This is a genomic window from Pseudomonas sp. W3I7 (assembly GCF_030816095.1).
GTDB classification, from domain to species: domain Bacteria; phylum Pseudomonadota; class Gammaproteobacteria; order Pseudomonadales; family Pseudomonadaceae; genus Aquipseudomonas; species Aquipseudomonas salomonii.
In genome coordinates this window covers 3,141,032-3,198,702 of sequence record NZ_JAUSXP010000001.1, presented here as the reverse complement: position 1 = coordinate 3,198,702, position 57,671 = coordinate 3,141,032, and the positions used below count along the sequence as shown (strand labels likewise).

Here is a 57,671-nt window from a genome sequence, read left to right as displayed (position 1 = left end):
CACCGCATTCGCGAGCAAGCCCGCTCCCACAGGATGAACCGGTTTCTACCGGGGAATCGGTGTAACACCACGCAGCACCAGGTCACTGATAAACCCCAGCCAATCCTGCTGCTGCTCCTTGTCCGCCAGGTCTTCACCGAGGAACGAACTGAGGGTATGGCGGTTGGAGTTATAGAAGTAGCACAGCGAGGCAATCATCAAATACACGTGCTTGAGGTCGATGTCCTGGCGAAACACACCCTGGGCCTGGCCGGCTTCGATGATCGGGCGCAACACGCCAACCGCTTCGCCCGACAGCCTGCGCATCTCACTCGACTGCCGGGCGTGTTTGCCCTGGTGCAGGTTCTCGATGCTCAGGATCGCCACGAACTCGGGGTGCTTGACGTAGTAACTCCAGATAAAGGCCACCAGTTCACGCAAGGCTTGCACCGGGTCGTCCAGGTCCAGCTTGAGTGTGCTTTCGGCTTTATTGAACTGTTCGTAGACATGTTCCAGCACACAGACGAACAGGTGTTCCTTGCTGCCGAAATAGTAATAAAGCATGCGGTCGTTGGAGTCCGCGGCCTTGGAAATGGTGTCGACGCGCCCACCGGAATAGCCGTCGCGGGTGAACACCTTGACCGCCGCCTGCAAGATGCGCGCACGTGTCTGGTCGGCCTGTTGCGCTCGAACCCCGGTCTTCTTGATCGCCATCACAAAGCGCCTTGCCGCCAGTCTGGGCGCGAAATATAGCATGGGCTTTTTCGTGCCCGTTCTATGACCGACAAGTTCTGTAATAAAAACGCCATTGCGCTGGGGATTGGATTCGAGTCGGGCTATTTTGGTGCACCTCAATAAATAGAGTAGCCATGGATGAAATACCAACCCTTCAGCCGTACCCTGATTGCCACTGCGCTGGTGTTGACGGTCAACGGCGTGCAAGCCGCGTCAAAGGCCCCCGTGGCCGGGGAAAATGGCATGGTGGTGACCGCCCAGCATTTGGCCACTCATGTCGGCGTGGATGTGCTCAAGGCCGGCGGCAACGCGGTGGATGCGGCCGTTGCCGTGGGCTATGCGCTGGCCGTGGTGTACCCGGCAGCGGGCAACCTCGGCGGCGGCGGCTTTATGACCGTGCAACTGGCAGACGGGCGCAAGACCTTCCTCGACTTCCGTGAAAAAGCCCCGTTGGCCGCCACCGCCAACATGTACCTGGACAAAGACGGCAAGGTCATCGACGGCCTCAGCGCCAAGGGCCACTTGGCCGTCGGCGTACCCGGCACCGTGTCCGGCATGGAAACCGCGCTGAACAAATACGGCACCCTCAAGCGCGCACAGGTGATCGCCCCGGCGATCAAACTGGCCGAAAACGGCTTTGAACTGGAGCAGGGTGATATCGACCTGCTGCACACCGCTACCGGCGAGTTTGAAAAAGACAAGGACCTGCGCGGGATCTTCCTGCACAACGGCCAGCCGATGCAGGTCGGCCAGAAGCTGGTGCAGAAAGACCTGGCCAAGACCCTCAAGGAAATCTCCGCCAAGGGCACCGACGGTTTCTATAAAGGTTGGGTCGCCAAGGCGCTGGTGGATTCCAGCCAGGCCGGCAAGGGCATCATCACCCAGGCTGACCTCGACAAGTACAAGACCCGCGAACTGGCGCCCATCGAGTGCGACTACCGTGGCTACCACGTGGTCTCGGCGCCACCGCCAAGCTCCGGCGGTGTGGTGATCTGCCAGATCATGAACATCCTCGAAGGCTACCCGATGGCCGACCTGGGTTATCACTCGGCCCAGGGCCTGCACTACCAGATCGAAGCCATGCGTCACGCCTACGTGGACCGCAACAGCTACCTGGGCGACCCGGATTTCGTCAAGAACCCCATCGCGCACCTGTTGGACAAGGACTACGCCGCCAAGCTGCGTGCCGCCATCGACCCGCAGAAAGCCGGAGATTCCCAGGCGATCAAGCCGGGCGTGTCGCCCCATGAAGGCAACAACACCACCCACTATTCCATCGTCGACAAGTGGGGCAACGCGGTGTCCGTGACCTACACCCTCAACGACTGGTTCGGTGCCGGCGTGATGGCGAGCAAAACCGGGGTGATCCTCAACGATGAAATGGATGACTTCACCGTCAAGGTCGGCGTGCCGAACATGTACGGGCTGGTGCAGGGCGAAGCCAACGCTATCGCACCGGGCAAGGCGCCGTTGTCGTCGATGAGCCCGACCATCGTCACCAAGGATGGCAAGGCAGTGATGGTGGTCGGTACGCCGGGCGGCAGCCGGATTATCACCGCGACGTTGCTGACCATCCTCAATGTCATCGATTACAAGATGAACATCCAGGAAGCCGTGGACGCGCCGCGTTTCCACCAGCAGTGGATGCCGGAAACCACCAACCTGGAAACCTTCGCGGTCAGCCCGGACACCCAGAAGATTCTCGAAAGCTGGGGCCACAAGTTTGCCGGTCCCCAGGATGCCAACCATTTGGCGGCGATCCTGGTGGGCGCGCCTTCGCTGGGGGGCAAGCCGGTGGGCAACAACCGCTTCTACGGGGCGAACGACCCACGCCGCAATACCGGGTTGTCGCTCGGTTACTGAGGTGGGAGGTGTTGATGCAGGAAGGCCAGGGACAGCGCCAGGCTGTCATGGGATAACTGGATGGCGGCGCCCTCGGCGCTGCCTTGGGCTGCCGGTATCACCCGTTCGAACATGTGGTTTTCATACGCCTGTACGGCGGCTGAGCAGTCAGGCGTGCTGAGCAACTGCCGGGCCAGTTCGGCCGCATCGAGCATTGCGGCATTCACGCCTTCGCCGCCAAACGGCGACATCAGGTGCGCCGCATCGCCAATTAACGTCAACCCCTGGCGGTGGGCCCAGCGATGGCCCACCGGCAGGGCGTGGATGTGCCTGGCCAGGACGCTTTCATTTGCCGCTTCAAACAGCGCCAGAATGTCCGGGTGCCAACCTTCGAACTGAACCTTGAGTGCGGACAGGCTGAGGTGGTCGGCTGCCCAGTCGGTGGGCACGCGAAAGATCGCATAACCGCGCAGATGCGCATTGGCGTTGCGCTGCACGATGATCGCTTTGGCGCCGCCCAGCACTTGCAGGCTGCCGCGCCCCACCAGCGTGGCAATGTGCGGGTGTTGGCGGTCGACATCGTCGATGCCGAATTCGATAAACGTCAGCCCGCTGTACTGCGGCAAGTAGGGCGACAGCAATGGGCGCAGTCTGGACCAGGCACCATCGGCACCGACGACCAGGTCGAAAGGGCCGTGGGTGATCTCGCCTTGATGCAGGGTCCAGCGTGCAGCGCCGGCCGGGCGGATGTCGTTGATGTTCACGCCCCATTGCACACAGCCTTCAGGCAGTGAGTCGAGCAGGATCTGACGCAATTGGGTGCGGTCGACTTCCGGGCGCTCGCCGTCATCGGGGGTGGGGTCTTCGAACAGCAGGCGGCCGTGTTGATCCATCAGGCGCGTGCCCTGGTCCTCGTAGCGCGCGATACGCCGGAACGCGTCTTCCAGCCCGGCCTGTTGCAGCGCCAGTTGGCCGGATTCGACATGCAGGTCAAGGGTGCCGCCCTGGGGGCGTTCCAGCGGCCCGCGTTCGCGTTCGAACACGCAGGCGTCCAGCCCGTGACGGTGGAGAATACGCGCCAAGGTCAGCCCGCCGGGGCCGGCGCCGACAATGGCGATACGCAGTGAGCTAGTCATGCAAGATGTCCTCGGCACGGTTGGGCAAGCAGTTGCTCGACCGCCTCAAAGGCTATGGTGCGTCGCGCTTCCCAGTCGCCACGAATCACCAGAGCGGGTTGGTGGTGCTGTTCGATCCAGTCCAGGCTGCCCTGGAAAAACACCCGTCGATCCGCCAGTTCCGGCTGGCAGCGCTGGCCGTCGGCGCTCCATTCCACGTCCTCGGGGGACAGCAGCAAGTGCAGGTCGTAATGGCGGGCCAGCAGCTCGTCATCCAGCCACGCCGGGTAATCACCGAACAGGGTCTGGCTCCAGAGCTTGTTGGTCAGCAGGTGCGTGTCGAGGATCAGCAGGTGAGGCTGCTCGGCGCGGGCAGCGTCTTCCCAGGCCAATTGGCCACGGGCGATGGCCGGGATGTCTGCCAGGGTGGTGTCGCGCTGGTGATGGTCGATGAAAAAGCGCACGTATTCACCCACCATCAGCCCACCGAAGCGGGCGTGCAGTTGCGCGGCCAGCCAGCTTTTGCCGCTGGATTCGGGGCCGGCCAGTACCACCACTTTCATGCGTGCAACGCCGGGTCGGCGCGCCATTCACGCCAGCCCTGCACGGCGATCACGGTGAACAGTGCATACAGCGCGGCGGTGAGGTACAGGCCTTTGTAGAGAAACAGGCCGACGAAGATCACGTCCACGGCGATCCACAGCGCCCAGCATTGCACGCGTTTTTGCGCCATCCACATTTGCGCCACCAGGCTGAAACCGGTGAGGGCGGCGTCCAGCCAGGGTTGCGCGGCATCGGTCCAGTGGGCCATGGCGGCGCCAAGCAGCGCGCTGAACACGGCGCCGACGGCAAGGCTGACCATGATCGCGGGCCAGCCCAGGCTCGTGACCTGGCGGCCCTGCTTGACCTCACCGGCGCGGGTCCATTGCCACCACCCATAGAGTTGCAGGCCGGCGTAGACCACTTGCAGGAGCATGTCGGAGTAGAGTTTTACGTCGAAGAACACCCAGGTGTAGAGCAGCACCATCACCAGGCCGATGGGCCAGCACCAAGGGTTTTGTTTGACCGTCAGCCAGACAGCGATCACCCCCAGGGCGGCGGCGAACAGTTCAAGCCCGGACATGGCGGTTCCTTGGGAGAGTGGGTGAGGGCGGTGATTGTAACCAAGATGGTGGGTCGTAGGAACGAGCATGAAAATGCTTTCTGTGGGAGCTGGCTCCCACACAAGCCCAGCGCCGGCCTCAGATCTTGAACTGGCGCAACAGCCCCTCAAGCTGCTCACTCAACCCGCGCAAATGCGCACTCGCCACGCTGGACTGCTCCGCCGCCAGCGCGGTGCTGTGGGACAAACCCGCCGCCTGGGTGACGTTCTGGTTGATGTCCTCCACCACATGCGCCTGTTGCAAGGTCGCGCTGGCAATCGAGGCATTCAGCCCGTTGAGGTTACGCAACGCCTGGCCGATGGCGGTGAGGCTCGCCCCCGCCTGGCCAGCTTGTTCGATGGTCAATTGCGAGGCGCTGTGGCTGTCGCTGATCACTTTGACCGCCGCTTCCGAGTGACCTTGCAGGCGCTCGATCATCACCTGGATTTCGGCGGTGGATTTTTGCGTGCGCTGGGCCAGCAATCGCACTTCATCGGCAACCACGGCAAACCCACGGCCCTGCTCACCGGCACGCGCCGCCTCGATGGCGGCATTGAGCGCGAGCAAGTTGGTCTGGTCGGCAATTGAACGGATCACTTCCAGCACGCCACCAATCTGGGTGCTTTCACTGGAGAGCGTGCGGATCACCTCCACGGCCTGGCTGATGGTGCTGGAGAGCTGGTCGATCTGTTGCAGGCTGCCGTCGATATTCACCTGGCCCTGCTGTGCCTGAGCCTGGGCGTCGCGCATTTCGCTGGCGGCATGCTCGGCGTTTTTTGCCACGTCCTGCACGCCATAGGTCACTTCATTGATCGCCGTGGCCACCAGCTCCATCTGCTGGGACTGTTGCTGGCTGCGGTCGTGGGCCTGGCTGGCATTGGTGCCCAGCTCCGTGGACGACTGGCCCAGCGCGTTGGCGCACACCTGCAATTGGCCGACCACCTGGCGCAGCTTGGCGGTGAAGCTATTGAAGTGCTGCGACAGTTGAGTGACCTCGTCGCGCCCGTGGGTGTCGAGGGTGCGGGTCAGGTCGCTTTCGCCGCTGGCAATATTGCCCATGGCGTTCACTGCCGCCTGCAATGGGTGCACGATGCTGCGCGCGATCAGGATCACCAGCAGCGCCATCACCAGCGCAATGCCCAGGCCGATCAACGAAGCTTTCCAAACCTGGCCGTTGAATTCAGCCTGCACATCATCCACGTACACGCCGGAACCGATAATCCAGCCCCACGGCTCGAACAGTTGGATGTACGAGGTTTTCTCCACCGGCGCGTCGGCGCCTGGTTTGGGCCAGCGATAGTTGACGATGCCGGCGCCCTTGGCCTTGGCCAGGAGCACAAATTCATTGAACACCGCAAAACCGTCCGGGTCGCGGATGGCCGAGAGGTTCTGGCCGTCGAGCTTGGGGTTGGCCGCGTGCATGATCATCACGGGCGTCAGGTCGTTGATCCAGAAGTAATCATCGTGGTCGTAGCGCAGCCCACGCACTGCGCTGAGGGCTTGCTGTTGCGCGGCCTCGCGGGTGAGTACGCCGGTTTTTTCAAGGTTCTGATAGTAAGCCAGCACGCCGCTGGCGGTCTGCACCACGTGCTGAGTCTGCTGGCGTTTGGCCTGGTAGAGGTCGTCATGGATCTGCTTGAGCATCAGCAACCCGAGGGTCAGCAGCATCAACACGGCGACTATCAGGATCAGCCAAAGACGGCGGCTGATCGACATGCTGCGCAAACTGTTCATCGTCCTGTCACTCCGTGCTTTTTATAGTTGTGTGCTGCATCGACAATTCCAGCGTGTCTGATAGGCTTTCGGCCAGGAATCTAAAAACCTGAGTACTCCCTGATTTTTCACGAAATTTTTGCGCACGGCTGGTGAAAATCCGCAGCGCATCACGATTGCACGTGGTCAGTGAACATTAAAAAGACAGACAAGGCGTGCCGCAGCGCATGACCTTTGGGGGATACATGGATTTTTGGACCGCCATACAGGCATTGATTCTTGGCGTGGTGGAGGGGCTGACCGAGTTCCTGCCGATCTCCAGCACCGGGCACCAGATCATCGTCGCCGACCTGATCGGCTTCGGCGGCGAACGCTTTGAAGCGTTCAACATCATCATTCAACTGGGCGCGATCCTCGCGGTGGTCTGGGAGTTTCGGCGCAAGATCCTCGACGTGGTGATGGGCTTGCCGACCCAGCCCAAGGCCCAGCGCTTCACCGTCAACCTGATCATCGCAGTGCTGCCGGCGGTGGTGTTGGGGGTGATTTTTGCCGACCTGATCAAGCATTACCTGTTTAACCCGATCACGGTGGCCACCGCGTTGGTGGTGGGCGGGGTGATCATGCTGTGGGCCGAGCGTCGCCAACATGCAGTGCACGCTGAAACGGTGGATGAGATCACCTGGAAAGACGCGCTCAAGGTCGGCGCGGCCCAGTGCCTGGCCATGATTCCGGGCACTTCGCGCTCCGGCGCGACCATTATCGGCGGCCTGTTGTTCGGCCTGTCGCGTAAAACCGCCACCGAGTTCTCGTTCTTCCTGGCCATGCCCACCATGGTCGGCGCGGCGGTGTATTCGGGCTATAAATACCGTCACCTGTTCCAGCCCGATGACTTGCCGGTGTTTGCGATCGGCTTTGTCACCTCGTTCATCTTCGCGATGATCGCGGTCAAGGCGTTGCTCAAGTTCATCGCCAACCACAGTTACGCGGCGTTTGCCTGGTATCGGATCGCGTTCGGCCTGGTGATTTTGGCCACCTGGCAGTTTGGCTGGATCGACTGGACGGCGGTCAAGCCATGAGCATTCAATACCCGCGCCTGAAGGCGCTGATTTTTCTGTTGTTGTGCGTCGCGCCGCTGATCGGCTCGGCGCTGCTGTGGTATCGCGGCGAAACGCTGATTCCGCTGGCCGCCTATGGCGTGGTCAGTGTGGTGGCGTTTTTCCTGTACTGGGGCGACAAACGCAAGGCCCAGGCCGAAGGCCCGCGCGTGCGCGAAAATATCCTGCATGCCGTGGAACTGGCCGGTGGTTGGCCGGGGGCGTTGATTGCCCAACAGGTGTTTCGCCACAAGACGCGCAAGGTGTCGTATCAGGTGCTGTTCTGGGTGATTGTGTTGTTGCACGAGGTGTTCTGGCTCGACCAGTTGTTCCTCGGCGGCACGCTGCTGTCAGTCCTCTAGCAACAAGCCAATCTGTGTGCGCTTGGGCAGCTTGCTCACCACCAGCTGGTGCGAGCGCTGCAACAGGCCACGCAGTTCCTCGGCGCCCAGCGGGTAGGGCGTGTTCATGATCACCCACTGCGCCCGCGCCAGGTAGGGCGCCGGGTGAATGCCGGGGCGGTCCACATGGCCGAGGAACAGTGCCTTGTCGACCTTGAACGCCAGCGAGTCACCGCGCAGGTTCTGCAGGGCGAACATCTTGTTGCCGGCAATCGAGAACACGCGCACGCCGCCCCATTTGTAGTCTTCCCGCGCGCCGGGCAGGCCCAGGCAGAACGCCGCGACTTGTGCTTCGCTCATCTTCATAGCAAACGGTCTCCGCAACCCTTGAAGGCTTCTTCCAGATAGTCGATCCAGGCCCGAATCGCCGGTAAAACACCACGGCGGTGCGGGTAGACCGCCTGCAGCCAGCCGCCCGGCGAGGACCATTGCGGCAGCAGCTGCACCAATTGGCCGCTGGCCAGTTCTTCTTCGCAATACATCATCGGCAGCAGGGTAAAGCCCAGGCCTTGCAAGGCGCAGGCTTTGCGCACGATGAAATCATCGATGCCCAGGCGCGCTTCCATGGATAAATCTTCGGTATTGCCCTGCGGGTCAATCAAGCGCAGGTGCACCAGCCGGTCAGCCTCCAGCGCGGCGAGTACCGGCAATTGCTTGAGATCGTCCGGGGTATTGATTTGCCGGCCTTGCAGGAACTGCGGGCTGGCCACCAAGACTGTCTGGGCCTGGCGCAGGCGCTTGGTCACCAGCAACGGGTCTTCATCGCCCAGTTCGCGTACGCGCAGGGCCACGTCGATACCTTCGGCCACCAGGTCGACGCGTCGGTTGACCAGGGTCATCTCCAGCTGCACCAGTGGGTGTGCGGCGAGAAAACCGGCAACCATGCCCGGCAACATGTGTTGGGCCATGCCCACCGGGCAACTCACCCGCAGGCGCCCGCGCGGTTCGCTGGACATGCTGGCCACGGCCTCGTCGGCCATTTCCGCTTCCAGCAGCATCGCCTGGCAATGGCGCAGGTAGCGCTCGCCGACGGCGGTGAGGGTCAATTGCCGTGTGGTGCGCTGCAACAGGCGGGCGCCGAGGCGTTCTTCCAGCTCGGCTATACGCCGCGACAGCCGTGACTTGGGAATCCCCAGCAGCCGGCCGGCCGCCGCAAAGCCGCCGGCTTCGACGACTTTGGCGAAATAGTAAAGGTCGTTGAGGTCTTGCATGGTCAACCTATTGTCCTGTCAGTGGGACGAACTATCCGCGTCTGGCGTGCGCAAATCCAGCCTAAAAAAAGCCAGCACCTTGCAGGCACTGGCTTTTGGAGGGTGAGAGGGCTTAGAACTGCGCCCCCGCCATCAACACATACTTCACATGCACGTACTCCTCGATCCCGTAATAGCTGCCTTCACGCCCGTAGCCGGACTGCTTGATGCCACCAAACGGAACCGACGCCGTGCCCACTGAGCCCGAGTTGAGGATCACCATGCCAGCCTCCAATTGACGAGACAGGCGCAACGACCGGCCCAGTGCGCGGGTGTAGGCATAGGCCACCAGGCCGAACTCGGTCTGGTTGGCGCGGGCGATGACTTCTTCTTCGTCCTTGAACGAGTAGAGGGCGAACACTGGGCCGAAGATCTCTTCGGTAGCCAGTGGTGAGTCGTCCTGCAAGCCGGTCAATACCGTCGGTTCATAGAACAACCCGCCCTTGGCGTGGGGTTTGCCGCCCATCAGCACCTTGGCGCCCGCCGCCTTGGCGTCCTCGACCAGACGCACGACTTTGTCAAAACCCAGTTGATTGACCAACGGCCCGACCACAAAGCCTTCGCGCAAGCCCTGGTCAACCTCGATGTTGGCGACGGCAGTCTTCACGCGTTCGATAAAAGCTTCGAGAATGCTGTGCTGCACAAAAATCCGGTTCGGCGAGATGCACACCTGGCCCGAGTTGCGCAGTTTGGCGCTGACCAGCCCTTGTACCGCCGCATCCAGGTTGGCGTCCGCAAACACAATAAACGGCGCGTTGCCGCCCAGTTCCAGGGTCATCTTCTTGACGGTTGCCGCGCACTGCGCTGCGAGCAATTTGCCCACGCCGGTGGAGCCGGTAAACGAGATCTTGCGGATGCGTGGGTCGCCGGTAAAGATCCGGCCGATTTCCTGCGGGTCACCCACCACCACTTCAAGCACGCCGGCTTCGATACCGGCCTTGCGTGCGTAGTCCAGCAGCTTGAGGGCGGCGAGCGGTGTGTCTTCGGCGGGTTTGATCACCATGGTGCAGCCGGCGGCCAGGGCCGTGGCGACTTTGCGGGTGATCATCATGAACGGAAAGTTCCACGGCGTAATAGCCGCGACCGGGCCAATGGCTTCTTTGGTCACCATGACATTGGCATTGCGGTCGTGGGTGGGAATGGTGTCGCCGTAGACGCGTTTGGCCTCTTCGGCGTACCACTCGATAAAGCCCAGGCCGTAGTCGATTTCACCTCGGGCTTCGCTCAGGCACTTGCCGTTTTCACGGCACAGCAGTTCGGCGAAGGCTTCCTTGTCGGCCTTAACGCTGTCGTGCCAGCGCCGCAGGATGTCGCTGCGCTCCCTGGCGAGTTTGCCGGACCAATCGGGAAAGGCGGCGCAGGTGCGGTCCACGGCGGCCTTGACCTGGGCTGGGGTGTGCTTGGCCACACGGCCGATTTCTTCACCGGTGGCGGGGTTGTAGACGATAAGCATGGGCAAACTCCGAAGGCTGAAAGTACTGTTTCAGGCTACGGAACACCGCGGCTTGAGCGAATATCCATTCCAATGTGCTGATTGCCTATTCCTATGAGCGCGTAGCCATGACGGTTTTTGCGCAGTACCGTGCTGTTTTCGTCAGGAGCCACGAGCCATGGGCCGCACCCAACGAATCATCGAGCTGATGGGCCGCTTGGCGCCTGTCGAAGGCTATAACCTGAGCGTTTTGGATGACGTGCGCTTCCTGCGTTCGAATCAGCCCTTGCACCGCGTTCCAGTGCTCTATGACCCAGGCATTGTGATGGTCTGCCAGGGGCGCAAGCGCGGTTATCTGGGCGAAGAGATTTACCTGTACGACGCCCAGCATTACCTGGTGGTGTCGGTGCCGGTGCCGTTCACCATGGAGACCGAGGCCAGCGCAGAGGAACCCATGCTGGCGGTGTACCTGCGGCTGGATTTCACCCTGGCCGCCGAACTGATGCTGGCATTGGATGACTTTCCGGGGTTGGTCGAGGCCAAACCCCGAGGCATGTATTCATCGCCGATGGATGAGCAACTCAGCGAATCACTGCTGCGCTTTCTTGAGGCCATGAGCACACCCATGGATGCGCAGATCCTCGGCCCGACGCTGATGCGCGAGCTTTACTACCGCATCCTCACGGGCGAGCAGGGCGGTTCGATGCGTGCCGCGCTTAACCGCCAGGGCCAGTTCGGCAAGGTGGCGCGGGCGATTCGCAAGATTCATGGGTTTTACCACCAGCACCTGGACGTGGAAGTGCTGGCGCAGGAGGCGATGATGAGCGTGCCGAGTTTTCATGCGCACTTTCGCACCGTCACCGACACCTCGCCGATGCAATACCTCAAGTCCACACGCCTGCACCAGGCGCGCTTGTTGATGCTGCGCAACGACATCAGCGCCGCCACGGCGAGCGTCCAGGTGGGCTATGAAAGCGCTTCGCAGTTCAGCCGAGAGTTCAAGCGCTTGTTCGGGCGCACGCCCCAGCAAGAGATTCAGTGGATGAAGCGCACTTACGCGCTGCCGGCGCCCGCGTCGGCGTCTATTTATGTGTCGTCGCATTGACTGTGTTGCGCTGATTGTCCTGCTGGCAGGACGAATAATCACATTTGTGCCGTCTAATCGACCATTGGGTTCATGTGTAGGATTAACCTCATTCGATCGCCCAGCCGCGATCCTCACTTGGAGAACCCGCATGAAACTGTTGCATATCGATTCCAGCATCCTCGGCGACAACTCGGCTTCGCGTCAGCTCAGCGCTGGTGTGGTCAAGGCCTGGCAAGCGGCTGAGCCGGGTGTGGAAGTGACCTATCGTGACTTGGCTGCCGAAGGCATCAGCCACTTTTCCGGCCTGACCCTGGGCGCCCTGGGCACCGCTGCCGAATTGCGCGACGCCGTACAAAAACACGAGGCTGAACTGAGCGCCACGTCCCTGGCTGAATTCATCGCCGCTGATGCTGTCGTCATCGGTGGCGCCGATGTACAACTTTTCGGTGCCGTCCCAGCTCAAGGCATGGATCGACCGTATTGCGGTGGCCGGCCAAACCTTCCGTTACACCGAAGCCGGCCCTGAAGGCCTGTGCGGCGGCAAGAAGCTGATCATTGTTTCCACCGCTGGCGGTCTGCACGCTGGCCAGGCAAGCAATGTGGGCCACGAGGACTACTTGAAACTGGTATTTGGCTTCCTCGGCATCACGGATATCGAATTTGTCCGCGCCCAAGGCCTGGCCTACGGTGAAGAAGTTCGCAGCAAGGCCTTGAGCGACGCCAACGTGGTGATCAACGAACAATTGTTCGCCGCCGCGTAAGGCTTGTGTAAAGTTCGCCTCTGTTCGGTTCCAATCTGAACCGGGGCGCCTAAACTCTGTATTCTGATCGCCTGAACGCGACCGGAGTACGGAGTTTTTTCGTTTGCCCGCTGTCATTACTTTGGCCCAGGTTATGCACGCATGGGTTTACCACCCGGAGCGAGTGCCTTGGCCCATGGACTTTTCAAACCGACATGCCGCGGGTGTTGAACGTGGTCGCGCAGCAAAGGTGGACATCCCCATGATGCGTCTTTGTGCTGTTTTGGTTCTTTCCCTGTTCGGCGGCCTGATTTCAGTGCACGCCGCCCCGGCGCCGCACCCGCATTGGAGTGTGGGCTTTCATCGCATGAGTTTTCTCGACCCGCTGGATCAGCAGCCGATGAATGCCATCGCGTTCTACCCGTCCACCGACGATGAACATTCCACGCAATTGGGCCCTTACCACGTCGCGGCCACCCAGGATTCCAAAGTCGCTATCGGGCGTTTCCCGATGCTGATGCTGTCCCACGGCAACACCGGTACACCGCTGGCGCTGCACGACCTGGCCACTTCGCTGGCGCGCAAGGGGTTTGTGGTGGTGGCCGTTTTGCACCCTGGCGACAACTACAAGGATCACAGCCGCCTGGGCACGGTGAGCAACCTGTACGGGCGGCCGATCCAGATTTCCGCAGCCATTACCGCCACGCTCGGGGATACGATGCTGTCGCCGTTCGTCAATATCGACCAGGTGGGCGTTATCGGTTACTCAGCCGGCGGTGAAACCGCGCTGATCCTGGCAGGGGCCAAGCCGGACTTCGACCGTCTGCGCCGTTATTGCCAGGAGCGCCCGGAAGACCGCGACGCTTGCACCACCAAAGGTGAGCTGGTGGTCGACCGCGAAGACCTGCAGCCGCAAGCCGACCCACGTATTCATGCCTTGATGCTGATGGCGCCGCTGAGCCTGATGTTCGGCCGCCACACCCTGGCTGATGTGCATCTGCCGGTGCTGCTCTACAGCGGCGACGGCGACAAGCTGGTGGCCGTGGACAAGAACGCTGCCGCCCTGGCGCGCAAACTGCCGCAACCGCCGGATTTCAAACTATTGGCCGGGGCCGGGCACTTTGTGTTCATGGCGCCGTGTGACAGTGACCAACTGCTGGCCATGCCGGCGATTTGCACGGATGCCGACGGTGTCGACCGCGAAGGCATCCACCGCGACCTGATCTCGGAGGCGGGGCGCTTCTTCATGCACACCCTGGGTCAGTCGACCCGCGCCGGTTTGCAGACCGCTGATCAATAAGCGCGGCGCTTGAGCTGCACGGTCAGGCACAGGGCCGTGACCGACAGCAGCGCAGCGCAGAAGAAGATCCAGCCATAGCCGAGGTTCAGTGCCACGGCGCCCATCAATGGCCCGGCAATCGCCAGGGCCAGGTCAAAAAACACCGCATACGCACTCAGCCCCGCGCCACGGCTGCTGTTGGGCACTTGCTTGATGGCCTCCACGCCGAGCGCCGGGTACACCAGCGACAAACCGAAGCCGGTGAGCCCGGCGCCGATCAGCGCCACACCGGTGGACGGCGCCAGCCACAACAGGGTCAGGCCGACGGTTTCGATGGTCATGCAGGCAATCGCCGCACTGAACCCGCCGAAGCGGCTGATGGCCGAGATAAACACCAGGCGCGAGAGGATAAAACACAGGCCGAACACCGTCAGGCAGTACGCCGCACCGGCCCAGCCACGGTTGAGGTAATACAGGGTGATAAAGGTGGTCAGCGTGCCGTAGCCGATCGACGCCAGGCACAGGCTGGCACCAAACGGCGCAATGCGCCCGAACACCGCCCAGAAAGGCAGCCGCTCGCCACGCACCACCGGCACCGAGGGTTTATTACGGATCAACACCAAGCCCACCGCAGCCAGCACCGACAGCGCGATACCCAGGCTGGTGTAGCCGTAGTCGGCAACCATCACCACGCCCAGCGGCGCGCCTATGGCAATGGCGCCGTAGGAGGCGATACCGTTCCAGGAGATTGAGCGCGCCGTGTGTTCGGCGCCGACCGCGCCCATGCACCAGCTGATGGTGCCAACGCCGATCAGGCCTTGGGCCACGCCGAGCAATAGGCGGCCGACGATCAGAATGCCCAGGCTCAGGGCGGGCATGCTTTCAACCAGTGTCGCGAAAAACGTCAGCACGCCGCTGACCAGAATACCCGCCAACCCCAGCACAATCGCGCGTTTGGTGCCGACGTTATCCGACATGCGCCCGGCCATCGGGCGGCTGAGCAGGGTGGCCAGGTATTGCGCGCCGATGGTGACCCCGGCAACTACGGCGCTGAAGCCCAGTTGTTCATGCACATAGCCTGGGATCACCGCGATCGGCAGGCCGATGCAGATAAAGGCGATAAAGGTGTAGAAGACAATGGAGACGATCTGCAGGGTGATCGACAGGGAGCTGGGGGCGGCGGCAGGCATGGTCACTCATTCGCGGGCGGGCGGTGAGGGCATGATGGCAAGGGCGTGGGGGAAAAGGAAGCTGGCTAACGGGTTTTGCTGAGGAGGCCGCCTGGGGCGAGGGCTTCATGGTGGCCAGCAGGCTTGCTGTGGTGAACCGGCTTGTTGTGGCGAGCAGGCTTGCCCTGCGTTGGGCTGCGCAGCAGCCCCAATAAAAAACACCGCGTTCTGCCAGGCAGGCAAAACGCGGTGTTTGGTTTTAGGGCCGCTTCGCAGCCCAGCGCAGGGCAAGCCTGCTCGCCACAACAAGCCGGCCTGCCACAGGAAGCGGGTCTGCAACAGTAAGCCGGCTTGCCACAGCGGGTGCTTAGAACACCACGCCTTGGCTGCGCAGGTAGTCGTCGTAGGTGCCGCTGAAGTCGATCACGCCGGTGGCGCTCAACTCGATGATGCGGGTGGCCAGGGACGATACGAACTCACGGTCGTGGCTGACGAAGATCAGCGTGCCCGGGTAGTTTTCCAGCGCCAGGTTCAGCGCTTCGATGGATTCCATGTCCAAGTGGTTGGTCGGTTCGTCCATGATCAGCACGTTGGGCTTTTGCAGGATCAGCTTGCCGAACAGCATGCGGCCTTGCTCACCACCGGAAATCACCTTCACCGACTTCTGGATCTCGTCGTTGGAGAACAGCATGCGGCCCAGGGTGCCACGGATCATTTGCTCGCCTTGGGTCCACTGGCCCATCCAGTCGAACAGGGTCACGTCGTCTTCGAAGTCATGGGCGTGGTCCTGGGCGTAGTAGCCCAGCTCCGCAGCGTCGGTCCACTTGATGCTGCCGGCGTCCGGGGTCAGTTCGTTGACCAGGGTGCGCAGCAGGGTGGTCTTGCCGATACCGTTCGGGCCGATGATCGCCACGCGCTCGCCGGCTTCAACCTGGAAGCTGAAGTCTTTGAACAGCGGCTTGCCGTCGAAGCCCTTGGCCATTTTTTCGACCATCACAGCCTGGCGGTGCAGCTTCTTGTTCTGCTCGAAACGGATGAACGGGCTCACACGGCTCGATGGCTTGACCTCGGCCAGCTGGATCTTGTCGATCGCCTTGGCACGGGACGTGGCTTGCTTGGCTTTCGAGGCGTTGGCCGAGAAGCGGCTGACGAAGGATTGCAGTTCGGAGATCTGCGCTTTCTTCTTGGCGTTGTCCGACAGCAGTTGCTCGCGGGACTGGGTCGCCACGGTCATGTACTCGTCGTAGTTGCCCGGGAACAGGCGCAGCTCGCCGTAGTCCAGGTCAGCCATGTGGGTGCACACGCTGTTCAGGAAGTGACGGTCGTGAGAGATGATGATCATCAGGCTGGAACGCTGGGTCAGGATGTTTTCCAGCCAGCGGATGGTGTTGATGTCCAAGTGGTTGGTCGGTTCGTCGAGCAACAGCACTTCAGGGTCGGAGAACAGCGCCTGGGCCAGCAACACGCGCAGTTTCCAGCCGGGGGAGACTTCGCTCATCGGGCCGAAGTGTTGTTCCAGCGGGATACCCAGGCCCAGCAGCAGTTCACCGGCGCGGGACTCGGCGGTGTAGCCGTCCATCTCGGCAAATTCGGTTTCCAGCTCGGCGACCGCCATGCCGTCTTCTTCGCTCATTTCCGGCAGCGAGTAGATGCGGTCACGCTCAGCCTTGACCCGCCACAGCTCTTCGTGGCCCATGATCACGGTGTCGAGTACGGTGAATTCTTCGTAGGCGAACTGGTCCTGGCGCAGTTTACCCAGGCGCACGTTTGGCTCCAGCATGACCTGGCCGCCGGACGGCTCGAGGTCGCCGCCGAGGATTTTCATGAAGGTCGACTTGCCGCAACCGTTGGCACCGATCAAACCATAACGGTTGCCGGCGCCGAATTTGACCGAGACGTTCTCGAAGAGCGGCTTGGCGCCGAACTGCATGGTGATGTTAGCTGTGGAGATCAATTACTTTACCTATCAATGAGTTGCGAGCGTGGCGGCAGGAGCCTTCAGGCATGCGTCAACAGCGACATCAAGGCGCGAAACCCGGTCGCTGAGCAGAATATTTTGGCTGTGTGTTGGAATTTGGCGCGCATTGTCGCATATGTCAGGCGACAGTTGTATGGCAGGCGAACGATGGTTTCTCCAGAGTCTCCGGCATCGCCAGCCATAACAGCGCCAAGGCCACGGCGGCCACGCCGGCCAGGGTCAGGAATGCCGCGTTGTAGCCGGCCTGTTGCACCACGAAACCGGCGAGGCTGCTACTCAACGCCGCACCCAGGCCAAACACCGTCGACAGCGCGCCAAGGCTCACATTAAAACGCCCGGTGCCCTGGGTCAGGTCCTTGACGATCACCGGGAACAGTGCGCCAAAGATCCCCGCGCCGATGCCGTCGAGCATCTGCACCGCCACCAGCCAGTACGGGTCACTGGACAAGGTGTAGAGCACGCCGCGCAGCGGCAGGATCAGGAAACCTGCGAGCAGCAACGGTTTGCGCCCCCACACATCGGCCTTGAGCCCGACCAGCCAGGCCATCGGCACCATCACCAACTGCGCGGCGACGATGCACGCCGAGGTCAGCGGCGTGGCCATCTGCAGGTTGATCTGCGCGAGCTTCTGGCTGACCAACGGCAGCATCGCCGCATTAGCCAGGTGGAAGAGGGCGCAGCAGATGGCGAATATCAGTAGCGGCCGGTTGGCCAGCAGCACTTTCACGCCGGACGGTTGTTCGTGATCGCTGTGGTGGGCCGGGTCAAAGCCCCTGGCGACTTCATGGTCAATCGCCTTGGCCGACACGCAGCTCACGGCCACGATACTGGCCAGCGCCATAAAGGCCATCAGGTAAAACACCACCACCGGGCCATACAGGTACGCCAGGCCGCCGGCCAGCAGCGCGGCCACGGCATTGCCGGCGTGGTTGAAGGTTTCATTGCGCCCCGTACGCCGGGTGAAGGCGCGTGGTCCGGTAATCCCGAGGGAAATGGCGGATATGGCCGGGGCAAACACCGAGGCGGCCACGGCGCTGGCAGCCTGGGTCAGGGCCACCCAACTGAAGGTGCTGACAAACGGCAGCAGCAGGCAACTGGCGGTCACCAGGATCGCAGCCACGGCGATCACGGCGCGCTTGCTGCGTGTGCGGTCGATCAGCGCGCCCGCCGGGCCTTGGGTGACCAATGCGGCGATGCCGGCCAGGGTCATGACCACGCCGATGCTGGCCGGGTCCCATTGGTGCACGGCCAGCAGGTAAATCGCCAGGTAGGGCCCGAGGCCGTCGCGCACATCCGCCAGGAAAAAGTTGAGGCTGTCCAGGGACAAGGTATTACGCAGGTCAGAGTGATTGGCCACGGCGTTGTCTTCGCAAAGGGTGTTCAGGGGCTGGACACTCGTTGGGTTAGTGACCCATGGGCCTGAACAGAAGTTTCGCGGCTGCTGAGGGTTTTATCTGGCGGGTATTTGGATTATTTTTCGTAGCCCGCTGAAATGACTCTTTGGAGACGCAATGGACATGCCCTCAGCTCAACAGGCGATTGCCAGTAACAAGGCCGCCTGGGACGCCTCCGCCGCGCTGCACAAAGGCACCGCGACCTGGAACACACTCCTGCAATCAGTCGCTGAACCGACCTTTTCGTGCCTCGACCCCACCATCACCGCGCTGTTGCAAACCGTCGGCGTTGCCGGCAAGGCGGTGGTGCAACTCGGCTGCAACAATGGGCGTGAAAGCCTGTCGTTGTTTGGCCTGGGCGCGCGCGAGGTAGTGGGCGTCGATCAATCGGCAGCCTTCCTGGCGCAAGCTCGGGCGTTGGCGGATGTTTCCCCGCATAACCCGCAGTTCATCGAAGCCGATATCCATCACCTGCCTGAGCAACTGCTTGGCCGGTTTGATATTGCCTTGGTCACCATTGGCGTACTCGGCTGGATGCCGGATGTGGCGCTGTTCATGCAGCACGTGGCCAGTACCCTCAAGCCCGGCGGCACCCTGGTGGTCTATGAGACGCATCCTTTCCTGGAAGTCTTCGACCCTCAGGCCAGTAATCCGCTATTGCCCGCCAGTTCGTACTTTCAACGCGATCCGTTCGTGCTGCAGCAATCGATTGTCTACGAAGGGCTGAAAGAGCTTCCTGGGCCGACGTCCTACTGGTACGTGCATACCCTGGGCAGCGTGGTCAGCGGGGCGATTGCGGCGCACCTGCAGATCGAGCATCTGCAGGAGTACCCGCACTCCAACCGGGAAGAGCTGTATGACCAGTACGAACACCAGCCGGCTCAATTGCCGTTGTGTTTTACCCTGACGGCCATCAAACGCTCGGTTTAAAGCGGTTTTTTGCGCACAAAAAAAGGCCCGCGACCGTAGCGGCGGGCCAAGTGAATCACTGGAGTAGGTGGCCTCACGCTAAAGGCCTGGAGGTGAAGGCTGTGTGAAAACCCTGTCGGCGTTTCGGATGCCTGCGGTTTCACCGGCGACGCACAAAGGTGCGCATGGTTTGCCCTGGCCCGGTGCTGAAGACGGTCGGGCGGGGCATGCCTTCATCCGCCGCGATAAACACAAAATCGTCGCCTTCGAGGCGATAGCTGGCGGGTAAGGCTTTGTCGGCGTCATCGCCCATGGAGTCCACCCAGGTAATGCGTTTGGGCGTGGTGCTGCTGTCCAGTGTGAACCGGCCAGCCAGCAATATGTCGCCATTCACGGTTTGGACTTCGAACTGATCGCCACGAATAGTGGTAATGGCACCCGGCGCGCTGTGTGCGTCGGGCGGGTTGTGTACGCCGCTGTCTTCCAGGGAGATTTGCTCCCAGGCGCCCTGGAGCGCGGTGAAGTCCGGGTCTGGTTGAGGTGTCATGCAAGTTCCTTTTGCTGGAGGTTGATCGGCGCGATTGTAACTGAAAGGGGCTTGGAACCTGGTTGGATGGCGAGTTTTTTCTGTGTTGGCAGCACAACCGCCTGCACTGTAAGTAGCCCCACTCCGGGCTTGCGTCCAGACAGGCGGTTGCGCGTCCTACACGCTGCGTAGACAGCTTTTCACAATTCTTAGTTAACCTTTGGTTACAAACTGTGGCTAAATAAAGGTCAATGGCCTGGTTCCGGAAGTGACTCGTCCGGCCAGCCGCCAATGTGTAATTGTGATTTCAGGTGCTGCTTATTAATCCTCGGCCGTTGTGTGCACGCAGGAGCAGCCTGTTCTCTTCTGACTTGTGACGAATCCCTTGAAACTCATCATTGTTGTTCTCTACGTTGCCTCCATTGCGTATGTTCACCTGCGTGGCAGAGTGCGACACAAGTTGGGTCGCCAGCTTAGCGATCACTCGACGTTCCTGGCGCCGATCAACTGCTTCCTCTACTTGTTTTCCAAGCAGCCAAGCCGTCCGTTTCTGTCGCCCAGCGACTTTCCGGACCTGAGCCCGCTGCAGGAGCACTGGGAGGAAATCCGCCAGGAAGGCCAGAACCTGATGCGCGCGGGCGAGATCAAGCGCTCGGACCAATACAATGACGTGGGTTTCAACTCGTTCTTCAAGTCGGGCTGGAAGCGCTTTTACCTCAAGTGGTATGGCGACAGTCACCCGTCGGCGATGAAGCTGTGCCCGCGCACCACTGAGCTGGTGCAAGGTATTGGCTCGATCAAGGCGGCGATGTTTGCCGAGTTGCCGCCGGGCTCCAAGCTGGTGCGCCACCGTGACCCTTATGCCGGGTCCTATCGTTACCACTTGGGGCTGGATACGCCGAACGATCCGGGTTGCTATATCAATGTGGATGGCGAGAGTTACTACTGGCGTGACGGTGAGCCGGTGATGTTTGACGAGACTTACATTCATTACGCTGAGAACACGACGCAGCAGAACCGCATTATTTTGTTCTGTGATATTGAGCGCCCGATGAAGTACCGCTGGGCGGCGGCGTTTAATCGGTGGTTCAGTCGTAATGTGATGGCGGCTGCGGGTTCGCCTAATGATGAGGGTGACAAGACGGGCGGGTTGAACCGTGCGTTTACGCGGTTGTACAAGATCCGTTTGCGTGGCAAAGAGCTGAAAAAGCGTAATCGGGCGCGGTATTACCTGGAGAAGTGGGCGATTTTTGCTGGGTTGGCGGTGATATTTGTTCTGATCTGACTTGTCTGGTTTGCGTTTTATGGCGGTGTTTTTGGTGTACATATCCGTTGCTGCGGTAACGGCTGAGTATGGTTCCGCTCTTACAGCGGGTCACTTTTGGCAAACGCCCCAAAAGTAACCAAAAGGTCTTAGCCCCACCACTCGGTGCCTCGCCTAGGCTCGGCATGCCCTCACTCCGGCTTGAATCCGTGGGCCGCCGCGATGGGCCATCCCTGGCCCAGCGCGGCTAACCCGGCGTCCTGCCGGGTTACCCACGGATTCAAGCCTGCGTTCGGCCATCGTGGTTGACGGGGCGCCTCAGATCAAAAGCAGATCAAGATCAAAAGCAGAGCACGGCGGCCTGAAAGCCGACCTGAGTGGTTGAAGCAAGAGCCAGATCAAGTGCAGAGCAACAGCCTATCTACCTGATGCAACACAGTCTAAATGTGGGAGCGGGCTTGCTCGCGAAGACGGTGTGCCAGTCAATTCATCTGTCACTGACCCACCGCATTCGCGAGCAAGCCCGCTCCCACAGTTGACCGCATGTGGTTTTGAAAATGAGGTCGGCTGCGGATTTGCACACACTGAAGAGCTGCTTTTCTGTGGGAGCTGGCTTGCCTGCGATGCAGACACTTCGGTACATCAGGTACACCGAGTTGATGCTATCGCAGGCAAGCCCACCACCTTTGACCGAGTATGGCTCTGCTGTTGCTGTTGCTGTTGCTGTTGCTGTTGCTCTGGCCCTTACATCCTTTTCGATGACGAAGTCAGCGGTCTTTTGATCTGCGCTTTTGATCTTGATCTGAAATCGCCCCGTCAAACACGATGGCCGGAATCTGACAGTGATTTGGGGGGTAAACCGGCAGGGATGCCGGTTTAGCCGCCCCGAGCCATGGATGGCGCGTGGCGGCGGCCCCCCAAATCACTGGCGGATTGCGGGCATGCCGAGCCACAGCGAGGCACCGAGTGTTGGGGCGAGGACCTTTTGGTTACTTTTGCGTCCTTGCAAAAGTGACCCGCTGTAAGAGCGGAACCATAGGCCGCCGTTACCTAAATAACGGATATGTACACCGCCAAAAAACCGCCCTGCGCAGCAACATTGTTCAGGTACACCAAGTGGATGCCATCGCAGGCAAGCAAGCTCCCATATATTGACGTGGTACGGTGGTTACTACTATCACTGCGGCGGCTCAGCCCCCAGCTTGTCCCACATCTTCTTGCTGATCTTCTGCCGGTTGGCGTAACCGGCCCAAGGGTCGTCCTTGAGCGTGTCCAAACGCTCATGCAGATTAGCCACCGTCCACTGCTGCGCACCGCGTAACCCTTTCAATTCCTCCCGGCTCACCGGCACCGAGACCGGCAGGCCCGGGCGGGCCCGTACCGAATAGGCCGCCACCGTACTCGCACCGCGGGCATTGCGCAGGTAGTCGATAAAGATCTTGCCGATGCGATTTTTCGGTCCGCTGGTGGCGGTAAAGCGTTCGGGCAGTTGCTGTGTCATGAACTGTGCGATGGCCTTGGCAAAGGCTTTCACCGTATCCCACCCATCCCGGCGCGCCAGCGGGATGACCAGGTGCAGGCCTTTGCCGCCGCTGGTTTTGACGAACGCTTGAAGGCCCAACTCGTCGAGCACCGACAAGGTCAGTTGCGCGGCTTCCAGCATGCTTTTCCAGGGCAGTGCGGGGTCCGGGTCGAGGTCGAGCACAAACAGGTCCGGGGTTTCGATTTTGTCGGCAGTGGCGCCCCAGGTGTGCAGCTCGATCGTGCCCATCTGCACGGCGCCGAGCAGGGCTTTGGCGGTGTCGATCTCCATCAGCCGTGCGTGGCCGGGGTCGAGGCGCTGGTCCAACTGCTTGATATGGGGAATCGCCAGGCGCTCTGCATGCTTTTGGAAGAATTGCTCACCTTCGATGCCCTCCGGCGCACGCAGAAGCGAGACCGGCCGGTGGTGCAGGAACGGCAGGAGCCATTTGCTGATGCTGGCGTAGAAATCTGCCAACTGCTGCTTTTGCGTGCCAGTTTGTGGGTCGATCACACGGTCGGGGTGGGTGATGTTCACGCCATTGCCGGCTTTTTTCGGCGCTGTAGCCTGTTTCAGCGATTTGGCCGCGCGCGGTTGCTCATGGATGATCTGCGCCACAGGCTTGTCGCTGCGCAGCGCAATGAACGCGGCTTGGCGTACCACGCCTTCGCGGGTCCATTCGGCGAAATTGACTTCGCCGACCAACTCGGGCTTCACCCAGTGCACGCCGCGTGCCTGGCTGCTAGTCAGCGGTTTGTGCAGCGGCGAAGTCTTGCGCTCCAAAGGCGTGAGCTGAGCGTAGATCGTTTTGAGCGTGTGCTGATCAAACCCCGTGCCGACACGCCCGGCATACACCAAGCCGTTGTCGTCATTGACCGCCAGCAACAGTGCGCCGAAGCCGGTGCGCGAACCTTGCGGGCGGGTGTAACCGACAATCACAAACTCCTGACGCAGGCGGCATTTGAGTTTGATCCAGTCAGCGCTGCGGCTGGACACGTAAGGGCTGCCGACGCGCTTGCCGATCACGCCTTCAAGCGCCAGGTCGCAGGCGCTTTCGAAGATGTCGCGCTGGTTGGCGGCGAAGGCTTCGGAAAACCGCAGCAATTTGCTGCGGCTGCTCGACAGCGCGGCCTTAAGCGCGGCGCGGCGTTGTTCCACGGGAGCTTCGCGCAAATCCTGGCCCTGTAGAAACGGCGCGTCGAACAGGTAATAGACGATATCCAGGCTGCGACCGATATCGAAGGCATTTTGCAACGCCTGGAAGTCCGGCAAACCGTCGGCATTGAGGCTGACCACTTCGCCATCCAGCCAGCTGTCCTGGAGCTTGAGGGCTTGCAGCGCCTTGACCTGGCGCGGCAAACGCTCGGTCCAGTCATGACCGTTGCGGGTAAACAGGCGCACGTCGCCGTCGCGGATACGCGCCAGCATGCGGTAGCCGTCGAACTTGATCTCGTATTGCCAATCGCCAGCCGGGGCGCGGTCGACCAAGGTGGCCAGTTGTGGCGCGAATTCATCGGGCAGGGCGGTCTTGGCTTTCTGGCGCTTTGCACGCGGTGCAGGCGCAGGTGCGGGCTTGCCCACGGTGGCGTCGCTGAGCACGCTTTTGGGCTGGGCCTTTACGATGTCGTAGTCTTCGGCGGGGCGGGCCTGCTGGTCCTTTTCCTTGATCAGCAGCCACTGTTCCTTGTCGCCACTGCCCTTGAGCCGGGTGCGTACCAGCGCCCAATCGCCGGAAAGTTTTTCACCGACCAGGGTGAATTTGAGTTTGCCGGCCGCATACGCCTTGTGGGGATCGTCGTGAGGCTGCCAGACCCCGCGATCCCACACGATCACATCACCGGCGCCGTACTGCCCGGCGGCGATATTGCCTTCGAAGTTGCCGTAACTCAGCGGGTGGTCCTCAACGTGGACCGCCAGGCGTTTCTGGCTGGGGTCCAGGCTCGGGCCTTTGGGCACGGCCCAGCTTTTGAGTACGCCATCGAGTTCCAGGCGAAAGTCATAGTGCAGGTTGCGCGCGTCGTGTTTTTGAATCACGAAGGATAGCGCCGAGGCCTTGGATTTCCCGGCAGGCACCTCGCCTGCGGGTTCTGCGGTGATCTCGAAGTCGCGTTTGCGTTTGTACTCACTCAGAGGCTTGGCCATGGCGTTCTCCGGCTGATGGCGGGCTCAAGAGGCCTTTTTGCTGGCTTTTTTCGCGGCCGGTTTTTTGGTCGCGGGCTTTTTCGCGGCGGGCTTGCCGGCCAGGCTGCGCTTGAGCAGTTCGGTCAGGTCGATCACATCGGCCGATTTGCGCTCTTCGCTGCCGGCCTGGCTCTCAACGTCTTCAACCTTGCCGGCCTTGGCCTTTTTCGCCACCAGCGCCATAATCTTTTCCTGGAAGCTGTCGCGGTATTCGTCCGGCTGCCAGTCGGCGCTCATGTCTTCGACCAGGCGCTTGGCCATGTCCAATTCGCCCTTGGCCAGGCTCGGTTTGGTCACGTCGCTGCCCAACTCCAGCTCGTCGAGGCTGCGCACTTCGGCGGGCCAGCGCAGCATCACCAGGACCAGCGCTGATTCCAGCGGCATCAGCGCCGCCAGGTGTTGCTTGGTGTGCAGCACCACATTAGCCAGGGCGACTTTGGCGGTTTTTTTCAGGGTTTCACGCAGCAGTGCGTAGACCTTGCCGCCGCGTTTGTCCGGGGCCAGGAAGTAGGGCGTGTCGATGTTTTGCAGCGGGATCTGGTCGGCGGCGACAAAGGCAATGATTTCGATGGTCTGGGTCGACTTGGGGTGGGCCGAGCGAATTTCGTCTTCGCTGAGCACCACGTAGCGCCCTTTCTCAAAGGCCACGCCCTTGACGATATTGTCCTTGGTGACTTCCTTGCCCGTGGTTTTGTTGATGCGCTTGTAGCCCACCGGGTCCATGCTGCGTTTATCCAGCCAGTCAAAATCAACGCCCTGGGAGGACGTGGCCGAGACCAGCGAGACCGGGATATGGACCAAGCCGAAACTGATGGCGCCTTTCCAGATTGCCCTTGGCATGGCTGCGGTTCCTTGAGAAGTGTCGGTGTTGTGGTGACTCGCAGGCGGGCGCAAAAGTTTCGGCTGGCAGATGCGCGGACAGATGCGCGGACAGATCGTGTTACATCTGATGAGAAACTATTTAATGTCGAAAGCCGAACCCAAGGCGTAGCGTGTTATCGAAAGCACGTACTACTCGCCCCAAAGAGGTTTTGTCATGAACAGCTGTGTGCGTTACCTCGCCGTCGTCGCGCTGGGCCTGGCCCTCGCGCCATTGGCCCAGGCGCAGAACCTGCCCGGCAGCTACAACACCAATAACAGCCCAATCCATCGGGCTAACCCGAACAGCATGCAGGGCACCCAACCCAATGCGCCGGCCACCACCCGTGGGGTACAACCCGCGCCGACCGGCCCTGCACCCACCGTCGAAAACGGTGGTATCGGCAATCGTTACCCGACCCGTAACGCGGCCCCGAGCCGTCCAGCCACTGCACCCAAAGCGCCCACTTACGATGCCAACGGCAATCGCCGGTAAGGACTCCGTCTTATGTTTCTACGTAAAACCCTGTTAGCCGCTCTTTGCGCAACCCTGCTGCCCGCGACGGCCGTCATGGCGGCGGATGCCCAGCAGTTCCCCAGCGAACAAGGCAGCATCACCGCCACCCCCATTGCCAAAGGCCTCGACCACCCGTGGGCCGTGGCGTTTCTGCCGGACAAACAAGGCTTCCTGGTGACCGAGCGTCCTGGCCACCTGCGCTTTGTCAGCCCGGACGGCAAGCTGTCCGCGCCGCTGACCGGCGTGCCGCAGGTGTGGGCCAAAGGGCAGGGCGGTTTGCTCGACGTGGTGCTGTCGCCAGACTTCAAGCAGGACCGCCTGGTCTACCTGTCGTATGCCGAAGGCGGCGGCGAGGGTGGCAAGGCCGGCACTGCCGTAGGGCGTGGGCGCTTGGCCGATGACTTGAGCGGGCTCAAGGATTTCAAGGTGATATTGCGCCAGGAGCCCAAGCTGTCGACCGGCAATCACTTCGGCTCGCGCTTGGCCTTCGACCGGGATGGCTACCTGTTTGTGACCCTGGGCGAGAACAATGACCGGCCGACGGCCCAGGACCTGGACAAGTTGCAAGGCAAGGTCGTGCGCATTTACCCGGACGGCCGTGTGCCGGACGACAACCCCTTTGTCGGCCAGCAGGGCGTGCGCCCGGAGATCTGGTCCTATGGCCAGCGCAACCCGCAAGGGCTGGCGTTGAACCCCTGGAGCGGCACGATCTGGGAAAACGAACATGGCCCGCGCGGGGGTGATGAAATCAACATCATCGAGCGCGGCAAGAACTACGGCTGGCCCCTGGCAACCCACGGTATCAATTATTCGCTGACGCCGATTCCGGAAGCCAAGGGCAAGACCGTGGAGGGCACTGTGGAACCCCACCACGTCTGGGAAAAATCCCCCGGCATCAGCGGCATGGCGTTCTACGACGCCGAGCGTTTCAACGCCTGGGATCACAACCTGTTTATCGGCGCGTTGGCCAGCCAGGAGTTGATTCGCCTGCAGTTCGATGGCGATAAGGTGATCCATGAGGAGCGCTTGCTGGGCGGGTTGAAGGCGCGGATTCGCGACGTGCGCCAAGGGCCGGATGGATTCCTGTACGTGCTGACCGATGAGGACAACGGCGTGCTGTATCGCGTCGGGCTGAATCAGGACTGAATCAGGACTGAATCAGGAATGACAGAGGCTTAACAGGCCAATGTGGGAGCTGGCTTGCCTGCGATAGTCTCGCCTCGGTGTTCCTGATTAACCGAATCGTCTGTATCGCAGGCAAGCCAGCTCCCCCATTTGGTTTGCGTAAGGCTTACAGCCCCAGGTCAGACAACCCCGGATGATCATCCGGGCGCCGGCCCAACGGCCAGTGGAACTTGCGTTCGGTTTCTTTGATCGGCAAATCGTTGATGCAAGCAAAACGATTGGCCATCAGGCCGTTGTCGTCGAATTCCCAGTTTTCGTTGCCATAGGAACGGAACCAGTTGCCGGAGTCGTCATGCCACTCATAGGCATAGCGCACGGCGATACGGTTGTCGGTGAATGCCCACAACTCCTTGATCAGCCGATAATCCAGTTCCTTGGCCCATTTGCGCGTGAGAAAACCCTTGGCCTCTTCGCGGTTATGCGCAAATTCGGCGCGGTTTCGCCATTGCGTGTCCAGGGTATACGCCAGCGACACCCGTTGCGGGTCGCGGGAGTTCCAGCCGTCTTCGGCCAGGCGCACTTTTTGAATCGCCGATTCACGTGTAAACGGTGGCAGTGGCGGGCGTTGTTCTGCTGTCGATGACATGGGGCAGCTCCTGTAAAGACCAAAGTGGTGTCGAAAGTTGCTCAGCGTGTGCGTTCAAAGCCCCAATAACGTTCGCGCCATGCATTGCGCATTATCAGCCGCTGTTGAATCGCCCATGACCAGGGCAACGGTAATGGCGCCATCGATCAGGATCAGCAGGTGCGCGGCCTGCCGTTCGGGGTCGGGGGTGCCATGTGCTTTACACAGTTCAAGTGCGTACTCGAACAGTTTTTGTTTATGCGCCTTGGCCAACAGGCGCACCGGGTCTTGCGCGTCGCCGGTTTCACCACTGGTGTTGATAAAGGCGCAACCGCGAAAGTCCGCCGAGCCAAACCAGGTTTTGAGCGCGCTGAACAGCGCCAGCAGGCGCTCGCCGCTGCCTTCGCTGCATTCCACTTCAGTGCGTAGCCACTGCATCCAGCGTGCGTCGCGGCGTTGCAGGGCGGCGATGACCAGTTCGTCTTTATTGGCAAAGTAACGGTAAATACTTTTGCGTGACACGCCGGCGGTTTTTACCAGTAACTCCATGCCGGTGGCGGCGATGCCGTGGCGATAGATCAACTTCTCGGTGACGTCGAGGATAATGTCGCGGGTTTCATTGCTGTTGATATCGTTCATGGAGTAAACAGTAGAACGATCGTTCTTCTTGGTCAATTGAATTTTTTCCATCTGCCGCGGCGAGACCTGAGCAGCCCCATGGTGTAAGCTCTGTGCCTCTTCGGATTCGACCCATTGCGAGCCTTATGCCGTCGTTCTTCAAACGCTCCCTGCTGCCCAAACTGCGTGGTTTCCCGCTGTCTCCCGATGCCATCGACGTGCTGTCCGGTGCCGCGGCGTACCGCCTGTGCCTGCTGGAAAAAATCGCCCAGGCCACCCAGCGCATCTACATCGTTGCGTTGTACTTGCAGCAGGACGAAGCGGGGCAGGAAATCTACGACGCCTTGCATGCCGCCAAGGCGGCACGGCCCGAGTTGGATATCGTGGTGGTGGTTGACTGGTTGCGCGCTCAGCGCGGCCTGATCGGCGCCGGCAAGCAGCCGGGCAACAGCGCCTGGTACCAGGCCATGACCCACTCCCACGCCAGCGAAGTGCCGGTGTACGGCGTGCCGGTGCAAACCCGCGAGCTGTTCGGCGTGTTGCACCTCAAGGGTTTTGTGATCGATGACAGCGTGCTGTACAGCGGTGCCAGCCTCAACAATGTGTACCTGCACAAGTTCGACAAATACCGCTTTGACCGCTATCACCTGATCCACAGCAAGCCTTTGGCTGACTCGATGCAACACCTGGTGGAGCACGGCCTGGTCGCGTCCAAGGCCGTGCATCGCCTGGACCTGCCAAACCTGCCGACCACCCGCAGCCTGCGCAATGACATCGGTGACTTGCGTAGCCGCTTGAAGCACGCGGCCTACGACACCACCACGGGTTTGCTGCCCAATGGGCACTTGTCGGTAAGCCCGTTGCTGGGTGTGGGCAAGAACAACCCGTTGAACCGGGTGATCCTCGAACTCATCGCCAGTGCCCAGCATCAACTGACCATCTGCACGCCGTATTTCAACCTGCCGCTGCCGGTGACCCGCGAAATAAACCGCGCCCTGGCGCGTGGGGTGAAGGTCGACATTATCGTCGGCGACAAAACCGCCAACGATTTCTACATTCCGCCCAGCGAGCCGTTCAAGGTGATCTCGGCGTTGCCTTACCTGTATGAAATCAGCCTGCGCCGCTTCGCCAAACGCCATCAGCCGATGATCGACAGCGGTCAGTTGAACCTGCATCTGTGGCGTGACGGTGACAATACCTATCACCTCAAGGGGATGTGGGTCGACCAGCGTTACACCTTGCTCACGGGCAACAACCTCAACCCACGGGCGTTCCGTCTGGATCTGGAAAATGCCCTGCTGATCGATGATCCCAAGGGCGAGTGGCTGGCGGCGCGGCGCACAGAACTCGCGCAGATCTTCCAGCACACCATGCGTATCGAGCGGTATCAGCAATTGCAGACTCTGGTGGAGTATCCGCCCGCAGTCGGCAAGTTTTTACGACGGGTCAGCCGGGTGCGGATTGAACGTTTGCTTTACCGGATCTTGTGAGTCGCCGCACTGCGCACAGCAAACTCTTTCACTACCTTGGTCGTTTTAGGAGTTTGCTGACACAGCGATTAAATCCAGGTTCGTACATTTCTCCCTAGACAGTTCTTAGGGACGAGAGCTCTTGCCACTCACTGGTACAGAGGAACTAGAAATGTCGAACATCTCGCCACTCTTTCACGCTCGCACGTTTACCCCGCCGGTGCTGTCATCTGCACCAGCACCAGCACCAGCACACCAGCCGATGGCCCCGTGCTCGAAACGGGTACTCGCCGGAAACGCAGCCCGGAACCCGAATCGCCCTCGTCATGGACAGTCCCTGCGTTGCCTACGGTTTCTGCCGAGGCCGCTTCAAGCGCGGACCGAGCCTTACAGACGGAGCTGGGCAGCCAGGCCTTGCGTCAAGCAACAGACCGCAGAATCCACCTTACTGCCAATACCTCGATTTTTCCGCTGTTCGATGCTTACCGGCATTCGTTCAATACGCCTGAGCTCCAGAGCTGGTTTCTGAGCAAGGGCATGGCGTTGTCGACGGTGGTGGTCAAGCCCGACTCGGTGACGGGCAGCGTAACCCGTGACGGTGTCACCAGCGTGCAAACATTTACCACCAGCGACGCATCCGGTTGGTGGGAAGCCAGTGCAAGGTTACGCGCCGCTGCCTGCGGTCTTGATCCTGACGGGGCGGGGTTGCCGTATGCCAGCCTGACCGGCAGCACTTTTTCGCGCAATGCAGTCATGCGCTGGTATGGGGTGCAACCACCCGCTGGTGATGACACCGTGACGCAAGCTCAGCAAGCACTGGCGGCGGCTGACTGGTCAGCACCCGAAAACAAGGCTGAACTCGGCATTCGCGTGCAAACAGCCAGGCAAGCGATTGACGCCCTGGATGAGCGCGCTCATCTGGCAGGCGTTCTGACTCAACACATCACAGACAAGCCCGATGAGCAAACCGTGGAATTGGCCGAGTTGACCGTGCCGGTCAGCAGCAGCTCAGGACTGACCCGTAACGAAGCCGGCAAGGTCGGGATCAGCGACGCCTTACAGGCTTATGGATTGTCATTGCCCAAGACCGTGGGTGAGTTGCGTAATGCCGTGCGCTGGCTGACCACGGCATTACCGCCGCCTGCACCGTTGGGAAATTACTCCGGCCTGTTAGGCCACACCTGGGCACCCGGAGACTTGTCTTCCGCCGATAAAGCCGCGCTGGTTGCGGTGGGAGAGGACCAAACTGATGGCAACTCGAGCGACACCATACTTGGGCTACTCAATACGGGAGGTATCCTCGATCGGCATACGCCAGAGGACTTGCGTACTCAAGCCGATCACTTCATCAGCCAGTTGCTAAGTGACCCGCTGGTATTGCTGTTGGGTGACAGCTTAGCGTTTGACCGGCGTTTTCATGGGGCGTCTGGCACCCAGCAGTTGACAGACGCTGAACGCAAGCAGTGGATCATCGCTGCCATCAAACTCAAAATTGATCCGCAGGCGACCGCACGTCCAGGCACAATCGCCGGCTATGACGTGTATCAGTCAGCCAACAGTGGGCGCAGTATGGGCGAGGTACGCAGGGATCTCGAAGCCCATCTCAAACGGAACAAACGACTCGATCCCCGCGCCGCGCCGCTCGTGGCCCATTTGTTGCTGGCCAGTGCTGCGCCTGAGTTTCTTGTACGGGGCATTCCCGACACGCTGCGCATAGGTTCGCCTGAATGGGCAGATTTGCGCCTGGGCGTCATGTTTGCCGAGCGTCAGGGCGGCGCCGGCGTTTCGCGTGCCATGAGTTACGCGCAGGTTATGGCACTCAGCCGACTGGACCCGCGCACGCCGGAAGAGGCTGCCATACTCGATAATTACGGGATGGACGCATTACTCGATTGGAGCATGATGCAGGGCGTCTGCACCCGACCGGCGGATGGGCGCTATACACCCCAGATGTACCAGCAGGCCAGCGAGGCTTTCGACGCGCAGCGCACGCAGCTCCTTCAAGCTTTGAACCAGTTCAATGTGGCGCTGCCGACACGCGAAAAACGCGCGATCGAGAACTTGCAGAAAGTCTTTTCCGATCTCAGCGTTGAGCAAATAAAAGCGTTGCGCGTGTATATTGCAGACCCGAATGAGCGTCGCAACAAGAAATCGTCGGAGCCGGTAACACGCCCGTTGGTCGAGACGTACATGAGTGGCGACCTGGTTGAGGGCCGCTGGATGCTCCTGACGCCGGGGCAGGCGCTGCCGAAATCGCCCACCCGCAAAACCCCGTTTGATTTCAACCAGGGCCTGAGCAAAGCGGACCAGGACGCTATTGATGCAAACGTCCAGGCCCTGAATGCCAAAATCGCTCAGTTACCGAATGTGCAGGCCCAGTTGCCCGCAGAGGTCGACACCTACCTGGCCAACCTCAAGCAGGGCTTGAGCACCGTCACCAAACGCATGATTGCCAACCTGCCCTTGGCTGATCGCCAGGCCCTGGAACTGGGCAAGGTCGAGCTGTTTGCACTGCGTGAACAAGTGGACGACGTGCCCACTCTGGACCAGACATCCGATCAGGTGGAGGAGCGGCGAGGGCGCAAAGGTACGGTGATACGTTGCGAACACTTGGGTGTGATCCGCTATTTCGAGGTGTTCCCGGATAAGTTGTTGATCATCAAACGTGATGATCTACCGGACACATTGAAACTGGGCGGTGAACTGCAAAACCACACCAAGGTGTACGGGCCTTGGGCGCCCACCGAAACGAAACTGCAGAACGGTTTAGAGGAACCGTTTGATTTTGTGGCTTACAGCTCCGACGCGGTGCCAAGGCCCGGCGTCAAATCGCCACGCATAATTATCGAAAAAATTGGGGATACCTTGCCCCCTGCGCAGTCTACCGGGCAGAGCGATATGCAAACGATAGTGCCCAACAGTTTTTCTTCGGACCGCACCCAGACGATTGTCGACCGCATAATGTCGGGCAACTTTGTTCATCATCGCGACACTGTGTTGAAGCTCGCTCAGGGCAAGTTGCCGTTGGAGCAACAGCGCGAGCTATCGGCTCACAGGGACCGGGTGCTGCTGGGCATGATTCCGTTCGTAGGAGCAATCATGGACCTGGCCCAGGGCAACATCGTGGACGGCACGCGAGGGCTGATTATCGACACGGTGGGCGCTCTTCTCGGGGGCGCAGGCTCGACGCTGAAACCCTTGGTCAAATCCACAAAAGTTGTCGCGCCCTTCGGTGCCAAGGCTTTTCGTGTACTGGAAAAAGGGGTCAGCGTCGTCAGTGGTTTCCTGAACCCACTGGATGGCGCGGCGGACCTGCTGAACGGCGCTACCAGAGGCCTATTCGCCCTGCCTAAACTGCTGGACAAGGCACCCAAGCCTTCGTTGTTGACCACGCTGGGCTCTGTGGAGGAAAAAATGCGTACATGCCTGGGCGTGAGCCGCGCGCTGAAGCAACCTCAGGCAATCCCAAGCCCTGCCGGGCAGATGGCCACTCACAATGGGCACAACTATTCGGTGCCGGTTCAAGCGGTGCAAATGGGTAGCTATTGGTATGCGACAGATCCCACCACTCATCTGCCGATCGGCACCCCGTTGGACGGGTTTAAACCGCTGAACGCGACGGCTGCATAAAAAACGCCGCCCCCAAGCCTGGCCAAGGCTTGGGGGTGTTATTGCCAAGATTTTACTGCCACCTAGTTGAGAAAACTCCTACGGCTCGACTTCGCATTACTTACTATTTTCTTAATCGACTGTTTTTAGGGAAGAGAACTCTCATCAACCAAACAGGTAGAGAGAATCTGAAATGTCGACAATTCCTGCCAGAGATAGCATCACTGTTTTCAGCCAGCCCCACACCTCTCAATTGCCGGCACCGGCCACCCCCCCGATCCCTGACCCCGTTGCTCACACTGCGCCGGCCATAAGCCAGAGCGCCGAGACGATGCAACCCTTTAACCGGACTTCGTTGCGTCAACTGAGGGTGGAGGAGGGGGCAGGTCGATTCAAACGTGACATCGCAACCCAAGCCGTAACGGAAAGTGCTGGCAGTTATTCCGTCAGGCGCCGTTACCCGGCAATCAAAGATGCTGAAAAGGCCGACCAGACTTTGCAAAAAAACCTGGCTCACTGGTTGAACTCGGGCAAACACACTGAAAAAACCATTCCTAAAAATGCATCCGTTACACCCTTTATCGAGATGTACAACCGGGCGCTCAATGCGCCGGCTGTCCAGGCCTGGTTCAACACTCAAGGTTTGAAACCCCAGACCATACGGATATTCAATAATTGTGTGGTGGGCGTCGTCGTGCGCGATGGCAAAGAAACCTTCCAGCGATTCACGACCACTGATGGTTCAGGTTGGGGGCAAGTCAGTAACACCATCAGCGCCCTGCAGAAAGTACTATCGCCGAGTAATCTTGGGCTTCCCGCCTCACTTGGCGTCACGTCTATCGGGCGTGATGCACTGCTGGATTTTTACGGTGTGAAGCCGCCGCTCAACGAAAAGTCCGCGCCGCAACTGGGCAAACAACTCAAGCATCACGGCTGGCCGAAAATTGACCAAACGCAACGCGACCAATGGGCAAGCCAGTTCCAACAGCTTTTCCGGTCCCATGAAGACAGCGCCGTACGCAGTCGTCTGGTCGAGCAGTTTAAATCTCAGTTCGAGGGCGAACCTGACCGCAATGTGTTCAATCTGGACCTGCAGACTGTGGTGGTCGAGCCTGGCTCCAGCCTGGACGAAAAAAGTAAGCAACCGCGCAAACGGTTTCTTGAGTTTCTAGCGTCACCGACCTTCCAGGCCTTTTTGAAGAAGGCCGGGTACGATCTTCCAGTCAGTGCATTCAGACTTTCGGAGGGTGAGTTGCAAATGCGCAACTTGGCGGGTGACTGGGTCTCTGTGCAGGAAAGGTTCTACGCAGAGGTCGAGCAGGCGTCCACATCCGACGATGCCACACGCACGATGAGCAAGGATTTTGACCGGTTAGTGCAGATGAGTAATGAAACGGGGGGCGCCCTGTACGCCACCCGCACGTATGACGCGCGACAGGCACTGGCGTTTTATGCTCCCGATGTACCGCAAAACGTCGGCCAGTTGCGTGCGACTTTAAGCTGGTTAGCTGTTCAATTGCCGCAGGCTCCGTTGGCGGGTGACTACGCAACGATGACGCCATACGGGCAGCCGGAGCTGTCCGGCAAGGTTATCGAAACGCTCAAAGGCCGATCGGCTGAGGTCGAGTTGGCACTCAAGGAATTTGCCACCACTGCCTCAGGCTTTCAATCCTATCCCGACCCGGATAGTCAGCTCGCAGCTTTTTTTGATTCGCCCAAAGCAATAGCTCTGGCCGAGGACATCGCCAAATCGATAGCGCTGTATGCGGTGGCCGATGGTCAACCGTTGCCGAGGGCCGAGCGCCACCAACTCTTGGCCACGACCCTCAAATTCCGTGCAAATTCGCCGGTGCCTGGCAGGCGAGGGACGGTGGCCGGCTACGAGTTGTATCAACCTGAGAATATGAATCGCACGCTTAAAGAGGTTCGCACGAGTGTCGAAAGGCACTTGGAAAGCAAAGGTGTCGACCCTAAGGTCTCGGCACTGATGGCCCACATGCTGCTGGCCCAATCCGCTCCAGAGATGTTGGTTAAACGCGACCCCACCGTACCTGCGGATGTTGCCGGGCTGCTCAACCGCGACCCGGAAAAGATCAAGGTCGGCTCCAACGCCTGGATGAACCTGCGCCTGGGGTGTGCAATTGCGGGTGATTCACGCTTGAACCTTTCCCAAGCCATGGCGCTGGCAAGCCAGGGTGTTGGCGGGCCTCAGCAAGAAGCGGTGATCAAAGAGTTGGGCGTTCAGGCACTGTTGGACTGGGCGGTTATGTCGGGCATTTTTCCCGCGCCCGCCGATGGCAAATATTCCGAGGAAAACTATACGACTGCGGCGAAAGCCTTTGCCGAGCGTGAAAACCAGACACAAGAGGCATTCGCAAGGCTGGCAAGTGAGTCGCCCACTCAGACAAGCATTCTGATCCAACAACTGATGTTGCTGTTCCCGGAAATGACTGAAGAAGAAATTCGCAACATCAGATTGGATGGAAAACCAAATTTCACCCATGTTGCAGGTCCCACTTCGTCGGGCTCGTGGAGCAACCCCAAGGAGCTGTTGACCGATGTCATCCTCATGAATCAGAAGGAAGGTGTACCCGCAATGGGTACAAATGATGCGTGGCTCAAGGGTGCGTTCATTCACCCTCATGTGTCTGTTGCGACCTTTTCAGAACGTATCAAGCAGTTGCCTTTGATCGAACCGTTGGTAGCGCCTGCCGTTGACAAATACATCGCAGACAGCCGAGCAGCCGAGGCCACGGCACTGAAGCTGATGTTCACACAATTACCGCTGAAACAACGCATGGCGCTGGAAAGATCGCCGCAAATCCAGCTCTTTAGCGTGCGCCAGGCGACCGGAGACGACGTGGAGGCCGATAACCAGCCCAACTCGAAGGTCGCCAAGAGTCGGGGCACTCATGGGCTCCTGTTGCGCTACGAAACAGGCGAGGCCAAGCCCAAGTACGGTTATTACGAAGTGTTCACTGGCTCGATGACGATGGTTGAGAGAACAGATTTACCTGAAGAATTGAAGCTTGGCGGTGAGGTCGTCAAGGGTACCAAACCCTCCGGGCCTTTTGCCTATAGCAACACCCTCTACCAAAAGGGCACGTCGGTACCGATTGATTTTGAGGCTTATCGCTCTGGAGCAACCCCGCGCGCCGGGGTGAGCTCAGAGGTGATCATTGAGAAGTTTGGAGAACCGTTGAAGCGGCCTTTGAACCACACGCACCATCGCGTACCCGACACCTTTGCTTCGTCCATTACTGCCCAGATAGTGGACAAGTTGCAGGCGTATAGCTTTGACGGAAACCGGACTGCACGGATCGACTATGCCAACGCGCCGTCAGACCTGCACAAGCGTGACTATCCCTTTACGACGAGCAAGGTGTTTACGGCCGAGAAGGCGCGCATGCTGCTGAGCCTGATCCCTTTTGTGGGCGCCATTGCCGATTTGGTCGAGGGCAAAACAGAGCACGGCCTCAAAGGCCTGGTGATGGACTTTTACTCGTTGATTATAACCGGTGGATGGTCGGGGTTAAAAAGCCTGGCCAAGGGTATGAAAATGTTGGTTCCTTTCTCCGGTAAACCCTTCAGCCTGGCCGGGCTCAAAAACGGGGGGTCATTAATCCGCGGCGTGTTCAACCCGTTGGAAAGTATTCCAGAAATTTTTCGCGCCCCCCGAAATGGCTACAACGCACTCGTTCACATCGCGAATGGCAAGCCAGTGCGTATCGGCTCGAATGTTTACCTGCCGGCCAAGGTGGTTGAGCAGTGGAAATGGATCACAGGAGCGCTGGAAACGATTCAAGGCGCCCAGTCGAGCGGCGCATTTCCAGGCGCCCGTAAGGGGTATATCGGGTCGCAAGAGGTTTACGCGGTGCAGAAGAACGGTAAGTGGTATGCGATCAATCCTACCAATCGCAAGCCTGAGGGGACGCCGCTGGCGCAATTTAGCCCCGTTTAAAGTTAATGCATGAATACCCAGGTGTTGGCCGGCCTTTTAGCGTCGCCCGAACACCTGGGTGTTGAATCAGTTCAAGCCCAACTTGCCGCGCAGCATCGACAGGTCTTCAGCCAAGGTGTTGACCGGGCCCACCAAAGCCTTGCGGTCGGTGTCCTTGACCTTGTCGTAGGTCTCATAACCGCCATCTTTGGTTTTGTACTTGGCGAGGATCTTGTCCACGGTGGCAAAGTTCTTGTCGACCTTGGCCAGGAAGACTTTGTCCTGCTTCTCGATCTGGCCACGGAACAGGTCGACGATTTTCTTCGCGCCGTCGATGTTGCCCTGGAAGTCATACAGGTCGGTGTGGCTGTAACGGTCTTCTTCACCGGAGATCTTGGTGGCCGCCACTTCTTCCAACAACGCTGCAGCGCCGCCGACGACTTTTTCCGGCGGGAAGGTCAGGCCGTCCACGCGAGTTTTAAGGTCGTTGACGTCGGTGTTGAGCTTGGCGGTCAGCGCTTCCAGACCTTTGGTGGTTTTCTCGGAGAACAGCACGTACTCGATGCGATGGAAACCGGTGAAGTCTTCAGCGGTCACGCCTTTCTCGTGGTCGTCGACACGTGAGTCGATCGAAGCGTCGAGGTCGCTGAACAGCTCGGCGATCGGCTCGATGGACTCATAGTGCACGCGGGTCGGCGCGTAGAGTTTCTGCGCGGTGGCCAGGTCGCCTTTATTGATGGCATCGGTGAACGCCTTGGTCTGGGTGACCAGTTCGCCGATTTCTTCGGTGACGTAGATCTTGTAGTCCGACACCGGGCCTACCAGGTCCAGAGGCGCGGTGGCGGCGAAAGCTGCCAGCGGTGAGAGGGTCAATAGCAACGACAACGCGATAGTCGACTTCTTCATGGGACGTTTTCCGCTCTGGTGTGTTTTAGGTGTTGGCAGTGGTTTGAGAGTGCGTTGCAGCGAGCAGTGTCCGGCCAAGGAAGTCCTTGGGCCCCGTTACCCCCGGCAAGGTGAAGAAGTACCCGCCGCCGACCGGCTTGAGGTATTCCTCCAGGGGCTCGCCGTTGAGCCGGGTTTGCACACTGATAAAGCCTTTCTCCAGGTCAGCCTGGTAGCAGATGAACAGCAGGCCCATGTCCAGCTGACCGTTTTTGTTGACGCCGTTGGAGTAGTTGAACGGCCGACGCAGGATCAGGTTGGCCTGAGTCTGCGGGGTACGTGGGTTGGCCAGGCGGATGTGCGCATCGAGCTTGGTCAACTTGCCTTCCGGGTCCTTGCTGTAGTCGGGTACCTGGGTTTCTTTGTCGCCGTCCATGGGCGCGCCGGTCGGTTTGATGCGGCCGATGATGCTTTCCTGTTCCTGCAAGGGCGTGCGGTCCCAACGCTCGACGAAGTTGCGGATGATACGCACGGCCTGGTAGCTGCCGTTGGCGGCCCAGGCCGGTTCGTCGCTGCCGGGTTGCACCCAGACGATCTGGTCCATGGCCTTGGCATCGTTGGAGTTCGGGTTGGCCGAGCCGTCACGAAAACCGAGGAAGTTGCGTGCGCTCTGCGCCGGCTCACCGGGTTTGGCCGGTGCCTGGGGCGGTACGCTGCCTTCCTGTTTCCAGCGCACCAGCAGCAGGTCGGGCAGGTTCTTCACGATGTCGCGCAGGGCGTGGATATTGGTGTCCGGGGTGTTCGAGCTGAATTGCAGGCTCAGGTCGCCGTGACACTGCGCGGGCTCCAGCGCGTCGTTAGGGAAGCCAACCATGCGGCTCAGGCGCTTGGGTTTGGCTGCGGCCAGGCCGAAACGCTCATCGAACAGCGATTCGCCGACCGAGACGGTGATGGTCAGGTTATCCGGCGTCACCACCGGGCCGAGGATCCCGGAGTCGGTGGGCGGCAGTTTCGGGTCGACTTGCGGCACAGTGCCGCCGGTCATCAGGAACGCGATGCGCTCATTCAGGGTGCGGAACAGGCGCTCCAGGTCTTCGCGGTCACTGGCCAGCACGTCGAAGGCCACGAGCATGCCGCAGGCCGGGCGCGGGGTGACGATGCCGGTCTGGTGCTGGCCGAAGAAATCGTGGTGGTCCTGGGTCTTGTCACTGCGCGGTGCGGTGGTGACTTGTTCGGCCGCAGCGGCCATGGCCGGGCAGGTCAGGGTGCTGCCGGCAATCGCGGCGCCGGTGGCGGCCATGCCCAGCAGGACGCGGCGGCGCTGTGCTGAAAAGTGTGCGGAAAACTGTTCTGAATCACTCATGTCTTAGGTCGTCTTCACTGCAGGCCGGAAAGGCCAAGGGCGGGGTCGATTCCATCGAGTGCAACGGCCAGAGCCTTGGCCTTGTCGGCGATCTGCTTGCGCTGATCGGCCGTGACGCTGTCGTAGCGGCTGTACTGGCCGTCGACTTTCAAACTGTTGAGCTGGGCATCGAAGGCCTCCAGGGCGCTGTCGATGTTTGGCAACAGGCCCGCCGCCGATTTGGTCAGCAATGGACGCATCAGGTCGACCACCTTGCGGGCGGCCTCCAGGTTGGCGGCAAAGCCGTTCAAATCGGTATGGCTGTAGCGCTCCTCTTCACCGCTGGCGGCTCGCACATCCGCCAGGCTGTTGAGGTTGCGCACCACAATGCTGACCAGTTGTTCCGGCGGCAGTGATTGCGCAAGCAACTGTTGCTTGAGGGTGGTGACGTCAGTGACCAGGCGTTCGGCGACCGGGCCGAGGCCATCGAGGCTGCGCTGCTGGAACAGGCTGTATTCGAGGCGGTGGAAGCCGCTGAACGCCGGGTCTTGCTCGCGTTTTTCGAAGTAATCGGCGCGGGCGTTGATCGCGTTGTCCAGTTCCGCCAGGCGTTGCGCGGCCGGAGCCAGGCGCTGGTACGCCTCACGGGCCGGCACATACAGCGCTTGCGCCTGGGCCAGGTCACCGGTGGCGATCGCTTGCTGCAGCGCGGCCACGGCCTTGACCAGCGCACTGCCTTGGCCGCTCAGGTACACCCGGAACTCCGACAGTGGGCCAATAAACGCCACCATCGACGGCTTGGCCTTGGCCTGGGCGTCGGACTCGGCGGTCGGGGTCACATGCAGCGTGCCGCGGGGGTTGCTCAGCAGGCCGCAGGTGATTGCATAGTCGCCGGGCAACAGGTTGGCGTTGATCACCTGGCTTAGGCCCGGCGCGATATTTTCGCGTTCTTCGATCACCAGCACGCCGTCGAGGATTTCCCATTCCACCGCGCGGTCGGAGCGGTTGATGATGCGAAAACTCGCGCGCCCGGCGGGCACGCTGATTTCATTCGGCTCGCAGGCGTGGCCGTGAATGGTCACCGCAATTTCATTGTGGTTGGTCTGGCGCTTGGCGGCAGCCAGTTGCGAAGCGTAATAAAACAGCGCACCGGCGGCGATCATCACCACCACCGAGCCGGCCACTGCCCAGCGCAGGGCGCGCGACGGCGGTGCCGGTTGAAGGGTTGGGTTGGACAAGAGGCGGTCCTTACTGGCTGGAAACGGAAGAAGGTTGGGCGACAGGCTTGGCGGGGGGCGAGGGCAGGAAGAACATCACCAGCGCCACCACCAGATAAATCAGATAGGCACCCAGGGTGCTCACAGTCGGCGCTTCCTGGTAGCCGAACATCCCGGCGAGCACCGAACCCAGCGGGCTGTCCATCGGCAGCACGGTACTGAAGTCGAACAGCACGGTTTGCAGGTGGTTCCACACCCCGGCTTCGTGCAGGGCCTGCACCGAGTTGGCAAGAATGCCGGCGGCCACCACCAGAATGAACAGACCGGTCCAGCGGAAGAACGCGCCAAGGTTCAGGCGCATGCTGCCGGTGTAGATCAGGAAGCCGACGATAATTGCCAGGATCAAGCCGAGCAGGGCGCCAATCGGTGCGCCCGGGCCTTCGCTCTGCTGGAACACGGCGAGCAGGAAAAACACGGTTTCCAGGCCTTCACGGGCCACGGCGAAAAACACCATGGCGATCAGCGCGATGACTTGGTGCCTGGAGCCGGCCAACGCGTGATCCAGGGATTCGTGCAGGGAATGCTTGATGGAGCGCGCCACCTTGCGCATCCAGAACACCATGGAGCTGAGGATGCCGACGGCGACCAGGCCGACGATACCTTCAAACAGTTCCTGTTGTTTCTGCGGGAATTCCGCACTGACCAGTTCCAGGCCGCCGCCGACCAGCAGGGCCAACGCAGCGGCCAGGAACACGCCGATCCACACGGCGGGCATCCACTGGCCACGGCCGGTCTGTTGCAGGTAGCTGGCGATAATGCCAACGATCAATGCGGCTTCAATGCCTTCGCGCAGCATGATTAGAAAAGGAACGAGCATTCGGCACCGCATCAAGGCTGGATAGGATGCTAATTTGTAACATAATGATACTCATTACTAAACAGCCAATATGGAGCTTTGCTGAACTGCGGCTGAACGGTGGTGGCGAATCGCAACCGCCCTTATGATGCACACCATCTTTTGCAGCATTGAATAGCCCGATTCCCATGGCGGAAAAAGACACCATCTCCATCCATCTTGTACGCGAAGCCTTGCTGCAAAGCTGCGCGCCCGGCGCGGCCACGGTTGAAGCCTTGAGCAAGGTCGGGATAGACCCGGCGTTGCTTGAACAGCCCGACGCTCGTGTGCCCGCCACGGCCTACGCACGCCTGTGGCGCCTGTTGGCGCGCCGCCGGGATGATGAATTTTTTGGTATGGACCCCCGCAAACTCAAGTCCGGCAGCCTGGCGTTCCTGTGCCGCGCCGCGATGGCGCAACCGAGCCTGGATGCCGGCCTGGAAACCGGCCTGGGTTTTTTGTCGTTGATGCTCGAGCAGATGCCCGCACAACTGGTGCGCCAACAGAGCCTGGCAGAAATCGTTTTGCTCGAGCCCGAACCCAAACGCGCGTTTACCTATTTCACCTACTGGATGATCGTCCACGGCGTCGCCTGCTGGCTGGCGGGTCGGCGGATTCCGATCCTCGCCATTGAATTGCGCTGCCCGCCACCGGAGTTCTGCGATGACTATCGCGTGATGTTCTCCGACAACCTGCGCTTCGACCGGCCACGCACGCGCATGATCTTTTCTGCCGACTGCCTGGACCTGCCGATCAAGCGCAGCCCGGAAGAACTCAAGCGCTTCCTGGCGCATGCGCCGGCCAACATCTTGGTCAAATACCGCGACCCGACGAGCCTGGCCAATCGCATCAAACAGGACCTGCGCCATATGCCGGCCCATACCTGGCCGGAAACCGAAGGCTTGGCCGCCAACCTGTGTATATCCGCGTCGACCCTGCGTCGCCGGCTGGCAGATGAGGGCCAGACTTATCAGGGGCTCAAGGATAGCGTGCGCAAGGAGTTGGCGATTGTCTGGCTCGCCGAGGCCGATATCAGTTTTGTTGAAATTGCCGTGCGCCTTGGGTTTGCGGATGTCAGCTCTTTTTACAAAGCCTTCCGCAAATGGTCCGGCTCCAACCCTGGGCACTATCGCAGTCTGATCCTGAGTGACGCGTTGCCGTCTGAGTGACGCGTTGCCGTCTGTGTGACGCAGGCTCCTGCGTAAACCCTTTGGGGTAATGCTGGGCCTGGACATTATCGGCGTTTGATGTTGGGTAAGTTGAATGGATTGAATAACGGGCAGGCGGGATTAGGAAAAACCTGACTTAGCCCTACTGCCAGCTATGACAGAGCGCTCCTTAATGATTTTAGGAAGCGGCTGGCATATCCGGCTTGATAGTTCACTCACAGTGGGAGGCACGATTCCTACCGATATCACGCTCAGAGCGGGTGCGGGTCAGGTGTCTGGCTTGATCAACCTGTCGTTCAACTGTGAGGGTGAAGATCATGAAAAGGTTTTTTGCACTGTCTGTTCTGGCGTGGGTATTTTTGTCGTTTCAAGTGTCTGCGGGGTGTTGGAGTATTACGGATACGTATACGGGGATCATTGAAGCCGACAGTGAAAAGATTGCGTATGGGCCATTCGCAATCACCTCTGCCAACGGATGTTTGAGCGCTAATATTGACGTCACCCTTTCTGCTGTTGATCGCGGACGGCCGCCGCAATTGATTCTACAGCAAGCAGCGGGTGCTTCTTGGAATCAAGTCGCCGGGAATACGGGAAGTAACGTACTCTACAGTGGCCCATTCGGCAGCTATCGAGTGATCATAAAAAACCCTGATGCCACGTCAAAAGTCTACTTGGGTACTGTCAAATACGGCCGTTGAGTGGACCGTTATGCAGTGGGCGAGGGCTACTTTCTGGCTCACTGCAGACCTTACACCGCCTTCAGGCCTGCTCGTCGAGCGCCAGTTTGTGACTGGCTGAGTTGGCGAAGTAGGCCAGGGCGCCTACGGCATGATTGGCCGCTATCATTCCTTGCTTCCATCGCAGATTGTCCGAATTTGAATGCACAGGATGCTCTTCTAAAAACCGACTGTACTCTTCAAACCTCTGATTGAATAAGGCGACCGCGTTATAACGCACGTGAGTGTTTGCTTGGTTTCCTTTCTCGTCAAACTCCCCATTTCCACTGATGAACATTCCGAAAGCCACTTCATCAATGGCGCCGCTGTTATAGAGCCGTCTGCCCACCTTTTTCAGCTCGTCAGTGCTGATGGAGGTCATGTCGTAATCTTTTAAAAAATCCTTTAGTTGGTTAACCTCTTGCGCGCTATCAAGTTGAAGCGCTGCCGATGCTTCAGGTGCATCCGTCACGGTAAACGCATTCTTAACTTCATTCGGATTCTTGATCACAACAGCAGCGGTCGCCTTAGACTGTTGCAACGGTTCGGTGGTCCACACGATTGCCATGTTCTTACCCTCCAATGACCGGAAACTAAAATCTAGAAGCACCCTGAGTGCAATGCACCGCTGTTTTCGGCTTTCACTGATAATCGGAAATGGCTGGCGAGGGACTACAACAGTATCTGACGTCCATGCCTTTCAAATTAACCCAAAAAAAAGCCCCGCGACCGAATGAGCCGCAGGGCTAAAAATTGGTTGGATGCGACCAACCAAAGGAGCTCGTTACATCACTTGCTGCTGGCTACGACCGTGTCCGGCTGCCAGCCACCGCCCAGGGCCTTGTAGATCGCGACGATGCCGCGATACAAGTCCACTTCGGCCTGGGCCTGGGAGTCTTCAGCGGCCAGGCGCTCACGTTGCGCATCGAGCAGCACCAGGAAGTCCACGGTGCCTTCGCGATAACGAATTGCGGCGAGGTCAGCGGCAGCACGGCTGGATTCACTCTGACGAATCAGCGAAACCAGACGCTGCTGGCGTTTGCCGTAATCGCTGAAGGCATTCTCCGATTCTTCCAACGCCAGCAACACTTGCTGCTCATAGGTCGCCAGGGCGCCATCGGCCTCGGCATTCGCACCGCGCAACCGTGCACGCACGCTGCCCAGGTCAAACGCGGCCCAGGTAATGCTTGGGCCAAGGGACCAGGCATTCGCGGCAGCCGAGCCAATCTGCGAACCGCGCCCGGCGGTAAAGCCGAGGAAGCCGCTGAGGCTGACCCTTGGGAACAGGTCGGCCTTGGCCACGCCGATACGCGCGGTGGCGGCGGCCAGTTTGCGTTCGGCGCTGAGGATGTCCGGGCGACGTTGCAGCAACTGGCCGGGGTCGCCGATCGGCAAGGCCTTGGCAATCGCCGGCAGGTCTTTGGGGCTCAAGTCCACGCTCAGCTTGTCGGGGCGCTGGCCGAGGAGGGTGGCGATGCGGTTACGCTCGCGCACTTGCTCGGCTTGCAGTTGCGGCACGCTGGCTTCAACCGCCGCCAGGCGTGCGTCAGCGCGTTCCACATCGAGCTGATCACCCACACCGGCATCACGCAGGCTCAGGGTAATGGTGCGCGATTCCTGCTGGTTCTTCAGGTTGTCCAGGGCAATGCGTTCACGCAATTGAGCGCCGCGCAATTGGCCGTAGGCGTCCACCAGTTCGGCAATCAGGGTGACTTGCAGTTGGTACAGGTCGGCTTCGGCGACCTGTTGGTCCGCATCGCTGGCCTCAAGGTTGCGGCGGATACGGCCGAACAAGTCGACTTCCCAGGCCATGTCCAGGCCCAGGTCATAGCGCTCGCTGTTGACACGCTGGGTAGTCTGGCCCGGGATCTGGCCTTTGCCCACGTCACTGCTGGCGCGAGAGGTGACGACCGGCATGATGTCGGTGGCCACGTCATCACGGATGGCACGTGCCGCCCGCAGACGGGCGAACGCCACACGCAGGTCGCGGTTACCGCTCAACGACTGGGTCACCAGTTGGTTGAGGGTCGGGTCCTCGAACTGCTGCCACCAGATGCCTTCGTACTGGGCGTGGTCATAACTTTTGGTGTCGGCGGCGGCCGTGATATTGGCCGCCTCCAATTTTTCGGTTTTGTAGTCCGGGCCCACGGCACAGGCGCTCAGCGCCAAAACCAGCAAGCTCGGCAAAAATACGTTCACGCTCATTGCTGCGTCTCCAGCTTCAAGGCCTTGGCCGCTTTGCGTGCTTCGCCGCGCTCCACATAACGACGGATCAGGACGTAGAACACCGGGGTCAGCAACAGCCCGAAGAAGGTCACCCCGATCATCCCGGAGAACACCGCCACACCCATGGCATGCCGCATCTCGGCACCGGCACCGCTGGACAACACCAGGGGCACCACACCCATGATGAAGGCGAACGAGGTCATCAGGATCGGCCGCAGACGCAAGCGGCAAGCCTCCAGTACGGCAGCCAGCGGATCGAGACCTTCCTGCTGTTTATCCTTGGCAAACTCGACGATCAGAATCGCGTTCTTACACGCCAGGCCCACCAGTACGATCAGGCCGATCTGGGTGAAGATGTTGTTGTCGCCGCCGGAGATAATCACCCCGGTGATGGCCGACAGCAGCGTCATCGGTACGATCAGGATCACCGCCAGTGGCAGGCTCCAGCTTTCGTACTGAGCGGCCAGTACCAGGAACGCCAGCAGCACGCAGAGCGGGAACACGAACAGCGCGGTATTGCCTGAGAGGATTTGCTGATAGGTCAGGTCGGTCCACTCGTAGGTCATGCCGTTGGGCAGTTCGTCTTTCAGCAATTTTTCAATCGCGGCCTGTGCCTGGCCGGAGCTGTAGCCCGGTGCGGCGTTGCCGTTGATTTCGGCGGTGATAAAGCCGTTGTAGTGCATCACGCGGTCCGGCCCCGAGGTGTCGCTGACCTTGATAAAGGTCGCCAGCGGGATCATCTCGCCTTTGTTGTTGCGCCACTTTCAGCTGGCCGATCTGGTCTTCATCCTGGCGGAACTGTTGCTCAGCCTGCACGTTGACCTGATAGGTACGCCCGAAGCGGTTGAAGTCGTTGGCATACAACGAACCCAGGTAGATCTGCAGGGTGTCGAAGATGTCGCTGATCGCCACGCCGTGGGTCTTGGCCTTTTCGCGGTCAATGGCGGCATCGACCTGGGGCACGTTGACCGTGTAGCTGGTGAACAGGCCGAACAACTCAGGTACGCCACGGCTTTTGGTGATGATGTTCTGCACTTCTTTGTACAGCTCGTCATACCCCAGGTTGCCACGGTCTTCGACTTGCAGGCGGAACCCGCCAATCGTGCCCAGGCCCTGTACCGGCGGCGGCGGGAAGATCGCCATGTAGGCTTCTTCGATGCTGCTGTATTTACCGTTCAGTGCCCCGGCAATTGCGCCGGCGGACATGCTCGGGTCTTTACGCTCATCGAACGGCTTCAAGGTAACGAATACGATGCCGTTGTTCGGGCTGTTGGTAAAACCGTTGATTGACAAGCCGGGGAAGGCAATAGCGCTTTCCACGCCGGGCTGTTTCATGGCGATGTCGGACATGCGCTTGATCACGTCCTCGGTGCGGTCCAGGCTGGCGGCGTCCGGCAATTGTGCGAAGGCCACCAGGTACTGCTTGTCCTGGGCCGGTACGAAACCGGTCGGCGTGTGGGCAAAGCCCAACCATGTCAGCACCATCAGGCCGGCGTACAGGAACAGCGCAATGCCACTGCCGCGAATCACCCGGCGCACGGTGCCTACATAACCATGGCTGGCTTTGTCGAAGAAGCGGTTGAACGGTTTGAACAACCAGCCACCCAGCATCTTGTCGAGGAACCTGGAGAAGCCGTCCTTGGGTGCGTTATGACTTTTAAGCAGTACCGCAGCCAGTGCGGGCGACAAGGTCAGCGAGTTGAACGCCGAAATCACCGTCGAGATCGCAATGGTCAAGGCAAACTGCTTATAGAACTGCCCGGTCAGACCACTGATAAAGGCCGCCGGAATGAACACCGCACAGAGTACCAATGCAGTCGCGATGATCGGGCCAGTCACTTCGCTCATGGCCTTTTCAGTGGCCGGGAACGGTTCCAGTCCCAACTCGATATTTCGCTCGACGTTCTCCACCACCACGATGGCGTCGTCCACCACGATACCGATGGCCAGTACCAGACCGAACAGCGACAGCGCGTTAAGCGAGAAGCCAAACAGGTGCATGACTGCAAACGTACCGATCAACGATACCGGCACCGCCACCAATGGAATGATCGAGGCACGCCAGGTTTGCAGGAACAGGATCACCACCAGCACCACCAGGATCAGTGCTTCGAACAAGGTGTGAACCACGGCCTCGATGGACCCGCGTACGAACACGGTCGGGTCATAGGCAATGCGGTAATCCATGCCTTGCGGGAAGCTCTTTTTCAGCTCCGCCATCTTGGCGCGCACTTCATTGGAGATGTCGATGGCGTTGGAGCCAGGGCGCTGGAAGATCGGAATCGCCACGGCCGGCTGGTTATCGATCAACGAGCGCAGGGCGTATTGACTGGAACCCAACTCCACCCGTGCGATGTCTTTGAGACGCGTGATTTCGCCGTTAGCGCCAGCACGAATGACGATATTTTCGAACTCTTCCTCAGTGACCAAACGGCCCTGGGTATTGACCGACAGCTGGAAGCTGGTGTCGTTAGGCGCAGGCTGCGCGCCCAGCGCACCGGCCGCTACCTGACGGTTCTGTTCACGAATGGCCGTGACCACATCGGTGGCGGTCAGGTTGCGCGAGGCGGTCTTGTTCGGGTCCAGCCACACACGCAGGGAGTAATCGCCCATGCCGAACAACTGTACATCGCCCACGCCACCCAGCCGTGCCAGCTCATCCTTGATATTGAGGATGGCGTAGTTGGACAGGTAGAGCATGTTGTAACGCTGATCCGGGGAGGTGATGTGCACCACCATGGTCAGGTCAGGAGACGCCTTGTCCACGGTGATACCGATGCGCGTCACTTCTTCAGGCAGCTTTGGCTGCGTGCGGGTCACACGGTTTTGCACCTGTACCTGCGCGTTGTCCAGGTCGGTGCCCAGGGCGAAGGTAATGGTCAGGGTCAGCTTGCCGTCGGCGGTCGACTGCGAGGACATGTACAGCATGTTCTCGACGCCGGTGATGGCTTGCTCCAACGGAGCGGCCACGGTTTCACCGATGACTTTGGGGTTGGCGCCCGGGAAGTTGGCACGTACCACCACGGTGGGGGGCACCACTTCCGGGTATTCGCTGATCGGCAATTGGAACAGCGAGATCGCACCAGCGATCAGGATCAACAGCGACAGCACCGCTGCGAAGATCGGCCGCGAAATGAAGAACTTGGAAAAATTCATCTTGAGTTGTGTCCCTTAACCGCGTGGAGTCGCGACGGCTGCGAGCTTGGGCGCGGCTTTATCCGGCGCCACTTGCTCGAGGTTGCTGGCTTCAAGCGCTTGTCGTTGTTGTGCCAAGGCGGCGAGGGTTTCCTTGCTGGCCATCGGGATCGTTTCCGGCGCAACCGGCGAACCCGGACGAATGCGCTGCAAGCCCTTCACGACGATGGTGTCGTCCTTGGTCAAACCGCTGCGCACAATGCGCAGGCCTTCGATCTTCGGCCCCAGTTCCACCGAGCGATAAGCCGGCTTGTCGCCGTCCATCACCAGCACGAATTTCTTGCCGAGGTCGGTGCCGACCGCTTCGTCGTTGATCAGCACGGCGGAGTAAGTGCCGCTGCCGACCAGCTTCAAGCGGGCATACAAGCCAGGGGTGTATTCGCCCTTGCTGTTATCGAACACGGCGCGACCACGGATGGTGCCGGTGGCCGGGTTGACCTGGTTGTCGACGAAGTTCATCTGGCCCAGGTGCGGGTTGCCGGCTTCGTTGGACAGGCCCAGGTACACAGGGGTGGTCGCGCCACGGCGGCCTTCACGGGCCAGTTCGGTGTACTTGAGGTACACACGCTCATCGGCGTCGAAATAGGCGTAAACCTTGTCGGTGGAGACCACGCTGGTCAGCGGCGTGGTGTCGGCGGTCACCAGGTTGCCGGCGGTGATTTCAGCACGGCTGACGCGGCCACTGATCGGCGAGGTCACGCGGGTGAAGCTCAGGTTCAGCTTGGCCAGGTCCAACTGCGCCTGGATCCCGGCGACAGCGGCGCGGGCTTCCTGGGCGGCGGTGGTGCGCGAGTCGGCCAGTTCGGCGGAGATCGCATTGCTCTGGCGCAGACGCTCGCCACGTTGCGCTTCGTTATCGCTACGGCTGGCGGCGGCTTTGGTCTGTGCGAGTTGGGCTTCAAGGCGGCGCACCTCAGCCTGGAACGGGCGCGGATCGATCTGGAACAGCAGGTCGCCTTTCTTCACCAGGGCGCCTTCGGTGAAGGCCACCTGGTCGATCTGGCCGGACACGCGCGGACGAATCTGCACGGTTTCCGGGGCTTCCAGGCGACCGGTGAATTCGTCCCACTCGTTGACCGGTTGTTCCAGCACCTTGGCCACACTGATTTTTGCCGGGGGCATGGCGGCCGCTTGGTCCGGGGTCTTGCCGCAGGCGCTCATCACCACCACGGCCAAAATCGCCAAGGGGAAGCGCAAGTGTTTGAGTGACTGTTCCATGAGGTGCATCCGCCAATGTATTTGAGATGGGCGGATCATGCGCGGCGAGGTGCTATGTCACGAATCGAATGAAGCAAAGGTAACTATCATTCGGAATGATATAAGCGCAAGGCGAGCCCTCTAGAATGGCGTTTTCGTTAGGGAGCTATCAATGGGCGTGATGACAAAGGTGTATTGCGCAGCGTGCAAGGAACGACGCTGACAGGCGCAGGTCGCTGCCCGGCAATTGCCCTTCAGCCCTCAGCCGGTGGCGTGAGGTGGCCGCGCTGGCTGCCAATCGAACCGCCTAAAAAGTACATCAGCCCGCCCGCCACAACAAAAACCACCAACATATAAAACATGCTGTACGCCGGCTGCGTCGCCAACACCCACCCACACAACACCGGCCCCAACGCCGCGCCGACGTTGCTCAGGTTCTGCGCGGCGTAATACATGCCGCGCAGGTGATCGGGCGCAATGTTGTCGATAAACATGTATTCGGCCGGGAACACGATAATTTCCCCAAGGGTGAAAATCGCCATCGACAGCACCCACATCACCAGCGTGGTCGACAGGGCAAACCCGCCCAGCCCGACGATAAACAGGCTCAGGCCAGCGGCCAGCCACCGATTCAGGTAACGCGGGGAAATCCGCTTGCCGAGGCTGTATTGCAAGCTGATCACCATCAAGGCATTGGTGGCCACAAGGGTGCTGATGATCCGGTAGGTCTCTTGAGGCGTGGTGGTGACGATCAGGTATTGCGAGAGGTAGGCCGTGAACTGGCCGAACACCACGGCACTGAGTAAGCCGCCCAAGGTAAAGCACACCAGGCGGTAATCCCGTAAAAGCAGTGTGCCGACCGCCAGGAACGCAATGGAGGGCGGGTTGGCTTCGGCCGTGAGCAGATGCCTGTCACCCCACACGCAGTAGATCAACAAGAACCCGGCGCCAAGACCGGCCGACAGCATAAATGGCAGGCTGGCATCCACGGTGGCCAACCCGGCGCCCAGGAACGGCCCGACGGCGTAACCGATATTGGTGAGGGTGTATTTGATCGAAAACGCTTCACTGCGCCGGTCGACGGCAAGCAGGCTGCCAAACCCGGCTTTTACCGCGATATCGATCACCGCATACGCCAGGTTCACCGCCACCAGGCACAGGTAAAACAGCCAGAGCGCGGGCGCAATAGCGGCGCCGAGAAAGCCCAGTGTGAACACCGCGCAGAAGGTCAGCATAAGCCGGTAACTGCGCATCCGATCCACCAGGAAGCCGCCATACAGGCTCAGCAGCGAGCCGATGATCAGTGTGCTGCCGATCACCAGGCCGATATCGGCGATGCTCAAGCCAAAGTGGCCCGATAAGTAAATGACCAGATAGGGCAGGGTGATTGCGCGGGCGAGCGTCAGTATCAGTGAGGCACTCAATAGCAGGTTAAGGGCAGGGGGATAGTGTTTCAGCGTGGCCAGCATTCGAGCCTCGGGTCCATTTATAAGCGTCGAAGCAGCTTACCTTTGAACCGAGTTCTGATTTAGGATGGTTTTTATCCAGATACAGGAACTTAATTCATGAATAAGGGCTGTGCATGTTTTCTTCAGAGCGCCTGAAGGGCATCGATGTATTCGTCTGTGTCGCACAGTACGGCAGCTTTACGGCGACCGCCGGGAAAATGAACCTGACCGCTTCGGCCGTGAGTAAAAGCATTGCGCGCCTGGAAGCCCGCCTGGGTGCCCGACTGTTCCACCGCACCACGCGCAGGTTGTCGCTGACCGATGCCGGCGTGGCCTACCTGCGCACCTGCACCGGCGTATTAGCCGACCTGGAAGAAGCCGAATGGGCGCTGCAGGCTGAAAACACCGAACTGCGCGGGCGTGTGCGCATCGACCTGCCCGGCGCGTTTGGCCAGGCGCAGGTGCTGCCGATTCTGCTGCCGTGGCTGAACACTCATCCCTTGCTGACCCCGCACATCTCTTTCTCCGATGGCTTTGTCGATCCCTTCAAGGAAGGCGTGGATATCGTCGTGCACATCGGCGACGCCCCGGCCTGGCCGGAGACGGTAGGGCACCAGTTACTCACCCGAGAGTGGCATGTGCTCTGCGCATCCCCGGCGTTTCTCGCTCGCCACGGCACGCCACAGTCCGAGCGTGACCTCGAGCAGCATCAGTGCATGGCCTACGGCTGGGTCGATGGCCGCGTCAGCCCCTGGCGGCATGCCGGCGAACAAGGCGTGGCGCTGCACACACACATACAGCCGCAACTGGTGATCGGCCATGGCGCCGGGCTGAAGTTGGCCGCGCTGGCCGGCTGCGGTATCGCGCAACTGCCGTCGTGGCTGGTCGAGCAACACTTGCAGGACGGTTCGCTGGTGCAAGTCTTGCCGCACTTGGCCTGTGTCGGCATGGGCATCAGTGTGGCCTGGGTCAAACACCGCCACGCGCTGCCCAAGGTGCGTGCGGTAGTGGAGGTGCTGGTTGCAGGGTTGGGCGCGGTTGAGTGACACTCATTGATTTTCCGAACAAATTTTCCACAGGATGCGCAGATGCCAAACCTCCCGACACCGCCTTCCACGGGCGACGATCCTTACCTTTGGCTGGAAGACGTCGACAGCACGCAGGCGCTTGATTGGGTGCGCGCACAAAACCTCAAGACCCACGCGCGGCTTGCCGAATCCGCGTCTTTCAAGGCGATGCAGGCCGACCTGCTGGCGGTGCTCGACTCGGACAGCAATATCCCCTACGTGGAAAAAATCGGTGCCCACTATTACAACTTCTGGGTCGACGCCGCCCACCCTCGCGGCCTGTGGCGGCGGACCACGCTGGCGGAATATCGCAAGGCGCAACCGGCCTGGGAAACCGTGCTGGATATCGACGCGTTGAATGCCCTGGAAGGTGAAAATTGGGTCTGGCACGGCGCCGACTGCCTGCACCCTGGCTATCAACGCGCCCTGGTCGCACTGTCCCGTGGCGGCGCGGACGCGAGTGTCACGCGCGAATTTGATCTGGTCGAAAAAGCCTGGGTCAAAGACGGCTTCGCGTTGCCCGAGTCCAAGGGCGGGCTGGGTTGGATCGACCACGACAACGTGTATGTGTTTACCGACTTCGGTGCAGACAGCATGACCCGCTCGGGTTACCCGCGCATCGTCAAGCAATGGCAGCGCGGTGCGCCCCTGAGTGCCGCGACGATCGTCTACGAAGGCCGGCACGACGATATGTACATCGCGGCGATGCACGACAGCACACCGGGTTACGAGCGTGATTTCGTCAGCCGCACCCTGGCGTTCTACAACAACGAACTGTACCTGCGCGCCCGGGATGGCACGCTGAGCAAAATCGACGCGCCGAACTCGGCCGACAAGTCGGTGCACAAAGACTGGTTGCTCCTGCAGTTGCGTGATGATTGGGCGGTGGGGGATGGCTATGTGGCCGGCTCGTTGCTGGCGATCAACTTTGCACGCTTCATGGCCGGCGCGCGGGATTTCGACCTGTTGTTCGTGCCATCGGACAGCACTTCGCTGGCCGGCATGGACTGGACCCGCAACCACTTGGTGCTCAACGTGCTGGAGGACGTCAGAAACCGTCTCAGCGTGCTGACGCCCGGCCCACAAGGCTGGGCACGCAGCGCATTTGTCGGCGCGCCGCTGATGGCGACCGTGGATGTGAGCGCCGTCGACAGCGATGACAGCGACGCCGTGTGGCTGGTCACCCGAGGTTTTCTCACGCCAGTCACGCTGTCACTGGCCGAGCTTGGCGCGCAACCCGAAGTGCTCAAGGCCATGCCGGCGTTCTTCGACGCGAGCCGGCATGTCGTTGAACAGCATTTTGCCGTGTCCAAAGATGGCACCCGCGTGCCGTATTTCCTGGTGCACGAACAGGGCTTGCAGTACAACGCCAACGCGCCGACCTTGCTCTACGGTTATGGCGGCTTTGAAGTCTCGCTGTGCCCGGAATACTCCGGCGGGCTGGGTCGCGCCTGGCTGTCCAAAGGCGGCGTGTATGCCGTGGCGAATATTCGCGGCGGCGGCGAATACGGCCCGCGTTGGCATCAGGCGGCGCTCAAGCACAAGCGTGGGCGCGCCTATGAGGATTTTGCCGCAGTGGCGCAAGACCTGATCAGCCGCAACATCACCTCGCCCCGGCACCTGGCCGTGCAAGGTGGCAGCAATGGCGGCCTGTTGACCGGCAACATGCTTACCCAATACCCCGAGCTGTTCGGGGCCGTGGTCATCCAGGTGCCGTTGCTCGACATGCAGCGCTATCACCATTTGCTGGCAGGCGCCTCGTGGATGGAAGAGTACGGCAACCCGGACGTGCCCGAAGAATGGGCCTTCATCCAGACGTTTTCACCCTACCACCTGTTTGACCCGGCCAAGACCTACCCGCCGGTGCTGTTCACCACCTCGACCCGCGATGACCGCGTACACCCGGCCCATGCCCGCAAGCTTGCGGCCAGGATGATCGATGCCGGCCAGGACGTGACGTACTACGAAAACATCGAAGGCGGCCACGGCGGCGCGGCGGATAATGCCCAGAGTGCGTATATGAAAGCGCTGGTCTACGGCTTTTTGTGGGAGCGCTTGAGCGCCGGCCACGGCTGACCGGCGCTGGCCGGTATGTTCGGATGCCCTTTGGATAAGTGAAGAGTCAGATGCGCACACCCTATGTTTTTATCTTGATGTCGATGCTGTTGGCCGGTTGTGGTTCGTCGGGGGCAACCACTGGAAATCATGCGTTCGAACGCCAGCAAAATGCAGCGCTGACGTCCGATGCACCGCTGGATCCTTACACCGTTGAGAAGCTCAATGCGATTCTGCATGAGCGTCCAAACTACCGGTTGCTTCCCGCAGGCCAACAGATCGGCCTCATCTCGGAGGCCTTTTTAGGCACGCCCTATGTTGCCAACAAGTTACAGGGCTCACTGAGCACCCCCGAACAACTGGTGGTCGATTTTCGAGGCCTGGATTGCTTTACCTACCTGGATTACGTCGAGGCCCTGCGACAGTCAGCAGCACAACCCGACTTTATGAAAAACCTGTTGCGCACGCGTTATGTGGATGGCGATCTCGATTTTCTCAGCCGTAAGCACTTCTACACCGATTGGGCCTACAGCGGCACCTATAAACCGGCGCAAGACATCACCGCGCAGCTAAGCGCCCATGCCGTTCGCCGCGAAAAACGCCTCAACCAAAAAGCCGACGGCAGCGCCTACCTGCCTGGCCTGCCGGTGGTCCAGCGTACGGTCACCTACATTCCCGCCGGCTTTATCGACAAGACGGTCATCAATCGCCTGCACGAGGGCGATTTTATTGGCATCTATACGCCCCTGGCCGGGCTGGATGTGACCCATGTGGGGTTCTTTATCATGACGGACAAAGGCCCCGTACTGCGCAATGCGTCCTCGCATTCAGGCAGCCAGAAGGTGGTGGATTCGCCGTTTCTGGCGTATGTGGCCAACACGCCGGGGATTGTTGTGCTGAGGGCGAAGGAGTAGGTGCCAGGACGTTGATCCTGCTCTTGGCCGCAGGCGTAGCTGCGCCATTTTGAACTTTGCGGCTCAGGATTGTGGCATTATGCCATCCTGCCGGTTTCTATCGTTCAGGGACGACCTCGGCATCTTCGATCAACAGGTCGTAGAACACATTACAAGGACAGTCATATGAGCCAAGCCGTGAGCGCACATGCATTTGCCTTGCATCTGCCGCAAGCCGTGGAGGGCATCGCCGTTGCCTCCACGAGCCTCGATAATGTATTCAGCGCAAAACGCATTCCGTCCAGCGACGGCGGCGTTATTTTTGGCAACCTGCATTTACCGGAATACCAACGGCCGTATCGGTGGGGAGAAGAGCAACTAACGCAGTTGCTCGATGATTTGCGCGCCTTCTTCAGCACGGATGCACCGATCCACGACTTCTACCTTGGCAGTATCATCCTTCACCAGCAAGGTGGTAACGCGCGCCAGCGAGGCTTGCTGAATATCATCGATGGCCAGCAGCGCATTACCAGCCTGGCGTTGCTTCATTGTCTTCAGAAGGGGGACAGAGGCGCGCCTGAGTTGAAATTCAACTCCCCAGAAAGTTATCGGCGCATCCAGCTCAATCTTCGATGGCTGGAGCAGCAAAAGCTTCCGCAAATAGATTTCACGCGCATTAACGTTACGCTGGTCGTCACGCAGCGAGAAGATGATGCGTACCGCTTCTTCGAAACTCAGAACACTTCCGGTGTGCGTTTGAGCGGCGCGGATATCATCAAGGCTTATCATCTACGCAGCGTTGCTACTGATGAGCAGAATGATTTCGCCCGGACCTGGGAGCGCCTTGGGGATCTCAAACCCCTTGTCGCCACCATCATGAAGGCCCGGCATTGGCAAAGCCTGCGCTGGCGAAACGTTGCCAGTGATCGCGACCCGCTACTCGAGCGCAAGCAAATCGTCACAGAGCTCGCCGAGCGAACGCTCGCAAATACGGGCGATATTGCCTATCGGACCTTACGGGTGTACCGCGATGTCGGGGGCAAGGAAGCGCATACCTTCCAGACCGGGTATGCCATGCGTCAGCCTCTGGGTGCCGGGGTTAATGCCATGCGCTACATCGAATACTTCCACGGCCTGCGCCTGGATTTGCTCGACGTGGGTAACGCGCCGCCCAAACACTCGTTTGGCTACTACTACAAACGGTTGTCCCAAGATGCGTGCGGCAGTGTGTTTCTGAGCCGGGCATACGATTGCGCTTTGCTGATGTACGCCAGCCAATTCGGTACTGCCCGACTGCTCGAAGCGAGTCTGTGGATATTCCGTATGGTTTTTTCGCTGCGCCTGATCAAAGAAGTCAGCGTGAGGGAAGATGGCGTCCAGGCGCACATCAGGGAGAATCCACTGATGGACTGGATTACCAGCAGCCATACCCACGAGGAACTGCTGGGGTACTTACGGACCTACACCTACACCACCACCCGGGAAGGGCTTGATAGGCACAGCATCAAGAAGCGCTTCGTAGAATCGGTGTCTGCAACGTTTCACTTGGGCTTGGCCTGGCCGGATATCGCCCAGGTAGCCTCTGGATACGATGTGGCGTTATGTGATGCCATCGAACGAATCAGCCTCGCTGACATTGCCCGCCAAGGAGGCAAATGATGAATGCTCAAGTCCAGTCAAATGTGCAGACTGCCGCCACGCTTTGCCAGCAAGGTATAGCGCTGACCATTCCCTGTTACCAGCGCCCCTATGTGTGGCCCAGCGAGGATGTGGAGGTACTGTTGGAACAGATCATCCTGGCGAGCGAACTCGATGCGAACGGTCAACCCGCGCAGGCGCATTACTTCATAGGC

General features: G+C 60.1%; 43 protein-coding genes and 2 pseudogenes (1 of these 45 cut by a window edge). 20 read left to right on the top strand and 25 right to left on the bottom strand.

The window, feature by feature from the left end; genetic code table 11:
- Positions 1-45 precede the first annotated feature (45 nt).
- Positions 46-693, bottom strand: coding sequence for a TetR/AcrR family transcriptional regulator (locus QF043_RS14915; protein WP_307419121.1), 648 nt, complete (start codon positions 691-693; stop codon positions 46-48).
- Between the two features lie 159 nt (positions 694-852).
- On the opposite strand from QF043_RS14915, the gene ggt reads away from it, so the two are divergent.
- Positions 853-2,577, top strand: coding sequence for a gamma-glutamyltransferase (ggt, locus tag QF043_RS14910; RefSeq protein ID WP_307419120.1), 1,725 nt, complete (start codon positions 853-855; stop codon positions 2,575-2,577).
- Here the strand turns inward: ggt and QF043_RS14905 are convergent.
- The 4 genes from QF043_RS14905 to QF043_RS14890 all read right to left on the bottom strand — a co-directional run bounded on the left by QF043_RS14905 (position 2,571) and on the right by QF043_RS14890 (position 6,547).
- The gene (locus QF043_RS14905) at positions 2,571-3,692 is read right to left on the bottom strand and encodes an NAD(P)/FAD-dependent oxidoreductase (protein WP_307419119.1); all 1,122 of its coding nucleotides are present in this window, start codon (positions 3,690-3,692) and stop codon (positions 2,571-2,573) included. The two genes, ggt and QF043_RS14905, sit on opposite strands and share 7 nt — an antisense overlap.
- Complete coding sequence (locus tag QF043_RS14900) at positions 3,689-4,234, bottom strand: AAA family ATPase (RefSeq protein WP_307421401.1); 546 nt, start codon at positions 4,232-4,234, stop codon at positions 3,689-3,691. Before QF043_RS14900 ends, QF043_RS14905 begins: the two co-directional genes overlap by 4 nt.
- A complete protein-coding gene (pnuC, locus tag QF043_RS14895; RefSeq protein WP_056859884.1) occupies positions 4,231-4,794 on the bottom strand; it encodes a nicotinamide riboside transporter PnuC in 564 nt (187 codons plus the stop codon). Before pnuC ends, QF043_RS14900 begins: the two co-directional genes overlap by 4 nt.
- 118 nt (positions 4,795-4,912) lie before the next feature.
- Complete coding sequence (locus tag QF043_RS14890) at positions 4,913-6,547, bottom strand: methyl-accepting chemotaxis protein (protein ID WP_307419118.1); 1,635 nt, start codon at positions 6,545-6,547, stop codon at positions 4,913-4,915.
- Positions 6,548-6,771: 224 nt separating this feature from the next.
- Here QF043_RS14890 and QF043_RS14885 point away from each other — a divergent pair, with 224 nt between their 5' ends.
- Positions 6,772-7,602 carry an undecaprenyl-diphosphate phosphatase gene (locus QF043_RS14885; protein WP_307419117.1) on the top strand — a complete coding sequence of 277 codons (831 nt, stop codon included), beginning with the start codon at positions 6,772-6,774 and terminating at the stop codon, positions 7,600-7,602.
- Positions 7,599-7,982 carry a DUF1294 domain-containing protein gene (locus tag QF043_RS14880; RefSeq protein WP_307419116.1) on the top strand — a complete coding sequence of 128 codons (384 nt, stop codon included), beginning with the start codon at positions 7,599-7,601 and terminating at the stop codon, positions 7,980-7,982. Before QF043_RS14885 ends, QF043_RS14880 begins: the two co-directional genes overlap by 4 nt.
- On the opposite strand, the gene QF043_RS14875 is transcribed toward QF043_RS14880, so the two are convergent.
- The 3 genes from QF043_RS14875 to QF043_RS14865 all read right to left on the bottom strand — a co-directional run bounded on the left by QF043_RS14875 (position 7,971) and on the right by QF043_RS14865 (position 10,724).
- A complete protein-coding gene (locus tag QF043_RS14875; protein ID WP_307419115.1) occupies positions 7,971-8,327 on the bottom strand; it encodes an MmcQ/YjbR family DNA-binding protein in 357 nt (118 codons plus the stop codon). The two genes, QF043_RS14880 and QF043_RS14875, sit on opposite strands and share 12 nt — an antisense overlap.
- A complete protein-coding gene (locus tag QF043_RS14870) occupies positions 8,324-9,232 on the bottom strand; it encodes a LysR substrate-binding domain-containing protein (RefSeq protein WP_307421399.1) in 909 nt (302 codons plus the stop codon). The genes QF043_RS14875 and QF043_RS14870 overlap by 4 nt, the downstream gene beginning before the upstream one ends.
- A 112-nt stretch (positions 9,233-9,344) precedes the next feature.
- Complete coding sequence (locus QF043_RS14865) at positions 9,345-10,724, bottom strand: NAD-dependent succinate-semialdehyde dehydrogenase (protein ID WP_307419114.1); 1,380 nt, start codon at positions 10,722-10,724, stop codon at positions 9,345-9,347.
- Between the two features lie 157 nt (positions 10,725-10,881).
- On the opposite strand from QF043_RS14865, the gene QF043_RS14860 reads away from it, so the two are divergent.
- From QF043_RS14860 to QF043_RS14850, 3 genes and pseudogenes are all read left to right on the top strand, one after another.
- The gene (locus QF043_RS14860; protein ID WP_307419113.1) at positions 10,882-11,808 is read left to right on the top strand and encodes an AraC family transcriptional regulator; all 927 of its coding nucleotides are present in this window, start codon (positions 10,882-10,884) and stop codon (positions 11,806-11,808) included.
- A 130-nt stretch (positions 11,809-11,938) separates the two neighbouring features.
- Positions 11,939-12,551 (top strand): annotated as a pseudogene (locus tag QF043_RS14855) (FMN-dependent NADH-azoreductase).
- Positions 12,552-12,792: 241 nt separating this feature from the next.
- The gene (locus QF043_RS14850) at positions 12,793-13,830 is read left to right on the top strand and encodes a dienelactone hydrolase (protein ID WP_307419112.1); all 1,038 of its coding nucleotides are present in this window, start codon (positions 12,793-12,795) and stop codon (positions 13,828-13,830) included.
- Here the strand turns inward: QF043_RS14850 and QF043_RS14845 are convergent.
- The 3 genes from QF043_RS14845 to QF043_RS14835 form a co-directional block, all read right to left on the bottom strand.
- A complete protein-coding gene (locus tag QF043_RS14845) occupies positions 13,824-14,999 on the bottom strand; it encodes an MFS transporter (protein WP_307419111.1) in 1,176 nt (391 codons plus the stop codon). The two genes, QF043_RS14850 and QF043_RS14845, sit on opposite strands and share 7 nt — an antisense overlap.
- Positions 15,000-15,345: 346 nt before the next feature.
- Positions 15,346-16,932: an ABC-F family ATPase gene (locus QF043_RS14840; RefSeq protein WP_074854431.1), complete on the bottom strand. Its 1,587-nt coding sequence runs from the start codon at positions 16,930-16,932 to the stop codon at positions 15,346-15,348.
- 142 nt (positions 16,933-17,074) lie between these two features.
- Positions 17,075-18,313, bottom strand: coding sequence for an MFS transporter (locus tag QF043_RS14835; protein WP_056859894.1), 1,239 nt, complete (start codon positions 18,311-18,313; stop codon positions 17,075-17,077).
- Positions 18,314-18,467: 154 nt separating this feature from the next.
- Between QF043_RS14835 and QF043_RS14830 the strand changes: the two genes are divergently transcribed.
- Positions 18,468-19,280, top strand: a complete 813-nt coding sequence (locus QF043_RS14830) for a bifunctional 2-polyprenyl-6-hydroxyphenol methylase/3-demethylubiquinol 3-O-methyltransferase UbiG (protein ID WP_307419110.1) — start codon at positions 18,468-18,470, stop codon at positions 19,278-19,280.
- A gap of 139 nt (positions 19,281-19,419) precedes the next feature.
- On the opposite strand, the gene QF043_RS14825 is transcribed toward QF043_RS14830, so the two are convergent.
- Positions 19,420-19,806, bottom strand: coding sequence for a TIGR03067 domain-containing protein (locus QF043_RS14825; RefSeq protein WP_307419109.1), 387 nt, complete (start codon positions 19,804-19,806; stop codon positions 19,420-19,422).
- Between the two features lie 364 nt (positions 19,807-20,170).
- Between QF043_RS14825 and lpxO the strand changes: the two genes are divergently transcribed.
- Positions 20,171-21,070 (top strand): lipid A hydroxylase LpxO, encoded by a 900-nt coding sequence (gene lpxO, locus QF043_RS14820; protein WP_307419108.1) that lies wholly within the window; start codon positions 20,171-20,173, stop codon positions 21,068-21,070.
- A 1,156-nt stretch (positions 21,071-22,226) separates the two neighbouring features.
- On the opposite strand, the gene ligD is transcribed toward lpxO, so the two are convergent.
- Together ligD and QF043_RS14810 are read right to left on the bottom strand one after the other, a co-directional pair.
- Positions 22,227-24,713, bottom strand: a complete 2,487-nt coding sequence (ligD, locus tag QF043_RS14815) for a DNA ligase D (RefSeq protein WP_307419107.1) — start codon at positions 24,711-24,713, stop codon at positions 22,227-22,229.
- 24 nt (positions 24,714-24,737) lie between these two features.
- Complete coding sequence (locus QF043_RS14810) at positions 24,738-25,592, bottom strand: Ku protein (RefSeq protein ID WP_056859898.1); 855 nt, start codon at positions 25,590-25,592, stop codon at positions 24,738-24,740.
- A gap of 196 nt (positions 25,593-25,788) precedes the next feature.
- On the opposite strand from QF043_RS14810, the gene QF043_RS14805 reads away from it, so the two are divergent.
- Both QF043_RS14805 and QF043_RS14800 read left to right on the top strand, forming a co-directional pair.
- Positions 25,789-26,106 (top strand): hypothetical protein, encoded by a 318-nt coding sequence (locus tag QF043_RS14805; RefSeq protein ID WP_307419105.1) that lies wholly within the window; start codon positions 25,789-25,791, stop codon positions 26,104-26,106.
- A gap of 12 nt (positions 26,107-26,118) precedes the next feature.
- Positions 26,119-27,273, top strand: a complete 1,155-nt coding sequence (locus tag QF043_RS14800) for a PQQ-dependent sugar dehydrogenase (protein ID WP_307419103.1) — start codon at positions 26,119-26,121, stop codon at positions 27,271-27,273.
- 145 nt (positions 27,274-27,418) lie between these two features.
- Here QF043_RS14800 and QF043_RS14795 read toward each other — a convergent pair whose 3' ends face one another.
- Together QF043_RS14795 and QF043_RS14790 are read right to left on the bottom strand one after the other, a co-directional pair.
- Positions 27,419-27,898, bottom strand: a complete 480-nt coding sequence (locus QF043_RS14795; RefSeq protein WP_307419102.1) for a nuclear transport factor 2 family protein — start codon at positions 27,896-27,898, stop codon at positions 27,419-27,421.
- 54 nt (positions 27,899-27,952) lie between these two features.
- Positions 27,953-28,516, bottom strand: coding sequence for a TetR/AcrR family transcriptional regulator (locus tag QF043_RS14790; RefSeq protein ID WP_307419101.1), 564 nt, complete (start codon positions 28,514-28,516; stop codon positions 27,953-27,955).
- Between the two features lie 125 nt (positions 28,517-28,641).
- Between QF043_RS14790 and pssA the strand changes: the two genes are divergently transcribed.
- The 3 genes from pssA to QF043_RS14775 all read left to right on the top strand — a co-directional run bounded on the left by pssA (position 28,642) and on the right by QF043_RS14775 (position 37,534).
- Positions 28,642-29,985, top strand: coding sequence for a CDP-diacylglycerol--serine O-phosphatidyltransferase (gene pssA / locus QF043_RS14785; protein WP_307419099.1), 1,344 nt, complete (start codon positions 28,642-28,644; stop codon positions 29,983-29,985).
- A 249-nt stretch (positions 29,986-30,234) separates the two neighbouring features.
- The gene (locus QF043_RS14780) at positions 30,235-33,594 is read left to right on the top strand and encodes a hypothetical protein (RefSeq protein WP_307419098.1); all 3,360 of its coding nucleotides are present in this window, start codon (positions 30,235-30,237) and stop codon (positions 33,592-33,594) included.
- A 310-nt stretch (positions 33,595-33,904) separates the two neighbouring features.
- On the top strand, positions 33,905-37,534 hold the full coding sequence (locus QF043_RS14775; protein ID WP_307419096.1) for a hypothetical protein: 3,630 nt from the start codon (positions 33,905-33,907) through the stop codon (positions 37,532-37,534).
- A gap of 66 nt (positions 37,535-37,600) precedes the next feature.
- Here the strand turns inward: QF043_RS14775 and efeO (QF043_RS14770) are convergent, their stop codons facing one another.
- Genes efeO (QF043_RS14770) through efeU form a run of 4 tightly spaced genes read right to left on the bottom strand, consistent with a single transcriptional unit; the run spans position 37,601 to position 41,834 of the window.
- On the bottom strand, positions 37,601-38,419 hold the full coding sequence (gene efeO, locus QF043_RS14770; protein WP_056859905.1) for an iron uptake system protein EfeO: 819 nt from the start codon (positions 38,417-38,419) through the stop codon (positions 37,601-37,603).
- Positions 38,420-38,444: 25 nt separating this feature from the next.
- Positions 38,445-39,761: an iron uptake transporter deferrochelatase/peroxidase subunit gene (efeB, locus tag QF043_RS14765; RefSeq protein WP_236371851.1), complete on the bottom strand. Its 1,317-nt coding sequence runs from the start codon at positions 39,759-39,761 to the stop codon at positions 38,445-38,447.
- A 14-nt stretch (positions 39,762-39,775) separates the two neighbouring features.
- Positions 39,776-40,978 carry an iron uptake system protein EfeO gene (gene efeO / locus QF043_RS14760; RefSeq protein ID WP_307419094.1) on the bottom strand — a complete coding sequence of 401 codons (1,203 nt, stop codon included), beginning with the start codon at positions 40,976-40,978 and terminating at the stop codon, positions 39,776-39,778.
- 10 nt (positions 40,979-40,988) lie between these two features.
- Positions 40,989-41,834: an iron uptake transporter permease EfeU gene (gene efeU, locus QF043_RS14755; protein ID WP_307419093.1), complete on the bottom strand. Its 846-nt coding sequence runs from the start codon at positions 41,832-41,834 to the stop codon at positions 40,989-40,991.
- A 167-nt stretch (positions 41,835-42,001) separates the two neighbouring features.
- Here efeU and QF043_RS14750 point away from each other — a divergent pair, with 167 nt between their 5' ends.
- Together QF043_RS14750 and QF043_RS14745 are read left to right on the top strand one after the other, a co-directional pair.
- The gene (locus tag QF043_RS14750; RefSeq protein WP_307419092.1) at positions 42,002-43,021 is read left to right on the top strand and encodes an AraC family transcriptional regulator; all 1,020 of its coding nucleotides are present in this window, start codon (positions 42,002-42,004) and stop codon (positions 43,019-43,021) included.
- 317 nt (positions 43,022-43,338) lie between these two features.
- Positions 43,339-43,719 carry a hypothetical protein gene (locus QF043_RS14745; RefSeq protein ID WP_307419091.1) on the top strand — a complete coding sequence of 127 codons (381 nt, stop codon included), beginning with the start codon at positions 43,339-43,341 and terminating at the stop codon, positions 43,717-43,719.
- A 61-nt stretch (positions 43,720-43,780) separates the two neighbouring features.
- Here QF043_RS14745 and QF043_RS14740 read toward each other — a convergent pair whose 3' ends face one another.
- The 5 genes and pseudogenes from QF043_RS14740 to QF043_RS14720 all read right to left on the bottom strand — a co-directional run bounded on the left by QF043_RS14740 (position 43,781) and on the right by QF043_RS14720 (position 51,824).
- A complete protein-coding gene (locus tag QF043_RS14740; protein ID WP_307419090.1) occupies positions 43,781-44,305 on the bottom strand; it encodes a hypothetical protein in 525 nt (174 codons plus the stop codon).
- Between the two features lie 221 nt (positions 44,306-44,526).
- Positions 44,527-45,942 carry an efflux transporter outer membrane subunit gene (locus QF043_RS14735; protein WP_307419089.1) on the bottom strand — a complete coding sequence of 472 codons (1,416 nt, stop codon included), beginning with the start codon at positions 45,940-45,942 and terminating at the stop codon, positions 44,527-44,529.
- A pseudogene (locus QF043_RS14730) lies at positions 45,939-49,119 on the bottom strand (efflux RND transporter permease subunit). Before QF043_RS14730 ends, QF043_RS14735 begins: the two are co-directional and overlap by 4 nt.
- Before the next feature lie 15 nt (positions 49,120-49,134).
- On the bottom strand, positions 49,135-50,376 hold the full coding sequence (gene mexE / locus QF043_RS14725) for a multidrug efflux RND transporter periplasmic adaptor subunit MexE (RefSeq protein WP_307419088.1): 1,242 nt from the start codon (positions 50,374-50,376) through the stop codon (positions 49,135-49,137).
- Positions 50,377-50,609: 233 nt separating this feature from the next.
- The gene (locus tag QF043_RS14720; RefSeq protein WP_307419087.1) at positions 50,610-51,824 is read right to left on the bottom strand and encodes an MFS transporter; all 1,215 of its coding nucleotides are present in this window, start codon (positions 51,822-51,824) and stop codon (positions 50,610-50,612) included.
- A 113-nt stretch (positions 51,825-51,937) separates the two neighbouring features.
- Here QF043_RS14720 and QF043_RS14715 point away from each other — a divergent pair, with 113 nt between their 5' ends.
- From QF043_RS14715 to QF043_RS14695, 5 genes are all read left to right on the top strand, one after another.
- A complete protein-coding gene (locus QF043_RS14715) occupies positions 51,938-52,849 on the top strand; it encodes a LysR family transcriptional regulator (RefSeq protein ID WP_307419086.1) in 912 nt (303 codons plus the stop codon).
- A gap of 42 nt (positions 52,850-52,891) precedes the next feature.
- Positions 52,892-54,946 (top strand): prolyl oligopeptidase family protein, encoded by a 2,055-nt coding sequence (locus QF043_RS14710; RefSeq protein ID WP_307419084.1) that lies wholly within the window; start codon positions 52,892-52,894, stop codon positions 54,944-54,946.
- Between the two features lie 50 nt (positions 54,947-54,996).
- Positions 54,997-55,839, top strand: coding sequence for a DUF1460 domain-containing protein (locus tag QF043_RS14705; RefSeq protein ID WP_307419082.1), 843 nt, complete (start codon positions 54,997-54,999; stop codon positions 55,837-55,839).
- A 165-nt stretch (positions 55,840-56,004) separates the two neighbouring features.
- Complete coding sequence (locus QF043_RS14700; protein WP_307419081.1) at positions 56,005-57,477, top strand: DUF262 domain-containing protein; 1,473 nt, start codon at positions 56,005-56,007, stop codon at positions 57,475-57,477.
- Positions 57,477-57,671, top strand: the 5' end (the start) of a protein-coding gene (locus QF043_RS14695) for a DUF262 domain-containing HNH endonuclease family protein (protein WP_307419080.1). Its footprint extends 1,770 nt past the window's final position; 195 of the gene's 1,965 nt are visible here — the first part of the coding sequence; the start codon lies at positions 57,477-57,479; its stop codon lies off the right edge, out of view. The genes QF043_RS14700 and QF043_RS14695 overlap by 1 nt, the downstream gene beginning before the upstream one ends.

Coding starts and splice junctions, on each gene's coding strand:
- QF043_RS14915 (WP_307419121.1), bottom strand. CDS start 693: ATGGCGATCAAGAAGACCGGGGTTCGAGCGCAACAGGCCGACCAGACA.
- ggt (WP_307419120.1), top strand. CDS start 853: ATGAAATACCAACCCTTCAGCCGTACCCTGATTGCCACTGCGCTGGTG.
- QF043_RS14905 (WP_307419119.1), bottom strand. CDS start 3,692: ATGACTAGCTCACTGCGTATCGCCATTGTCGGCGCCGGCCCCGGCGGG.
- QF043_RS14900 (WP_307421401.1), bottom strand. CDS start 4,234: ATGAAAGTGGTGGTACTGGCCGGCCCCGAATCCAGCGGCAAAAGCTGG.
- pnuC (WP_056859884.1), bottom strand. CDS start 4,794: ATGTCCGGGCTTGAACTGTTCGCCGCCGCCCTGGGGGTGATCGCTGTC.
- QF043_RS14890 (WP_307419118.1), bottom strand. CDS start 6,547: ATGAACAGTTTGCGCAGCATGTCGATCAGCCGCCGTCTTTGGCTGATC.
- QF043_RS14885 (WP_307419117.1), top strand. CDS start 6,772: ATGGATTTTTGGACCGCCATACAGGCATTGATTCTTGGCGTGGTGGAG.
- QF043_RS14880 (WP_307419116.1), top strand. CDS start 7,599: ATGAGCATTCAATACCCGCGCCTGAAGGCGCTGATTTTTCTGTTGTTG.
- QF043_RS14875 (WP_307419115.1), bottom strand. CDS start 8,327: ATGAAGATGAGCGAAGCACAAGTCGCGGCGTTCTGCCTGGGCCTGCCC.
- QF043_RS14870 (WP_307421399.1), bottom strand. CDS start 9,232: ATGCAAGACCTCAACGACCTTTACTATTTCGCCAAAGTCGTCGAAGCC.
- QF043_RS14865 (WP_307419114.1), bottom strand. CDS start 10,724: ATGCTTATCGTCTACAACCCCGCCACCGGTGAAGAAATCGGCCGTGTG.
- QF043_RS14860 (WP_307419113.1), top strand. CDS start 10,882: ATGGGCCGCACCCAACGAATCATCGAGCTGATGGGCCGCTTGGCGCCT.
- QF043_RS14850 (WP_307419112.1), top strand. CDS start 12,793: ATGATGCGTCTTTGTGCTGTTTTGGTTCTTTCCCTGTTCGGCGGCCTG.
- QF043_RS14845 (WP_307419111.1), bottom strand. CDS start 14,999: ATGCCTGCCGCCGCCCCCAGCTCCCTGTCGATCACCCTGCAGATCGTC.
- QF043_RS14830 (WP_307419110.1), top strand. CDS start 18,468: ATGGACATGCCCTCAGCTCAACAGGCGATTGCCAGTAACAAGGCCGCC.
- QF043_RS14825 (WP_307419109.1), bottom strand. CDS start 19,806: ATGACACCTCAACCAGACCCGGACTTCACCGCGCTCCAGGGCGCCTGG.
- ligD (WP_307419107.1), bottom strand. CDS start 24,713: ATGGCCAAGCCTCTGAGTGAGTACAAACGCAAACGCGACTTCGAGATC.
- QF043_RS14810 (WP_056859898.1), bottom strand. CDS start 25,592: ATGCCAAGGGCAATCTGGAAAGGCGCCATCAGTTTCGGCTTGGTCCAT.
- QF043_RS14805 (WP_307419105.1), top strand. CDS start 25,789: ATGAACAGCTGTGTGCGTTACCTCGCCGTCGTCGCGCTGGGCCTGGCC.
- QF043_RS14800 (WP_307419103.1), top strand. CDS start 26,119: ATGTTTCTACGTAAAACCCTGTTAGCCGCTCTTTGCGCAACCCTGCTG.
- QF043_RS14795 (WP_307419102.1), bottom strand. CDS start 27,898: ATGTCATCGACAGCAGAACAACGCCCGCCACTGCCACCGTTTACACGT.
- QF043_RS14790 (WP_307419101.1), bottom strand. CDS start 28,516: ATGAACGATATCAACAGCAATGAAACCCGCGACATTATCCTCGACGTC.
- pssA (WP_307419099.1), top strand. CDS start 28,642: ATGCCGTCGTTCTTCAAACGCTCCCTGCTGCCCAAACTGCGTGGTTTC.
- QF043_RS14775 (WP_307419096.1), top strand. CDS start 33,905: ATGCAACCCTTTAACCGGACTTCGTTGCGTCAACTGAGGGTGGAGGAG.
- efeO (WP_056859905.1), bottom strand. CDS start 38,419: ATGAAGAAGTCGACTATCGCGTTGTCGTTGCTATTGACCCTCTCACCG.
- efeB (WP_236371851.1), bottom strand. CDS start 39,761: ATGAGTGATTCAGAACAGTTTTCCGCACACTTTTCAGCACAGCGCCGC.
- efeU (WP_307419093.1), bottom strand. CDS start 41,834: ATGCTCGTTCCTTTTCTAATCATGCTGCGCGAAGGCATTGAAGCCGCA.
- QF043_RS14750 (WP_307419092.1), top strand. CDS start 42,002: ATGGCGGAAAAAGACACCATCTCCATCCATCTTGTACGCGAAGCCTTG.
- QF043_RS14745 (WP_307419091.1), top strand. CDS start 43,339: ATGAAAAGGTTTTTTGCACTGTCTGTTCTGGCGTGGGTATTTTTGTCG.
- QF043_RS14740 (WP_307419090.1), bottom strand. CDS start 44,305: ATGGCAATCGTGTGGACCACCGAACCGTTGCAACAGTCTAAGGCGACC.
- QF043_RS14735 (WP_307419089.1), bottom strand. CDS start 45,942: ATGAGCGTGAACGTATTTTTGCCGAGCTTGCTGGTTTTGGCGCTGAGC.
- mexE (WP_307419088.1), bottom strand. CDS start 50,376: ATGGAACAGTCACTCAAACACTTGCGCTTCCCCTTGGCGATTTTGGCC.
- QF043_RS14720 (WP_307419087.1), bottom strand. CDS start 51,824: ATGCTGGCCACGCTGAAACACTATCCCCCTGCCCTTAACCTGCTATTG.
- QF043_RS14715 (WP_307419086.1), top strand. CDS start 51,938: ATGTTTTCTTCAGAGCGCCTGAAGGGCATCGATGTATTCGTCTGTGTC.
- QF043_RS14710 (WP_307419084.1), top strand. CDS start 52,892: ATGCCAAACCTCCCGACACCGCCTTCCACGGGCGACGATCCTTACCTT.
- QF043_RS14705 (WP_307419082.1), top strand. CDS start 54,997: ATGCGCACACCCTATGTTTTTATCTTGATGTCGATGCTGTTGGCCGGT.
- QF043_RS14700 (WP_307419081.1), top strand. CDS start 56,005: ATGAGCCAAGCCGTGAGCGCACATGCATTTGCCTTGCATCTGCCGCAA.